Origin of the sequence: Rothia sp. HMSC072B03 (assembly GCF_001809565.1) — a bacterium.
Lineage (GTDB): Bacteria > Actinomycetota > Actinomycetes > Actinomycetales > Micrococcaceae > Rothia > Rothia mucilaginosa_A.
On record NZ_KV797969.1, the window covers coordinates 783,638 to 828,685 of the forward strand.

The 45,048-nt window shown below is 62.3% G+C and carries 28 protein-coding genes and 1 tRNA gene; 26 read left to right on the top strand and 3 right to left on the bottom strand.

The window, feature by feature from the left end; translation table 11 throughout:
- From HMPREF2630_RS06565 to HMPREF2630_RS06600, 8 genes are all read left to right on the top strand, one after another.
- On the top strand, positions 1 to 1,610 hold a 1,610-nt coding region (locus HMPREF2630_RS06565), incomplete at its 5' end, for an LPXTG cell wall anchor domain-containing protein (RefSeq protein WP_070483998.1).
- 335 nt (positions 1,611 to 1,945) lie between these two features.
- Positions 1,946 to 2,953, top strand: a complete 1,008-nt coding sequence (locus HMPREF2630_RS06570) for an NADP-dependent oxidoreductase (RefSeq protein WP_070484000.1) — start codon at positions 1,946 to 1,948, stop codon at positions 2,951 to 2,953.
- A gap of 508 nt (positions 2,954 to 3,461) precedes the next feature.
- Positions 3,462 to 5,411, top strand: coding sequence for a prolipoprotein diacylglyceryl transferase (locus HMPREF2630_RS06575; protein ID WP_070484001.1), 1,950 nt, complete (start codon positions 3,462 to 3,464; stop codon positions 5,409 to 5,411).
- A gap of 301 nt (positions 5,412 to 5,712) precedes the next feature.
- Positions 5,713 to 7,524: a hypothetical protein gene (locus HMPREF2630_RS06580; RefSeq protein ID WP_049344194.1), complete on the top strand. Its 1,812-nt coding sequence runs from the start codon at positions 5,713 to 5,715 to the stop codon at positions 7,522 to 7,524.
- Between the two features lie 775 nt (positions 7,525 to 8,299).
- Positions 8,300 to 9,826, top strand: a complete 1,527-nt coding sequence (locus tag HMPREF2630_RS06585) for a hypothetical protein (RefSeq protein ID WP_049344192.1) — start codon at positions 8,300 to 8,302, stop codon at positions 9,824 to 9,826.
- Between the two features lie 363 nt (positions 9,827 to 10,189).
- Positions 10,190 to 11,800 carry an enoyl-CoA hydratase gene (locus tag HMPREF2630_RS06590; RefSeq protein WP_141761814.1) on the top strand — a complete coding sequence of 537 codons (1,611 nt, stop codon included), beginning with the start codon at positions 10,190 to 10,192 and terminating at the stop codon, positions 11,798 to 11,800.
- A 178-nt stretch (positions 11,801 to 11,978) separates the two neighbouring features.
- Positions 11,979 to 14,792 (top strand): HtaA domain-containing protein, encoded by a 2,814-nt coding sequence (locus HMPREF2630_RS06595; protein WP_070484005.1) that lies wholly within the window; start codon positions 11,979 to 11,981, stop codon positions 14,790 to 14,792.
- Between the two features lie 83 nt (positions 14,793 to 14,875).
- A complete protein-coding gene (locus HMPREF2630_RS06600; RefSeq protein WP_065423965.1) occupies positions 14,876 to 15,607 on the top strand; it encodes a sirohydrochlorin chelatase in 732 nt (243 codons plus the stop codon).
- A gap of 94 nt (positions 15,608 to 15,701) precedes the next feature.
- Here HMPREF2630_RS06600 and nirD read toward each other — a convergent pair whose 3' ends face one another.
- Positions 15,702 to 16,028 carry a nitrite reductase small subunit NirD gene (nirD, locus tag HMPREF2630_RS06605; RefSeq protein WP_049331302.1) on the bottom strand — a complete coding sequence of 109 codons (327 nt, stop codon included), beginning with the start codon at positions 16,026 to 16,028 and terminating at the stop codon, positions 15,702 to 15,704.
- Positions 16,029 to 16,619: 591 nt separating this feature from the next.
- Here nirD and nirB point away from each other — a divergent pair.
- Positions 16,620 to 19,289 carry a nitrite reductase large subunit NirB gene (gene nirB / locus HMPREF2630_RS06610; protein WP_049331300.1) on the top strand — a complete coding sequence of 890 codons (2,670 nt, stop codon included), beginning with the start codon at positions 16,620 to 16,622 and terminating at the stop codon, positions 19,287 to 19,289.
- A gap of 1 nt (position 19,290) precedes the next feature.
- On the top strand, positions 19,291 to 20,202 hold the full coding sequence (cobA, locus tag HMPREF2630_RS06615; protein WP_049347424.1) for a uroporphyrinogen-III C-methyltransferase: 912 nt from the start codon (positions 19,291 to 19,293) through the stop codon (positions 20,200 to 20,202).
- Positions 20,203 to 20,553: 351 nt separating this feature from the next.
- Here cobA and HMPREF2630_RS06620 read toward each other — a convergent pair whose 3' ends face one another.
- Together HMPREF2630_RS06620 and HMPREF2630_RS06625 are read right to left on the bottom strand one after the other, a co-directional pair.
- Positions 20,554 to 21,423, bottom strand: coding sequence for a DUF6318 family protein (locus HMPREF2630_RS06620; RefSeq protein ID WP_049344179.1), 870 nt, complete (start codon positions 21,421 to 21,423; stop codon positions 20,554 to 20,556).
- A gap of 280 nt (positions 21,424 to 21,703) precedes the next feature.
- Positions 21,704 to 22,315: a DUF6318 family protein gene (locus tag HMPREF2630_RS06625; RefSeq protein ID WP_239663160.1), complete on the bottom strand. Its 612-nt coding sequence runs from the start codon at positions 22,313 to 22,315 to the stop codon at positions 21,704 to 21,706.
- Between the two features lie 1,471 nt (positions 22,316 to 23,786).
- Here HMPREF2630_RS06625 and ileS point away from each other — a divergent pair.
- From ileS to HMPREF2630_RS06705, 16 genes are all read left to right on the top strand, one after another.
- Positions 23,787 to 27,128, top strand: coding sequence for an isoleucine--tRNA ligase (gene ileS / locus HMPREF2630_RS06630; protein WP_070484007.1), 3,342 nt, complete (start codon positions 23,787 to 23,789; stop codon positions 27,126 to 27,128).
- A gap of 117 nt (positions 27,129 to 27,245) precedes the next feature.
- A complete protein-coding gene (locus HMPREF2630_RS06635) occupies positions 27,246 to 28,910 on the top strand; it encodes a bifunctional folylpolyglutamate synthase/dihydrofolate synthase (RefSeq protein WP_070484009.1) in 1,665 nt (554 codons plus the stop codon).
- A gap of 366 nt (positions 28,911 to 29,276) precedes the next feature.
- On the top strand, positions 29,277 to 29,945 hold the full coding sequence (locus HMPREF2630_RS06640; protein ID WP_070484011.1) for a vitamin K epoxide reductase family protein: 669 nt from the start codon (positions 29,277 to 29,279) through the stop codon (positions 29,943 to 29,945).
- Positions 29,946 to 30,160: 215 nt separating this feature from the next.
- Complete coding sequence (locus tag HMPREF2630_RS06645) at positions 30,161 to 30,400, top strand: nucleoside-diphosphate sugar epimerase (protein ID WP_070484013.1); 240 nt, start codon at positions 30,161 to 30,163, stop codon at positions 30,398 to 30,400.
- A gap of 604 nt (positions 30,401 to 31,004) precedes the next feature.
- Positions 31,005 to 34,721, top strand: coding sequence for an Rne/Rng family ribonuclease (locus HMPREF2630_RS06650; RefSeq protein WP_070484015.1), 3,717 nt, complete (start codon positions 31,005 to 31,007; stop codon positions 34,719 to 34,721).
- Between the two features lie 565 nt (positions 34,722 to 35,286).
- Complete coding sequence (rplU, locus tag HMPREF2630_RS06655) at positions 35,287 to 35,598, top strand: 50S ribosomal protein L21 (protein WP_005505764.1); 312 nt, start codon at positions 35,287 to 35,289, stop codon at positions 35,596 to 35,598.
- 41 nt (positions 35,599 to 35,639) lie between these two features.
- Positions 35,640 to 35,897: a 50S ribosomal protein L27 gene (rpmA, locus tag HMPREF2630_RS06660; RefSeq protein ID WP_049332527.1), complete on the top strand. Its 258-nt coding sequence runs from the start codon at positions 35,640 to 35,642 to the stop codon at positions 35,895 to 35,897.
- Between the two features lie 193 nt (positions 35,898 to 36,090).
- Positions 36,091 to 37,698, top strand: coding sequence for a GTPase ObgE (obgE, locus tag HMPREF2630_RS06665; protein WP_070484017.1), 1,608 nt, complete (start codon positions 36,091 to 36,093; stop codon positions 37,696 to 37,698).
- Between the two features lie 247 nt (positions 37,699 to 37,945).
- The gene (gene nadD / locus HMPREF2630_RS06670) at positions 37,946 to 38,695 is read left to right on the top strand and encodes a nicotinate-nucleotide adenylyltransferase (RefSeq protein ID WP_049347435.1); all 750 of its coding nucleotides are present in this window, start codon (positions 37,946 to 37,948) and stop codon (positions 38,693 to 38,695) included.
- Entirely contained in the window at positions 38,688 to 39,779 is a 1,092-nt protein-coding gene (locus tag HMPREF2630_RS06675) for a sulfite reductase subunit alpha (protein WP_070484019.1), read from the top strand. Before nadD ends, HMPREF2630_RS06675 begins: the two co-directional genes overlap by 8 nt.
- Positions 39,780 to 39,839: 60 nt before the next feature.
- On the top strand, positions 39,840 to 40,277 hold the full coding sequence (rsfS, locus tag HMPREF2630_RS06680) for a ribosome silencing factor (protein WP_070484021.1): 438 nt from the start codon (positions 39,840 to 39,842) through the stop codon (positions 40,275 to 40,277).
- 280 nt (positions 40,278 to 40,557) lie between these two features.
- Positions 40,558 to 40,630 (top strand) — tRNA-Ala (locus tag HMPREF2630_RS06685).
- Between the two features lie 188 nt (positions 40,631 to 40,818).
- A complete protein-coding gene (locus HMPREF2630_RS06690; RefSeq protein WP_070484023.1) occupies positions 40,819 to 41,784 on the top strand; it encodes a cation diffusion facilitator family transporter in 966 nt (321 codons plus the stop codon).
- Positions 41,785 to 41,987: 203 nt separating this feature from the next.
- Positions 41,988 to 43,379 (top strand): glutaminase, encoded by a 1,392-nt coding sequence (locus tag HMPREF2630_RS06695; protein ID WP_246822762.1) that lies wholly within the window; start codon positions 41,988 to 41,990, stop codon positions 43,377 to 43,379.
- Positions 43,380 to 43,426: 47 nt separating this feature from the next.
- Complete coding sequence (locus HMPREF2630_RS06700) at positions 43,427 to 43,699, top strand: hypothetical protein (RefSeq protein ID WP_049347438.1); 273 nt, start codon at positions 43,427 to 43,429, stop codon at positions 43,697 to 43,699.
- A gap of 267 nt (positions 43,700 to 43,966) precedes the next feature.
- Positions 43,967 to 44,860: a polysaccharide deacetylase family protein gene (locus tag HMPREF2630_RS06705; protein ID WP_070484025.1), complete on the top strand. Its 894-nt coding sequence runs from the start codon at positions 43,967 to 43,969 to the stop codon at positions 44,858 to 44,860.
- Positions 44,861 to 45,048: the final 188 nt, after the last annotated feature.

Sequence of the window (45,048 nt, forward strand, 5' to 3'; positions counted from 1 at the left end):
CTACCGAAGCACCCAAGGCTGAGACCCCGGCCCCGGCTTCTACTGAAGCACCCAAGGCTGAAGCACCCAAGGCTGAAGCACCCAAGGCTGAGACCCCTGCCCCGGCCGCTACCGAAGCACCCAAGGCTGAGACCCCGGCCCCTGCTGCTACCGAGGCACCGAAGACCGAGGCTCCGGCGCCGGCTGCTACCGAGGCACCGAAGACCGAGGAAACCCCGAAGGCTGAGGCCCCGGCCCCGGCCGCTACCGAAGCACCGAAGACTGAAGCACCCAAGACCGAGACCCCGGCCCCCGCTGCTACCGAAGCACCCAAGGCTGAGACCCCGGCCCCTGCTGCTACCGAGGCACCGAAGACCGAGGAAACCCCGAAGGCAGATCCCAAGACCGAGCAGGCCAATCCCGCCATCGAGATTGAGGAAACCGACTTCCCCGCAGACGCCACCATCAATACCATTACGGTTCGTGCATCCGGTTTCCAGGGGGCCAAGGTGGGTGCCTCTGTTAACGTGAGCATCTACGCTCTGGACGCTAACCAGCAGATTACCGGTGAACCGATTGCAACCATCACCGTTGACGCTGGACAGATCAAGGACGGCGCATTCAACGCTTCCCTCAGCGTTCCCGCAGCCCAGCTTCCCGCCGGCGCATCCTACGCTCTGGTTGCTGTCAGCAACCCCCAGGCTCAGCCCGCCGAGAAGCTGGTGGCTCTTTCCTCCTTCAAGGTAACCGAGACTACCACTCCGCGTGATCACACCCCCAAGGCTGATGAGACCCCGGCCCCCGAGACTCCGGCTCCCGAAACCCCTAAGGCTGATGAGACTCCCGCCCCGGAAACCCCCAAGGCAGAGACTCCCAAGGCTGACGAGACTCCGGCTCCCGAGACCCCGGCAGTACCTGAACCCCAGAACGCGACCCTCACCACCGAGAGCGCAAGCCTGGACCCGAATGACGAGTACAACGTGGTGACTGTCAACGGCGCGGGATTCACCCACGAATCTGCTTCCCGCGGCGTGCAGGTGGCCATCTACCGCCTGGATGCCGACGGCAACATCACCGGTGAGGCTCTGGCCGTTCAGGATGTGCCCGCATCCGAGATTATGGAGGGCACCTTCACCGCTAAGCTTTCCGTGCGTGCCGATCGTCTGCTGCCCGGCTACGTGTACGCGCTCGTGGCTACCAGCGACCCGAACGGCCTGGTACATCAGGTGGCTGTCACCACCGCCTCCGTGAGCGATGCGGACCACCCGGCCCCCACGGTGCCCGCGGCAAGCAACGACGATAACACCACCGTTCGCGATAACGGCGACGGCACCACCAGCGTCTTCACCGCGGAAATGAGCGAGGACGGTTCCGTGACCGTGACCGAGACTCGCGTTCCCTCCTCGCAGGCTCCCAAGGCCAAGGTTGGTAACACCCCGGTGACCGCTTCTTCCCAGAGTGGCCACACCGTGAGCGCTCGCGATACCGCCGGCCGCACCACTTCGGATAGCTCTTCGAAGCCGCAGCTGGCTCACACCGGCGCTGAAGGTGTCGCAGGTATTGCCGGTGTCGGCGCCGCAGCGCTGATCGCCGGTGCTGCGCTGATGCTTCTGCGTCGCCGCAGCCTCTAGGGCTGATCCTTTCGCGTAACGCCGTATGAAACGTCCTCGCGGTTTCCTCGGGATTAAAATAATCTCGGGAGACCGCGAGGACGTTTCTGTGTGTTCAGAATAGTGAGGGCGCACGATGCGGCGCTCCACGGAACGTTGCAGCCGCAATGGACGGACAGACCGGTGTCGATTTGTTCATGACAGGGTTCCCGCGCTCGCGGGGGTGGGGGTTTATCGGTTCCGAGCGTCCCGGAAGTGAAAGCCTCGAATTTCGAGGGGCCCGGATAACCCTGTCGAAGAATTTGCCGTTAGGTTGCAGAATACCTCCCGAATCGGGAAGAGGGGAATGAGAAACGATGAGCGTGCAGGCAGTGCAGTACGACCGCTTTGGGCCCGTGGAGAATCTGAAGCTCGTGAGCGTACCGGGGGAGAGCCCCGAAGCGGGGCAGGTAAAGATTGCGGTGCGTGCGGTCGGCCTGAACCCCGTGGACTATAAGATTTTTGAGGGCTCTCCGCAGCTCAAGATGCTCTCGCGCGCCATGAAAATCAGGAACCCCCGCCGCTGGTTTGAATCAAAGAAATCGCAGTTCCCTCGCGGAGTGGGGCGTGATTTCTCCGGCACGGTGCTCGAGGTGGGGCCCGGCGTATCGGGCTATCGCGTGGGCGACGATGTCTTCGGAACCATCGTCAGTGCCCCCGGCCTGGGCACCAAACGGGGATCTCTGGCCACGGAAATTTGTGTGAACATCGGCGACATTGCGCCTAAGCCCGCCTCCATTGATTTTGAGCACGCGGCCGCAATGGGTGTCGCGGCCCTGACCGTGGGAGGCGCCTTCCGCCATATTGGCGCGGGTGAGGGCGATACGGTGGTCATCTCCGCGGCTTCGGGCGGAATTGGGTCCGTCGCCGTGCAGTATGCCGTGGCTCGCGGTGCACGCGTCATTGGCATTGCAGGGGCCGCGAATGCCGAGTTTATCAGGTCGTTGGGGGCCGTGCCGGTTGCTTATGGCGAGGGCGTGGGGGAACGAGTGCTCAAGGCGGCCGAGGGTCGCGTGACAAAGTTCCTGGACTGCTACGGTGGCGACTACGTGACCCTAGCCTTTTCGCTGGGGTTGAAGGGCAAGGACATTGGAACCCTCGTTCCCTCGCCCAAGGTCATGATTAGGGGAGCACAGTTTACGGGCCCCCGCCATTCGGAACACGGGGACTTCGAGACCCTAGCCGAGCTGGTCGCCGATGGGAAGGTGTCAATTCGCTTGGATCGCGTGTACGGGTTCACGATTGAGGATGTCCGTGCGGCCTACCGCGATTTGCAGGCCGGTCACACGCGTGGCAAGAGAGTCATTCGCATCGCCGGTGAATAGGGGATTGGCGCTACTGATTGATGCGAGACCTCAAAAACCTTACACCCGAAAGAAAATAACTATATGTGCATAAATGTGCACATATAGCACTGCAGAGTCTACCTATTTACGTTCGCTTCAAACCCTCACCTTGAAGGGAGAGTTGAGGTATTTTACCTAGTCGATATGTTTTGCGGATGATTAGTGGGGGAGATTTGGGTAAAAAACCCGTTTTGTGGTTCATTGCATAAAAAAATAGTTGGCTCGTAAAGCGTATTGGGCCTCAAGAGGCTTTTTCTATTGATAGTGTGGAACTACCGATAAATAGAGCGATTCCCCTCGCGCAGACTTCCACCTCAGATGGAGATTGAGAGTTTTACCTCTCGGAACCCATCGCCCATGCCGAGGAGACCCCTATCGCAAGGTTACCAACCTCGCGAAGGAACCAACCGTACATCTTCCCGCCGGGAATTGAGGCGTCGTTGTCGCGTAAAGGGTATCGTTCACACTCACAGAAAAGGTGTGTTTCATGCCCGATCCCGCTCACTCAAAGACCCGAGCAACGGCCGCCATTGCGGCCTCCGTTCTGACCGCCGGCACCGGTGCGGCCCAGGCCGCGATTCCAGTGCACAATGCGGGCGGCCTTTCCTCCTCTAACGTTCAGCAGAACCGTGCCCAGCATTCTGACCGCGATGTGCGCCCCTCGGTGCAGGTCGAACAGGGTGCTGCCATCAACCCCGCGCGTTCCCAGAGTATCACCGTTAGCGGTAGTGGTTTTCTGGGCGAGGACGTTGAGAAGCATGGCATCGCCGTGTACGTCAGTGAGTACCGCAAGTACCCCCTGGCTGCCCTGAGCCGTGCCCGTGCGGTGACCATGACCCTCGTCCCCGTCTCCGATGTGCACGAGGGTAGCTTTAGCACCCAGCTCACCCTGCCTGCGGGAATCCTCGACCCCAACCAGCAGTACGTGGTGGCAACCGCCGTCGTCAACCCCGATCTCGGCTATTCCGTCGAAGACACCTCCTACAATTCATGGACGCCCCTGGAGGTGCAGCCTGCGGATACTCAGGATGAGCCGCTCAATGCCCAGATCCTGTCGGGTCAGTTGGAAATTCCGCAGGAGCAGAACCTGATCGTCTACAAGGCCACCGGTCTGGGCGATGCGCAGGCCTTCGAGATCATGACCTCGATTTACGCCGTTGATGAGCAGGGCAATCGCCACGTACTGGCTGCCTCCCCGGCACGAGCCGATGTTGTCAACGGCACGCTTCTGGACGGCATCGAGGTACCCGGTGCGCGCCTAGCCGTTCTGCAAGATGTGCATCCCGATCTGCGCTACATGCTGAACGTTGAAATTGCCCCTTCGGCTTCCCGAGGCCTAGCAGCTCAGAGTGTCGAGATTCCCTTCACCAATGGCTGGAGCGTTACTGAGACCGCAGCCGCTGAGCCTGTCGACGAAGAGGCTGAAAAGGTTGGAGCGCAGTCGGAGGAGACCCCGGCGGCCCCTCGCCCCGCGACCTCCGAGCCTGAAGCTTCTGAGGCTTCCATTGTTCCCGCTGAGGAACAGGACCCCGTGCTCCCGGAAACCGACCCTCGGCGCCACTACGACCTGCCGCGTAACACTCAGTTCGACCGGGTGCGCGACGCCTCGGCAGATCGCGCGGAGGAGCAGGAATCAGCCGAATCGACGAATCATTCATCCGTGGCCGTGGGTGCTCGCCTGCGCGTGGAAGAGACCGCAGTCCCCGAGAATGACTCGGAAAAGACGCTCACTTTCACCGGTGAAGGTCTCGAAGGTTCCGGTCCCGTGGCCCTGCAGGTGCACGCGCTGGATTCTAACGGCCGAACCGCCGGTGAGGCCATTGCCTCCGGGGACGCTCGTGTGGAGGATGGTTCCTTCTCCGCGCAGCTTCAGGTGCCGGGCAACGCCCTGAAGCCGGGTACGACCTACCGTGTAAGCGCAGTCTACGAGGATTCCCGAGGAACCGTGCAGATCGTGACCGGCGGCTTCACAGTGGAGCGTGACGGCGTGGATGCTTCGCGTCCTTCCGACTCGCTGCCTGCCGAGCAGACCGAAGCGCCGGCAACTGAGGAGCCGAGCTACGGTGACTCTGTTGCTGAAAAGCCGACGGAGGAGAAGCCCTCGGTTACTCCCTCCGATAGCGCCCCGGCACCGGCCGAAGAGTCGAAGGAGTCCGCTCCTGTGGCTGTCGCATCCGAGGCTCCTGTATCCTATGAGTCGGCTTCGCCCAAATCTGCTCCGGTTACCGAGGGTGCTACCGGCGGCGCTACCGACCGTGCCGGCCAGAAGCCTCAGAAGGCTACGGCTTCGGCCTCCAAGGGTGAGCGTGAGCAGCTGGCTGTAACGGGCGCCTCCGGGATACTGACGATTAGCGCGGTGGGGTCGCTCTCTCTGGTTGCGGGTGCCTTCCTGACCCGCCGTGGCCGCCGTGATGTGCAACTCACTTCCCGCTCCTAAAATGCTGATAAATACCCTCTCACAAGCCATAACGTGAGATAAGACGAGGGGATGCTTCTTTGTAACAAAAGAGGCGTCCCCTCGTCTTTAACTTTTTCTAAGGTTATACCTATAATTTAGAGTGCATTGACCGGCGGTACTGCCACTCTCTCTATGCTCCGCCCTCGCGGAGCAAAACGCGTTCTGAAACGCACATGGTCACCGATAAGAGAGGCCGCCTCCCCGCTCTCACTTCCGAACTTCTGAGCGTGGGGGATTGCACAACCTATCGCTCACTTACTCACTCACGAAAAAGGTGACCATGTTTACCACGCAGCGAACTGCTCGCGGCGCGGCCCTCGTAGCATCTGCAGCCCTCGGGCTGGGAGGTGCGCTGGCCCCTGCAACCTTGGCCCCCGCTTCCTTCGTATCGTCCGCCCATGCACAGCCGCGTGGTGCGACTCCCTCTGCGAACACCCCTGAACCCCACGCTACGAACGTTGATGTTTTCATCATGGATTTGCTAGGCCAGAGTGAGGATTACATCCTGATTGGTCTGGGCGGGGTGAAGTCTCTTGACCACGTGCAGGTGCGCCTGGTGGCAGTTACTATGGAGGGTCTGGAAGTTGCCTCGATGGTGGTCCCCGCCTCGCAGCTGACCGTGTCAAAGAATGATGACGGCTATCTCGATGTGAGTATTCATCAGCGCCTAAATATTGAACAGGCCTACATGGTGGAGGTTACCGACCTTCAGACCGGCACCTCCTCTTTCGTTGAGCTGAGCCCCGAATACGGCGAGAGTGTTGATGGTCTTCTCGCCTCACGTCAGAATCTTTTCTTCCCCGATACCCCGGGTGTGCAGCGTGCGCCCATCGATGCGGTGAGCCCCGTGCCCCATCCTGTGCCGAATCCCGAGCCTTCGAAGGATGAGCGAGAGGAGCGTCCGCAGCCCACGGCCGCTCCGGCCCCGGCTCCGGTTGCCTCGGAGAGCGCCTCGCCGACCCCCTCCGCTACTGCATCTGAGAAACCCGGTGATGTGGGGGAGCCCCGTAGTTCCGAATCTACCACCGACGTTTCTGATACGCCCAAGCCCGAGGGGGACCGTATCCTGGTGCATAACCGCTCCTCGAATCAGGTCCCCGCGGAAACCCGCGAGGCCATTCTTGAGATTTCCACCGCGGAGCTGCGAGGCTCAAGCGATCTTCAGACGATTCGCACGCGCGTCAAGAACGTGGGGGAGAGCTCCCTGGGCTATGACGTCATGGTCTTCGAGATGCCTGCCGACGGGGGAGCCGTCGGCGCACCCCTGGCCACGACCCACGTGAGCCCCGAGCAGGTCAGGGACGGCGCGTTCTCGGCTGATTTGAAGGTCCCCGGAACCTCACTCGTTGGCGGTAAGCGGTACCGGGTGGTGGCGGTGGGGGGCGAGTCTCCCGATGAGCTGAGGCTCGTGGCAACCTCTGCCTTCAGCGTGAGCATTATTCAGCGCGCCAGCTCGGCGGATTCAACTGCAGACGCCAACAATCAGCCTAGGCGCACTGTGGTTCATTCTTCGAGTGAGCAGCTGCCGGCAGATATCTCCTCACCGAGTGATGCTTCACCCTCTGCGGTTGAATCTTCGTCGGCTCGAGGAATCGCTGGGGAAACCGTTCCCCATATTCCTTCGACAGATGTCGCTCTGAATCATGTCGCTCAGGCCCATGCCTCGGCTGTGCGGGCAACCCCGCAGGCTCATGCGGTCACGAGTAACCCCGTTACCGCATCGAACGTCACCCCGGTCATGTCGGGATACGCAGCCTTTATTGGCGGACGCACCATCGTGAATCTGATGGGGTATCAGACCTCAGCGGGAAGCACTGAGAGCGTTGCCTCTGCCACACGGGAAGGTTCTCGCCTGAGCTCCGAGGGGTTCTATACGCGAAGCACGAAAGCTCGCGGTGGTTCCGATTCTCAGAAACTGGAGGCAAGCGCTTCGGAAGATGTACCCCTGCCGGAGGGTACCGTGCCGCTGGGAATTGCGCTGGCCGGTTCGGTTGTCTTCGTGGGTAGCGCCGTGGTGGTGAACCGGTATCGTCGTCGGGCGGAGGCCTCTGCTGAAGCGGTGGCAACTGAGACGATGGACGCGAACGCATAGGCGCGGGAGAGCAGAGAATTTACCTCGAAAGGCGCCCCGTGGTGGTGATGCGTAGCATTACCGACCGCGGGGCGTCTTTGCATTATGTGAGATGTGTGTCGCATTATGCAATGGATTTTTGTCAAATCTTGTACGGCATGTAAATGATTTTGATTGTTTATAGGAGGTGGATTTGCGGGCCCCCGGCACGAACGTTTATGCGTTATAACACCGTGAGCGGCCTGTGTTCAGGGCTTGGAGTGGACACTATATGTCGTGCACCTGGGCTTTTATGGCGATTGAAATAATTGTTTGCGGGGTGTTCGGCCCTCCCTCTAAACATTCGCATTTTTCGATAACGATGTTTTATGGGGTGGCCATACAGTGTTTTACTCTGAGGTGCATATACTGCCTAACAATAAGCACACAAATGCAATGAATTTAAAATCTTAATACTCGTGTTAGGCTGGGATGTAACCGATGTACCGGCACGCATAATTATTGCATTAGAGGGGCTTGTGGTGAGCTACTCCTTATCAGCGCGTTGTGCGTCCGCTTCGATTGAAATGGCACTATTATGATCACTCAACGACCTCGAACTTTCCGCGCCCTGACGCTTTCCGTTTTAGCGACTACGGGTATGTTTGTGTTACCCAATGCTTCCGCGGTGGAGGGAACCGGTTTTTCTGTCGATCAGCAGTGTATTATTACTATTCTCAATTCGGAGAATCCTCAGAATTGTCCCTCGCAAGATTTCAGCATTGAACTCGATACGCTTGAGGTTCTAATTCATTCTGTGGAACAGAACCGGGTAACCCTCAATCTGCAACCTCTCTACGAAGAGAAGTACATCAGTGATTCGAGCCACTATCTCGTGGCCGTTCAGTACTACACCGTCTCCGGTAAAGCATCCGGAGAGGTAGTCACCTATACTCCCCAGCAGCTGAGCGCAGTGAAAGCCCAGGACGGCTCTACCCTTCTGACGCTCACGCTACCGAGTACGCCGAAGGAAGGCTACTACACCATCTCCGTCCTCGACATGGACAGCTTCGATGAGGGATACGGGGAGTTCAAAATTACTGCCGGTTCGCTTATTCCCCATATCGTTCCTGCCGGTGATGGGGGCGTCGACAGTGACTCGTCGGGAATCCGTCTTGACGACGAAACGCAGAATATCCTGGCTAAAGCGCGTGAAGAGGCCCGTCATCCGCAGCCCTCGATTTCGCTCACCCCGAAAGCAGCAGGCGGTCTGGAGCGCGGCACTCAGATCGTGAGCGAGGTACCCGGAGGCCTGACCACCTCCCGAGACAACGCGAACCTGAACGCTCCAACGCTGAACGTTCGTTACGCCGAGCTGCGTTCTGACGCAGAGACGAAGCCCGTGACCGTTGTTGGAAAGAACCTGCCCGCCCGAGAGAACGGGTACGACCTGATGGTCCTTGAGACCGATATGCAGGGTAATCCCCGAGGCGATGCCGTCTCGTACACCCACGTGGACGCTGCACACATCGCCGGAGGAGAACTCGAGGTGGCTGTTGGCGTTCCGGGGTCGCTTCTCAAGACCGATTCGGTCTATACCGCGTACCTGGTGTACGTCGATGAGCAGAACAACGACACCGCTGTGGCCTCAGTTCGGTTTAAGGTGAGTGCCGGGAAATCGCAGGATACCGCGGAATCCTCCGCCACTCGCCGCGATGAAACGGGCGCTACTTCAACGTCCACTACCGCGAAGAGCGACAACTCTACGAACGCCTCCTCTCATGCTTCTTCTAACGCAACCGACGGTAGCTCGAACGCTTCCCGTTCTAGCGGGGCCGATTCCACCGCAACCCGTGAGAGTCAGGCGCGTGCCGAGCGCCGTCAGCAGGGGCTTCAGGCTCTGGCGCAAGCGCGCACTATGGCGCCCCAGACCAATGCATCCGCCGGGCAGTCACCCCTGACCTCGGCATACGCCGCGGGGTCCGATACCGCAACGCCTAATGGGGAGGGTGGCGCCTCCGTAAAGAGCGGATCGGCATCTGCCGTGCAGCCCGTGACCCCTACCGACGGCGCCAAGGGACTAACCCCCACCCGTCAGACGGAGGGTAATTCCCGTTCCGCTGAGGTTAACGCCCCTATCTCTCAGGTGCACTCCGGGTCGACCGCGGGGCAGCAGGAAGGCGTGAAAGCGGCGTCCTCTTCGGAACACGTTATGGAGGAAGCCTCCGACTATAGGGTGACCTTCTGGACCGTAGGATTGGTGGGATTGGGCCTGGTGGCGGGCGCCGTATGGATGGCCATTCGGAGGAATGCCTTCTCCCTGTCTCGGGTGTTCCACCGGTAAACACCTACGGGACTTGTTGACTCCCCGAGCGTAAAGACAGCGTTTAGGGGAGTCAAAATACCCTTGAGTGAATAAACCTCGGAGTTCATGGTAGGGTTGAGGAAGCCGATATATAGACGTGGACTCCTCCTTACCCTGACCCCACATCTCAGTGGTCATATGGCGTGGATGCCACCGGACAGATACTCTGTCCAGGGCTCGGTCGATTACCCCGTGTGGGATTGGAAGAATAATCGGGGATGGGAGCACCTCGTTAAACACCACGAAAAGACACATTGCATGAGCACATTATCTATAAAACGCCGTGTAGTTGCCGTTGCGACCCTTGCTGCGGGACTGCAGAGTGGGGTGCTTGCCCCATCCATGGCCGCCGATACTGTTGCCGACCCTACGCCCTCTTTACACGATGTCGCTGGAGTAGGCGACTCGGACGACCCCATAACGCAACGTCGCGAGGGGGAATCGAACGTCGACTTCGATGGCCCTAACGAGGGTGATATTAACCTGACCATTCACCGTGAGAACGGTGCTGCCCTGCTCGTTTGGTCGGGTTTTCCTCAGGGAATCTCTGCCGAGAGCGTGCTGGTAGAAGTTACTTCGTGCACCTCGACGGAGGAATGCACCCACCGTTCTGTCTCCCCGACCGAAGGGGGTTCCCCCGGGGAAGTAGCGCTTCTGCTTGATTTGCCCGCTGGGGGAACGTTCTACGTCATCACCCTGACGGATGCGGCCTACGGCATCACGCGCGTAGATTTTCTGACGCGAGATCGCGACACCCTGGTGGAGGTTCCCTCCGATCCTCGGTATTCTACTCAGCCGGGAGTTACCCCGCCCCACGGTGAGGATGCGTCCTCGAAGGGCCCCTCGGCGACCGACTCCACACCGGTAGAGAATAAAGACACCCCGGAGTCTCCCTCACCGCAGCCCAGCCCCACGCATATTCCTTCTACCGTAGCCCCCACTCCTCAGCCGGTGGTGACCCAGTCCCCGAACGTCACAAAGGAACCGGAGCATATTCAGCTGATTAGCTCCGAAAAGATCGAGGCTCAGGCAAGTAGGCAGAATCACCGAGACAGCCCTCGCCTGACAATCCAGAACTCCCAGGTTAACTCGAGCGATTCGGTAAAGCCCGTTACGGTGCGCGGCAAGAACTTTGCAACGAATGACAACGGGTATGACCTGATGCTCATGGAGCTCGACGGTGATGGGCATACGGTGGGTGACGCCCTAGCTATTGTGAGGGTGAACCCTTCGGACCTCTCCTCCGGAAGTTTTGAGGCGGTGCTGGGTGTACCCGGCGCCTCCCTGCAGACCGGCCGCACCTACTTGGTAGTGGCAATAGACGCCACCAGCGGTGGAGATGTCCAGGTCAGCACGGTGCGCTTCACCGTTTCTCGGGGGAGTAGCGCCACCGGAAATTCCCAGGGTGAAAGCGGCGACACCTCCACTGATGATTCCTCGGATTCTTCATCCTCAGCAGTGGCTGGCACCTCTTCTGCGGCCCCCTCAACGGCCTCGAGCGGTGAGGAACAGAATGCCGTGAAAGTGACTGACGGGAATAAGACGAAGACCCGAGGCGTACGTTCTGCAACCGCCTTGGCCGGGGACCGGAAGGACCCCACCATCTCTGTCGAAGAGGGGACGGAGGCCGTTGCTCGCCCCGCTGCCTCTTCTTCATCTGCGCTAGGCTACCGCACACGCGATGCACAGGACGAGCAGGCTACCGCTCGTACGAGCGCGCCCGCAGAAACCGAGCCCGCTACCCAATCGCGACGGTCTTCGACGCTGGATGGTTCCTCCTCGCAGGTGCGTTCCGAGCAGAAGGGCCGTGACGGGGTGAAGGCCTCAGAAGCCGATTTGGCCCATGGCATGATGGCCTCCTCATCTGCACTGGCCGTACTATTGGCCATTGGTGGTGGAATGGTTCTGGGTGCTTTGGGTATGTCACGTATGCACGCTTCGAAGAAGGATTAGTCGCGTAGGGGTTGGGGTGGTGATGGCCCCTGGTGCCTGTTGAGGGGGTATTGCCCTGTCGGTGTGCTGTGAGATGTTTTGTCATAAAACGGCTCATTTGGTGTATATCTTGAGAAATATACACACTGTCGATATAGTAAGCCTGTCCTAACAGTGTCGATAGTATGGATACACACCAATGAAGATTTTCACATCTGGCACCCGCCTCTCCAAGGGAGCCTGCGCCCTCGCCGTTGCTGGCGCTGTCGCCCTGCCCCTGGCACCCGTTCTTGCCGAGAACATTAATATCGCCGCACAGAACGTTGCCGCACAGAACGTCGCTGCAGGCGACCAGGCAACTGCAGGCGCGTCCTTCGGTTGGGGCGTGCGCGCCTCCTTCCTGTCCTACAACGGTATGCCCCGCGAAATGACCGACGGCGCAGCCTGGGACGCAACCGCAAAGCAGTTCACCTTCACCCCGACCTCCACCACCGTCTCTGAAGACGGCAAGCAGGTCACCCTGCAGGCTGCCGGTCGCCTCTGGTTCACCGGCCACTGCGCCGAAGGTCAGGACCCCGAAACCGGTTGCGCCCTGAACCTCACATTCTCCAACCCCCGCGTGGAACTGAACCTCGCTGACGGCACCGGCTCCCTCTACATGACCGTGCGCACCAAGAACTACGCCTCCGGCAAGTTCGAGGGCCCCATGGAAGTCAAGATGGCGACCCTGAGCACCGGCACCGCCAAGCAGAGCGAGAAGGACGGCGTGGTCAGCATCAGCGGCATCTCCGCGAACCTGACCGCCGACGGTAACCACGCCTTCTCCGACTTCTACAACGAAGGCGCTAGCCTCGACCCGCTGAGCATCTCCTACAACGGTAGCGCAGCTAACACCCCCAAGAGCGCCTACAGCGTCGCCGAGTCTTACAACACCGGCGCGGGCGTGAACCTGCCCCAGAACACCGCACGTCTGGGCCAGAACCACATCGTGCACGTGGCACCCCCGAGCTTCGGCGGCGACACCACCTACACCGTGCTGACCAGCTCCAACCTGAAGATGACCGACACCGGCGTCCTGAAGGCCAACAAGGGCGTTTTCGCGGTGGATGCTGACGGCAACCGCATGCTCGTCATCAACAGTGAGACCAACAAGCCCGAGCTGTACACCGTAACCGCCGAAGGTAAGCTCGTCTCCTCCGGCACCTACTCCGACGCAGACCTCGGCACCACCACCGTCAAGGCAATCGGCTACAACCCCGCCAACAACACCTGGGGCATCGTCAGCATTGACGGCCAGGGCGGCGGCAAGCTGACCATCATTGATGCATCCGGCAAGGCAACCTCGCAAGCTCTGCCGAAGCCCGACTCTATCGACCCGCAGGTTGTGAACGCATACTCGCTCGACGAGTACTACGGCGACTCGTTCTCCAACAACACCGTGACCCTCGCACCGCTGCCCGACGGCAGCTTCGTGTACGCGCCGTCGACTTCCATCTACGATGCGGCCGGCGAAAAGGCGGTTCAGAAGGGTCACCTGCTGCACATGAGCAGCAACGGCGTGTCCCTGGTGCCGAACTCTTCACCCGCAGGCTACGACACCGCCCTGCCCTCGACCCTGGTCAGCCCCAAGGGCTACATTTACCGTTGGAACAACTGGTACGGCGGTAAGGTGCAGATCCTCAAGTACGAGAACGGCACTTTCAGCGTGGTCCGCGAGTCCGCAACTCTTGAGGGCTTCGAGAAGACCGAGGTTGCCACCATGTTCCTGACCCGTGCGGGCAACGTGGTTGTGGTGGACGCATCCGGCTCCCGCCTGGTGTTCATGGACGAGACCCTGAACAAGGTGAACGAGGTGGTTCTCTCCTCGATGCGCAAGACCGACAAGAGCGGCGGCTACAACGCTCTCGAACTGCCCAACGGCGATATTATCTACCCGACCAGCTTCGAGAACCCGAACACCTACGAGGATCAGCTGTGGCTGAACCGCCTGGCAGCGAACTCGGCACCGGAACAGACCCCGGCACCCGAGCCCACTAAGTCTGCTGAGCCGACCGTTGCTCCCACCGTAGCTCCGACCGTGGCACCGACTGCTGAGCCGACTAAGGCACCCGAGCCGACCGTTGCTCCTACTGCAGAGCCGAGCGCTGAGCCCACTAAGCCTGCTGAGCCGACCGTTGCTCCCACCGTGGCACCGACTGCAGAGCCGACCAAGCCTGCAGAGCCGACTGTTGTACCGACCGAGGTTCCCTCTGCAACTGCTGAGCCGACCGTCGAGCCCTCGGCAACCGCAGAGCCTAGCGTGACCGCAGAACCTTCTGCAGAGCCGACTATGGAGCCCTCCGCAACCGCTGAGCCTTCCGCAACCGCCGAGCCTTCCGCAACCGCCGAGCCCACCGCAGTGCCTTCGGAGGAGCCCACCTCGCCGTCTCTGCCGACCGCATCCGTGGCACCTTCTGTAGCACCTTCTGCAACCCCGAGCGCATCGGTGAGCGCTTCCCCGACCGCGGTTCCGAGCGTTCCCGCCGTGACCCCCTCGGTGAGCGCGTCTGCATCGGCGTCCGCTAGTGCGTCTGCTTCTTCGAGCGCGTCTGCGAGCGCGTCGAGCTCCGCAAGCAGCTCCAGCAGCGCTTCGGCGACCGCATCGGCTAGTGCGTCTGCAAGCGCTTCCGCAAGCGAGTCTGCATCCGCGAGCGCTTCCGCTTCTGAGAGCAGCACTGCCGACCAGAACGCAGCCGGCCACAAGGGTGGCTCCAACGGCGGTTCTGATGCTGGTTCCGGTGCCTCCGACAACTTGGGTGTGAGCGGCTCCAACGGCGGTTCCTCTAACGGCGGTTCCTCTAACGGTGGTTCCTCTAACGGTGGTTCTTCCGCGGGTGGTTCCTCGACCTCCGGTAGCTCCTCCTCGAAGCTGGCACAGACCGGCGCATCCGGCGCTATGTTCGCCGCCGCAGCTGGCGCTATCACCCTGGCTGCAGGTACCGCACTGGTCGTGGCTCGTCGTCGCAAGAGCTAAAATTTAGCCTTCGTGCAACACCCCGCTTCGTCACTCGTGTTCATGAGTGGGGGAGCGGGGTGTTCCTTTCATACAATGGGAGCATGACTGTTTTGAATGTTCTCGCGACCTCTCACGGTACCGACTCCGCTGCCGGCCGTGAAGCCATCGCCCTGATTCGCGAACAGGTGCGTTCCCTGCTGGACCAGCGTACTGACGGCGTGGAATACCGCGTGCACGAGGCTTATGTTGATGTCGAATCGCCCAGCGTGGATGATGCTGCGGCGGCTCTGCCCAAGGACGAGCCCTGCGTTATTGTCCCGATTCTGCTCTCTACCGGGTTCCATACCCAGGTGGATTTGCGCCGGGCAGCCCGCGCGAGCGGCATCGAACGTATCGTGATTGCCGAGTCTCTCGGTCCCGATTCCCGTCTGGCTCGCCTGGCTCGGACCCGCCTTGAAGAGGCCGGCTGGACCCCCGAGAACGGTTCTGTCGTGGTGCAGGGCGCCGCCGGTTCCTCCCGCGCCGATGGCCGCGCCGATATGGAGCGTGCCGCCGAGTTGCTCTCCGAGGCCTTGGGAACCCAGGTTCAGCACGGCTTCATTGCCTCCATTGACCCGAAGTTCCACGAGGTGGTGGCCGAGTATAAGCCGGAGTTCGCCGCAACATACCTGCTGGCGGAGGGTTTCTTTGCCGGTAAGATGCGCCGCGATGCTGAGGCAACCGGTCTGCCGGTGAAGGTCGCCACGCCGCTGGTGAACGCACAGGACCCTGCGTCCGCCAGGGTGGTGGCCGAGTGCTTTGTCGATCGCATGGATGAGGCGCTTGCCGCCTAAGAACTATTTGGGCTTGTTCCGCGCGAAAGGCCTCCGCTTCCTCAGAGGAAGCGGGGGCCTTTCGTTAATTTGAGTTGTCTATGAGCCGTCCGAATTAGTTGGCCAGCAGGTAGACATCGCCGTCGCGGACCTCAACGGGGTACACGTTGAGGGAGTAGGAGGAGTCCGAGAGGCACTCACCGTTGGTCAGATCGTAGACCTCCTTGTAGAGGGGGGAGGTAATGGTCGAGTGGCCGTTCTTCTCGCCGATAATGCCGCGGGCCAGAACGAGTGCCTGGCTGTGCGGGTCGAGGTGATCGCTGGCGTAGATGCCGTGCTTGGTCTTGTAGATGGCGTACTGATGGTTGTCGACCAGAGCGACTTCGCCCCAGTTCTCTTCAAGATCGGATTCGGCGCAGATGCGGACCCAGTTATCGGCCATGGGGTTTTCCTTTCGAAACGGTGTGTGTCGCGCGGGGGCGAGCTCAATTACGGTTTGGGCGTAATTGCGATTCACGTGTTCTTTGTTTGGAGTTTACCCTATGAAACCCACATTGGGAAATGGGGCACGCGAGAAAGCTAAAGGTTATTTTCACCCTAAAATACAACCCTAAATTTTATAGATTAGCCTTACCTAAATCCACTGCCACCGGGGGTATGTATACCCTCGTCTGGGCTGTTATTCCGCGGAAGTTTTTCAGAATTTTTTCTCACAAAATGCTGATTTTGGCTATCCGTACCCTGCGCTACCATGTACGATGAAAGTCGTAGCTCGGAATCGCTTTTGAGCACCTGAAGAAAACAACATAATCCCACATAAAAATGTTTCGTAATTTTCAGGAGTTGCAGAAGATAAGAGGTTTCGCGGGGCCTTGCGCTCCGTTGGTACGACCCCCTTATCTTGGCAAATCCGGGATTTCCGTGTTGCGGCATGTGCGCCGCAAATAAGTTACGGGACGAATCCCAGGGACATAATCGCCGCCCACGGCGAGGATGCAGAGCTATCGCATCGCAAACTAGGAAAGGAAAATCTATGTCGAACACCCCCCGCAACATTCTCGTTGTCGGTGCAGGACCCGCCGCATGGCGTTTTGTTCGCGCATACCACGAGGGCGCAGAGGCAGCCGGTCGTGCCGCAGACACCATCACCGTGCTGAACGATGAGCCCTACACCCCTTACGACCGCGTTGCCATTGAGCAGCTCTTCAAGGACCCCGAGAAGGATCTGACCCTCGGCGATCCGGAGCTGTGGAACGCTGAGAACATCAACCTGGTTAACAACTGCCATGCCGAGAAGCTGGACCGTAACCGCCGCGTCGTCACCGACACCGAGGGCAACGAGTACCCCTACGACGTTCTGATTTTCGCAACCGGTTCCCGCGCGGTTCGCATCCCCATTCTCAACTCGGACGCCGCACACGTCTTCCGCACCGTCGATGATGTGAAGAACATGGTTTCCGAGGTCAACCGCCTGCAGTCCACCCTGGGCCGCGCACCCCGCGGCATCGTTGTCGGTGGTGGTCTGCTCGGTCTCGAGGCTGCTGAGGGCCTGAAGGAACTCGGCGCGGAGCCCACCATTCTGGACGTGGCTCCCTGGCTGCTCTCCGTCGAGGTGGACCAGGGCGGCGGTTACGCCGTGAACGCCCAGATCAAGGCAACCGGCATTGATATTGAGACCGGCGTGTTCATTTCCGGTATCAACAAGGATGCCGACGGTAACGTCGTCTCCGTCTCCATCGCAGACTCTCCCTCCGAGGACGCAAACATCCGCACCCTGCCCGCCGACATGGTGGTCTTCGGTGCCGGTATTCGCCCCAATGACGAGCTGGCTCTCGCCGCCGACATGCACATTGGCGAGCGCGGCGGTATCGTCGTCAACGACGCCTGCCACACCTCCGACGAGCACATCTGGGCTATCGGTGAGGTTGCTTGCGTGCTGGGCCGCACCTGGGGTCTGGTTGCACCGGCTAACGCTATGGCCGACGCAGTGGCAGCCAACCTGCTCAACGACAACGAAGAGGCAAAGGTCGAGGAATTCGACATCGCCACCAAGCTGAAGTTCTCCGGCGTTCAGGTGGCCGGCTTCGGTGACCGCCGCGGTACCACCGAGGGTTGCCTCGAGGTTCTGTTCGCTGACCCCGCTCGCGGCATGTACCAGAAGATCGTGACCAGCGGCGACGCCAAGACCCTGCTGGGTGGCGTGTTCGTCGGTGACACCGCTCCCTTCGACTCCCTGAAGCCCCTGCTGGGTCGCGAGCTGCCCGCCGAGCCGAACGTCTACCTGACCGCAGCTGGCGGCGGCGACGGCATCCCCGACACCGAACTGCCCGACGACGCAATCCTGTGTTCCTGCAACAACATTAGCTTCGGCACCGTGCGTGAGGCCATCGTTGACGGTAACCACGACGTGGCATCCCTGAAGGCCTGCACCACCGCCGGTACCCAGTGTGGTTCCTGCGTGCCCATGCTGCAGAAGACCCTCGAGCAGCAGATGAAGAAGATGGGCCTGACCGTCTCCAAGGCCCTGTGTGAGCACTTCGACTTCTCCCGTGCGGAGCTGGCCGAGGCCGTGCGTCTGACCAACCTGGACGACTTCGACTCCGTGATTGCTCGCTTCGGTCACGGCGGCGACGGCTGTGCCATCTGTAAGCCGACCGTTGCATCGATCCTCTCCTCCTTCCGCAACTCCTACGTGCTGGACTCCGGCCGCGGTGGTCTGCAGGAGACCAACGACCGCGCACTGGCAAACATGCAGAAGGACGGCACTTACTCCGTCGTCCCGCGTATTCCCGCCGGCGAGATTCCCGCCAAGAAGCTGGCCGTCATCGCCGAGGTTGCCGAGGAGTTCGGCCTGTACACCAAGATCACCGGTGCACAGCGTATCGGTATGTACGGTGCCCGCCTCGAGCAGCTGCCCTACATCTGGGAACGCCTGGTCGACGCTGGCTTCGAATCCGGTCAGGCCTACGGTAAGTCCCTGCGTAACGTGAAGTCCTGCCTGGGCTCGAGCTGGTGCCGCTTCGGCGTTCAGGACTCCGTCGGTATGGCAGTCCACCTGGAGAACCGCTACCGCGGCCTGCGCTCCCCGCACAAGTTTAAGTTCGGTGTCTCCGGTTGTAACCGCGAGTGTGCCGAGGCTCAGGGCAAGGACGTCGGTCTGATTGCAACCAGCAACGGCTGGAACCTGTACCTGGGTGGTAACGGTGGCGCAACCCCCGCCCACGGCCGCCTCTTCGTCAAGGACGCTTCCAGCGAGGACGTCGTGCGCTATATCGACCGCTACCTGATGTACTACATCCGTACCGCGGACAAGCTGCAGCGTACCGCTCGCTGGCTTGAGGACCTGGACGAGGAGCACGGCGATGGTCTGGCACACCTGCAGTCCGTCCTCATCGAGGACTCCCTGGGCGTGTGCGAGGACCTCGAGCGCGACATGCAGCGTCACGTGGATTCCTACGAGGACGAGTGGGCTGCAACCCTGAAGGACGAGCGTCGTCTGCGCCGCTTCCGCGCCTTCATCAACGAGCCCAACGGCAGCGACGAGGCATCGCACCTGTTCGTGCTGGAGCGCGAGCAGATTCGCCCCGCAACCCCCGAGGAGATTGCGGCCGTCAAGGCTGGCGAGTCCAACACCGTTCTGGTGACCGGTACCAAGATTCCCGTGGGTAAGCCCGGTGACCTCAACCCGGTTCCGGCAGCCTAGTATGGGCCCGAAGATTCCGCCGTTCCCGCCCCGCGAGTTCGCCACGATTGACGAGGTGCTCGCGGGCGGGGCGCCCGGTCACAGCCTGGATGACAGCGTGACCGAGCGCGGTATCGCCCTGCCCGGTGAGCGCGCCGAGCACCCCGGCAAGGTCTACATTGTCGGTGGCGGCCCCGGCGCCGTCGACCTGCTGACCCTGCGCGCTGTGCGTGCTCTGGGTGAGGCGGACGTGGTCCTGCTGGATCACCTCGCCCCGCAGGAGTACAGCGAGTACGCCCCCAACGCCCTCATCGTCGATGTGGGCAAGGTGCCCGGTAAGCACGCTGTTCCGCAGTCCCGCATCCAGCAGCTCATGATTGACTACGCGCTTTCGGGTAAGACCGTGGTGCGTCTGAAGGGCGGCGACCCGTACGTGTACGGTCGCGGCGCCGAAGAGCTGGATGCGTGCATCGCGGCGGGCCTGGAGGCCGAGGTGATCCCCGGTATCACCAGCGCTATCGCCGTTCCCGGACGTGCCGGTATCCCGGTGACCCTGCGCCGCGTGTCCTCGATCTTCACCGTGGTATCCGGCCATTCGGGTCTTTCCGAGGATGACCTGGCTGCGGTCGAGGCAACTCTGCGCGCCTCCGGCACCGTGGTGTTGCTGATGGGCGTGCGCACCCTGCCCGATACGGTGGCGTCTCTGCTCTCTCGTGGGATTGAGGGCGAGATGCCGTTGGCGACCATCGAAAACGGATTCTCCGAGAACGAGCGGGTTACCGTGACGACCCTGGAGAATGCGAAGGCCGATTGCGCCCGAGTGAAGCCGCCCGCCATCACCGTGATTGGCGAGGTCGTGTACTACGCCCGCGATGATCAGAACCGTTTCGTGAGCGAGGTTCACGAGCGTCTGCGCGAGCGTGCCACCTCGTAACGTTCCGCTATGTTCATGCTCCGTTTGTACTCCCGGTGCGATGCCCGCCGCGGGGGAGGAGCGTGAGGCATCAAGACATAGCCCCGCGTCCCTGGTTTTCCTAGTTGCCAGGGATGCGGGGCTATCGTCATGTTCGGAACGCGCGCGTGGGCCGGCTGCCGGACTGGGGGGGGGCTTAACACGGGCTTCCGTTCGCTCGGCATAATTGGCCGTGCAATTGGTTGCGTCACAATCGTCACCAGCGCAGACGGAAGGCACAGGCTAAAGGTCCAGACGAAGGGCGGGGCGGGTATCAGTTGAATTGATACCCGCCCCGCCCTCATAGCGTGGAAGCAAATCGGCCAGCTCAGTCTAGACTCCGGTACCGGAATATGAGCCACCGGAGGAACTCGAAGAGGAACCACCGGAACCAGCGAAAATCTTCTTGAAGCGTTCGCTGTATTCAGACCTGAAGAATTCCGCGCTGGTCACGTTCCACTTACCCTGGTCAAAGACCAGAATCACGGGAACCTGAATCGTACTTGCCTCCTGAACCTGGCTCGAGCCGTTCTGATAGGTCGTAAACTCGCTCGCCCAGTCTTCGCAGGGGAAGGACACCGCGCTCAGCTCAGTCGAGGCGTAAGCGCGCGTCCTGTACTCCGAGAGAATACTCATCTTATTCTCGTAGCCCTTGACCCAACCGCCCCTGGAATACAGGGTGTGGACGTTGAGAAGCTCGGCGCTGAGCTTGGTATCGTCCTTGTTCATGAGGTTGATAGCGTACTCAATCGTGCCGGTACGCATGAGGTAGACGTAAGAACTCTGATAGGCGCACAGGGTCTTGTAGGCACCCTCGAGGGTGTTGGTGCGCCGCGCCGTCTGATCGATGACCGGGGTGGGGACGTTCTTCGCGGGGGAGGTATCGGTGGCCTCGACGTACTTGTTCGACAGCTCCTTGTACTCGTACTTCAGGGGACCGAGGTACTTGTCACTATCCTTGAGGTATTCATCCTCGGGGATGATTCGGGTGCTGCCCGAGGCGCTGGAAGAAGCCGAAGCGGACGCGCTGTCGGAAGAGCTGGGAGAGGTGCTGGGAGAACCGCTGGGCGAGTCAGTGGGGGAAGCCGACCCGTCGGCAAGCGGACGGACATCCTTGGCGCATCCGGCCAGGGCAAGAGCGGCAAGGCCAATACCGCCCAGAAGGATATTGCGTCGGCTGGGTGCTTGATTGAGGAAAGACATCGTGGCCTCCTGATGTAGGCCCGCGTGGTGCGGCGTTTGTGTGTACGCCGGTATTGCGGGGGTCCTGTCGTATGGTGCGCGGTACGGATATACCCGGATGCTCGGCCCCAAAACCTCGGTGCGAGGAACGCGGGGGAGCATCCGGGTTCGACTATAAGTGACCCGTTTGAAAGGTTCGTCAAAAAACCCTGAACGTTATCTTTAAGTGCACGCTAACCCGAACTCGGGGAGGAACAGATGCTGAACCTACCCAACGCGAATCACCCGGAATCAAGCGGCCCTAGACACCGGCGGGTCCGTGAGAATCGCCGGAGCTGCCGGAAGAATCCGAACCGGTTCCTAGACGCTCGTTCATGTAGGGGACGCTAATCCTCCACCACTTACCCTCGGCGAAGAGCATGACGTGTGGCGTGGAATTCGGGGTGATGGCCGGGACCTTCCGCTCGGTGCCGTCGGGCTGGTGAACGGCGGTGGCTGAGTACTCGGCATCAACATAAATCACCACGTACCCGTCGCCGTCCTTCACCGCGCCCACCGGCTCCGTCTTCTGCATCGAAATGCTACAGGTGAACTCCATGTACCAGCCCTTCTGCTCGTAGAGTTCCTTGACCGCGTTAATCTCAGCGATAGCACTTCGATCTTCTGGATGGATCAGCTCCACCGCCTGAGACGCGTAGTGTCCATCCTTAAGCGTGGTGATGAGGGCGCTATAGTACGCACGCAACGTCTCGTAGGCACCCTCGAAAGTCGGTTCGTCACGGTGGGGAACAGTCTTGAGGGGCTTGGGCACGTTCTGCGCCGGGGCGGATGAAGTGGCCGGCTGATACTCGCCGGTGTACTGGCCGGTCAACTTCAAGGTGTTGGAACGGGCGCTCGAAGAGGGTGAGAACATCGGTGAACTCCTTGAATCTAGCCCGAGATGAGCTCGGGACACCCGGGATGGGTGCGTGGTCGTATTCGTGATAGTCGTGGTTCGCGCGGGACAAACCCGGCTGCGTAACCGGAAGGCCGGAAGGTGCCTTGGGCGTGCTCTGCCGTTGGGACGGAGCGCACGCATGAATCAACGATGAAACCGCGGGATGTGCGCCGTTACGGTTTGCACTAATCCAGCTCGTGCAGGTCTGGAACCGTCAGCTTTGACGGGTTCCTCATGACAGAAGCCCTAGAATCATCATTGATGCATATATGGGTTATTTTATATTAATTGAGTTCAAAATGCATGAAATTAAGCCTTAGTAATCCCTGGGGGAATTTTGAATCCGGGTGGCGGCAGCCGATTCCAAGGTGCCGAGATTGCATCACGATGACGGGAGTAGGGGGGGTGATAGGCGGGTGCGAAGCACATTGGAGAACATGATTTATATCACATTTAAGACCTGGAACCTCTGGGGGAGTGACTAAATTTCTGGCAATGAGACAGGGTGGGTGGGACGCGCAACTCTCCCTCGGGAGGGTCTGGAATCTATCGAATGGGCGAAGAAAACGGGCTAATTAGCCAAGGAAAATCGCTCCGCAATCCCCGAATATGCACTCTATTCACTCGCTATACATCACCCCGTGGGTCGCAAGAATTAGTTCCCACACCGGGGGTGGAGGGGCGAAAAAATTCGCGGGATGAATATCTAGTGGACGGGTCTTCTTCTCAACCCAATATCTTGTGGTTGCCCGAAAGGTGTTTTCAAAAATTCGATGCCAAAATTCAAAACCAACTTAAAGCCACAATGCGTCGATGCAAAAACATACATTGGGTGACACATCCGAGTACACGGCTCGCGGGGGTCCATTAAGGACCCTCGGGGCTCGGAAACTCGCGGAAAAGTAACTCGTCTATTCCCCGGACCCTGTGGGGACAGTAGGGGAGTGAGGGCGTTCAAACCCACACCGATCGGGGTTGCATTCGGAACCAAAAGCCACATAAACTATTAGTGTTTGCAACGACCCGGCCATCACCGGCGAGCAATTCGGAAGAACGGACCGCACCTGCGGGCGCCCGTCAATCGCTGCGGCGAGGGCGTCTTAGCGGAAGAGATGTAGTCCCAGTAGAACCGGACGGTTAAGCCCGATATAGCTGTAATAAGCGACTGATACCCGCCCAACGCGCCGCTCTTCCGGTGGCTAGGCATCGCGGACACGCGACGCCACGCAGCCCCGGAAGGGTTCGGTGCGTTGAGCTGGTTAACTCAGTAAGCAAGGTGGTACCGCGCCGCATCCTAAGCCCCGGCACAGTCCGGCAGTCCAGCGATGCCCAGGCGTCCTTGCACCCGTCATGTCAACCCTCACCGGCTGAGAGGCGACGAGTGCACGCACCCGCGTACCGCGTCCGTTGCCTCAACGATGAGAACAACAAGATAAGGGCGCACCCAATGTCTAACGTATATCCCAAGGCGAGTGCCTTCGAAGCCGCAGGAAGCGGCGTCACCGCATCGCCCAAGTTCCCCGCACTCGAAGAGGCAGTCCTCGACTACTGGAAGAAGGACGGCACCTTCGCCGCATCCGTCGAGAACCGCCCCGCAGGCGAAAACGGCGAAAACGAGTTCGTCTTCTACGACGGCCCTCCCTTCGCTAACGGCCTGCCCCACTACGGCCACCTGCTCACCGGCTACGCCAAGGACCTCGTCGCCCGCTACCAGACCCAGCGCGGCCACAAGGTCGAGCGTCGCTTCGGTTGGGACACCCACGGCCTGCCCGCAGAGCTCGAGGCAATGAAGCAGCTCGGCATGACCGACAAGCGCGAAATCCTCGAAATGGGCATCGACAACTTCAACGACGCTGCCCGCGCCTCCGTGCTCAAGTACACCAACGAGTGGGAAAAGTACGTCACCCGCCAGGCGCGCTGGGTCGACTTCGAAAACGACTACAAGACCCTGAACGTCGAGTACATGGAGTCCGTCATCTGGGCGTTCAAGCGCCTCTACGACAAGGGCCTGACCTACCAGGGCTTCCGCGTGCTGCCCTACTGCTGGAAGGACGAGACTCCTCTCTCCAACCACGAGCTGCGCATGGACGACGACGTGTACAAGGACCGCCAGGACCAGACCGTCACCGTCGCATTCCGCCTCACCGCAGACACCGCCCTCGGTGCCGACGAGAAGATCGCCGCGGAACTCGACGGCGTTGAAGCACTCGCATGGACCACCACCCCCTGGACCCTGCCCACCAACCAGGCACTCGCTGTCGGACCCGAGATTGAATACTCCGTCGTACCCGGCGCAGGCAAGTTCGAGGGCCGCTCCTTCCTGATCGCCTCCGACCTGCTCGGCTCGTACGCCAAGGACCTCGGCTACGAAGGTGACCAGCCCGAACAGGACGCAGCCGCAGCCGTCACCGCACGCTACACCGGCTCCCAGCTCGAGCACGTGCGCTACACCCCGCTGTGGGACTACTTCGCAGACACCGAAAAGTGGGGTACCGAAACCTCCTGGCAGATCCTGGTCGCAGACTACGTCTCCACCGGTGACGGTACCGGTATCGTCCACCAGGCACCCGCCTACGGTGAAGACGACCAGAAGGTCTGTGAAGGCTACGGCATCCCCGTGATCCTCTCCCTCGACGAAGGCGCAAAGTTCCTGAACCTCTTCGCCGAGCCCACCGCATCCGGCTCGACCGCCCTGGCAGAAATCGCGGGCGTGCAGGCGTTCGACGCGAACCGCACCATCATCAACGCCCTCAAGGCAGACGATACGCTGATTCGCGAGAAGTCCTACGTGCACTCCTACCCGCACTGCTGGCGCTGCCGCACCCCGCTCATCTACCGTGCAATCACCTCCTGGTACGTGAAGGTCACCGACTTCAAGGACCGCATGTACGAGCTGAACAAGCAGATCAACTGGATCCCGGAGAACGTGAAGTACGGCCAGTTCGGCAAGTGGGTTGAGAATGCACGCGACTGGTCCATCTCGCGTAACCGCTTCTGGGGTTCCCCGATTCCCGTGTGGGTTTCGGACGACCCGAACTACCCGCGCATCGATGTGTACGGCTCCCTCGAAGAGCTCAAGGCAGACTTCGGCCGCCTGCCCCTGAACAAGGACGGCGAGCCCGACCTGCACCGCCCGTACATCGACGAGCTGACCCGCCCGAACCCGGACGACCCGACCGGCAAGTCCACCATGCGCCGCGTGGAAGACGTGCTCGACGTCTGGTTCGACTCCGGATCCATGCCCTACGCACAGGTGCACTACCCCTTCGAGAACCAGGAATGGTTCGAAAACCACTACCCGGCAGACTTCATCGTCGAGTACATCGGCCAGACCCGCGGCTGGTTCTACGTGCTGCACGTGCTGGCCACCGCGCTCTTCGACCGCCCCGCGTTCAAGAACGTCATCAGCCACGGTATCGTGCTCGGCTCGGACGGTCAGAAGATGTCCAAGTCGCTGCGCAACTACCCGGACGTCTCCGAGGTCCTCGACCGCGACGGCTCCGACGCGATGCGCTGGTTCCTGATGTCCTCCCCGATCCTGCGCGGCGGCAACCTGATCGTGACCGAGCAGGGCATCCGCGAGGGTGTTCGCCAGGTCATGCTGCCGCTGTGGAACGTCTACCACTTCTTCGCCCTGTACGCTAACGCCGCCAACAACGGTGAGGGCTACAGCGCCAAGCTCAAGTACGACTCGCAGCACGTGATGGACCGCTTCATCCTCGGCAAGACCCGCGAGATGATTGAACAGGTCACCGCGGCGATGGACTCCTACGACATCTGGAACGCCTGCGAGTACCTGCGCCAGTACGCCGACGCGCTGACCAACTGGTACGTGCGTCGCTCCCGCGAGCGCTTCTTCAACGAGGACACCGACGCATTCGACACCCTCTACACCGCGCTGGTGACCGTGTCGAAGGTTGCCGCATCCCTGCTGCCGCTCAGCAGCGAGGAAATCTACCGCGGCCTGACCGGTGAACGCTCCGTGCACCTGGCTAACTGGCCCGAGGCATCCGCCTTCGCCGACGAGTCTGACCTGCTGGCTCTCATGCAGACCGTGCGTGAGGTCTGCTCCGCCGGTTCGGCACTGCGCAAGGAAAAGAAGATCCGCGTGCGCCAGCCGCTGCAGCAGCTGACCGTGGCGATCGCACCCGAGCAGTTCGCAGCCCTGGGTACCGCATTCGGCGAGAAGGGCGCGGAGTACTTCGCGACCATCGTCGAGGACGAGCTGAACCTGCGCGAGGTGACCCTGGTCAGCGCCGACACCGTCGACCCGGCTGACTACGGCATCTCCCAGCAGCTGAAGGTGAACGCTCGCGCCGCTGGCCCGCGTCTGGGCAAGCAGGTGCAGGTGGCCATCAAGGCCTCCAAGTCCGGTGACTGGACCGTGACCGAGGACGGTACCGTCCTGGTCGGCGTGAAGGCTCTGGACGGCGGTCTGGCCCTGGAAGAGGGCGAGTACGAGCTGGTGACCGTGGTCGACGCCGACGCCGAGGGCGCCGAGCACACCGCGGCTGCGGTTCTGCCCGGCGGCTTCCTGGTCCTCAACATCGAGCTGACCGATGAGCTGGTTGCCGAGGGTATCGCTCGCGACACCATCCGCGCTATTCAGCAGGCACGTAAGGACGCCGACCTGAACGTGGCGGACCGCATCAACCTCTCCATCGAGGCACCCGAGGAGACCCTGGCAGCCCTGCGCGCCAACGAGGCACTGGTGACCGGCGAAACCCTCGCCGTGTCCCTGCAGCTGACCGAAGGCCCCGAGCTGTCCATCAGCGTGGCTAAGGCCTAATACGCCTGAACCGTACGGCCGTCCCGCCCCTTCACGGGCGGGGCGGCCCGTCGTCTATCCCGCCGCACGGCGGGGACTCGGCCGGTGCCGCAACCGGCTATCCCAGTGAGGAGAACAATGAGCGAGAAGAATTACCCCGCAATTCCCGATCCCGAGGGCGTGGAGCGGGTCTACGGCGAGCTGCTGGCGCGCGCGCCCGAAAACAAGATGGCACCGCGCCTGGACGCGGTAGCCCGCGCCGTCGAAATCCTGGGCGATGTGCACCGCGCCGCCCCGGTGATCCACATTACCGGCACGAACGGCAAGACCAGCACCGCCCGCATGATTGAGGCGCTGCTGCTCGGCCACGACCTGCGCGTGGGCCGCTTTACCAGCCCGCACCTCGAGAGTGTCACCGAACGTATCTGTATCAACGGCGCGCCCGTGCCGGACGCCACCTTCGTGCGCATTTGGGAGGAAATCGCCCCCTACCTGCGGATTGTGGACGCAGAGATGACCTCCCGCGGCGAGCCCGCCCTGACCTTCTTCGAGTCCATTACCGTGCTTGCCTTCGCGATTTTCGCGGATGAGCCGGTGGATGTGGTGGTGCTCGAGGTCGGCATCGGCGGCACCTGGGACTCCACGAACGTTGCTGACGGCATGGTCTCCGTGGTCACCCCGATCGGTCTGGACCACACCGATATGCTCGGTGAAACCCTTGCCGAGATCGCAACCGAGAAGTCTGGCATTATCAAGCCCGGTGGCTTCCTCGTCTCGGCCGTCCAGGAGCCCGAGGCCGCCGACGTCCTGCTCGCCTCCGCCCGCGAGAAGGAAGCAACCTTCGCCTTTGAGGGAGTGGAGTTCGGCGTGGTCTCCCGTGAGCTTGCGGTCGGCGGTCAGCTGCTGACCCTGCGCGGCCTGGCGGGGGAGTACCCGGACGTGCCGCTGTCGCTGCACGGCGCGCATCAGGCGCAGAACGCCGTGGTGGCTCTCGCCGCCGTGGAGGCGTTCTTCGGCGGCCAGCGTCAGCTGCCCGAGGACGTGGTGCGCGCTGCCTTCGAATCGGTGCGCTCGCCGGGCCGCCTGGAGGTGGTGCGTACCGAGCCGCTGACCATCCTGGACGCTGGCCACAACCCGCACGGCGTGCGCGCCTCCGCGGCCGCGCTGACCGAGGCGTTCAAGCTTTCGCACCTGCACGCCGTGGTCGGCATCCTGGGGGAGAAGGACGCCCTGGGCATGTTCGAGACCATGCGCGAGGAGTACGTGGACGCCTCGGACGGCACGTTCCGCCTGTACCTGTCGGCCTCGGATTCGCCGCGCGCGATTGCCCCGGAGCGCCTGCACGAGCTCGCCCTGGACGCTGGCATTGACGAGGACTCGATTGAGGTGTTTGAGCACCTGGACGAGGCGATTGCCACCGCCATGGAGAACGCCCTCTTCGAGCAGGAGTCGGCGGGTGTGCTGATTACCGGCTCGATTACCGTGATTGGCGAGGCACGTACCCTGCTGGCCAAGCACGTGGAGGCGAAGACCCCCGGTGCCGAGGCAGAGGAACTGCCGGACGAGCTGCCCGCCGAGGCGGGCCTGTACGCCGGTTCTGCGGGTGCCGCCTCCGCGGCGACCCTGGCTGCTGCTGCTGCGGCGGCTGCCTCTGCTGAGCCGGACGAGCTGCTGAACGACATCATGGCCGAGCTGGGCGGCGAGCCCGGGCAGGGTCCTTCGCTGGAGGACTCGCTGGGCCTGCCGCTGGGCGACTCGTACACCGAGGATTTCTTCGGCGACGAGGACTCCGAGGAGGACTAGCCCGGCTAACCGCCGGACGGCCCAAATCCCCGAAGACCCCGGGAAAGAAGCGAGAGAGAACAAACGGTTACGTCTGACCCCGAACGGGCCAAAAAAGCGCGGTATCGCGAAATAATTGGTCGGATGACGTACTGATTACCGCCGGAAGAGGCTAGGATAGTTGAGATGCCGAATCCGGGGTGCCTCCGTGCACCACCGGATATCGCCCGTTCCCGAAGCCTCGGCTCGGGCCCGCCCAGCGGGACGAAACCACCCGACCCGAGCACGCCTCCGGTCCTTCCGGGACCGCGAGCAGAACGGGGCACGGCATATTCCGGACAAACCACGGTGACACACCACGGTCAACCAACTACCACAAGGAGTCGCATGAGTACCGCCGCATCGAGTACCACCGAACCGCCCCAGGCCGAGAACGAACACACCGGTCGGCTGGAGGGAGCGGAGGGAACGACGACCCCCATGGATCGCCGACTGGGGTGCTGGCTGATTTGTGCCGGTCTCGTCGCCCTGGCCTCCGCTGCCATTCTGGTGTACGAGCGCCTGCAGATTTACGTTGACGCCGGCCACACCACGGTCTGCGACATCAACGGCCTGCTGAGCTGTGGCACGGTCATGCGCACCCCGCAGGCCGAGGCCTTCGGCTTCCCGAACCCCTTTATCGGCCTGGTCGGTTTCTCCATCGTGGTGACGATTGGCGCGGCGATTCTGGCCGGGGCACAGTTCAAGCGGTGGTTCTGGATCTGCCTGAACATCGGCCTGGGTGCCGCGGCGGCCTTCATCATGTGGCTGTGGTTTGAGACGACCTTCCATATCAACGCTCTCTGCCTGTTCTGCATGATCGTGTGGGTCATGACCATCACCCTCTTCGTGAAGACCACGGTGCGCAACATCTCGGCTGGCGTCATTCCCGCCTCGCCGTCGGTTCGCGAAAGCGCCCGCGCCTGGTCGTGGTTCGCGATTGGCCTGTGGCTGATTCTGATTTTTGGTATCATCGTGATTCGTTTCTTTGACGTCATCATGGGCATGATGCAGTAACCCCTCGGTTTTGGAGCCGAAGGGAACGCCCCGGTAGCCCGGCTGCCGGGGCTTTTCTACACCCCGTTTCTGCACCCTGTTACTGCGCCCGCTGCACCGAATAGGGCGGAGCGGATGCGCGCCCGCCTCAGCCTCTGCGAGGGGAGGGGCCCCGCACGTGCGGTTCCTCGTGCGTATAATGGACGGGTACATTCCTTTGCCCACTGAGGAGAACCGTGAAGACTGCCGGAATGGCCACGATGGGTGGCTCCGCCGTAATTTTCCTGATTGCCCTTCTGCTGCTGACCGCCGGTCACTTTTCGCTGCTGTGGGTTATCCTGCTGGTCCTCTCGCCCTTCGTCTTTATCCTGGGGGTTCCCTTTGCGACCGGTTCGGGCCCGGAGTATCTTCCGACCGACCCGAAGCTGGCGCAGCAGGCACGCGAGGCTCGCGACGCCGAGCTGGGCCTGGACTAACCTCTCTCTTTGGCGATTCCCGCAGGGTCACCGGGGGAGTTCCGCCCTATGCGCACCCCGCTTCGCGCGGGTGTCTCCAAAATTTTTGAACGAAGCCGGATGGTGCACGCGCGCCGTCCGGCTTTCTTGCGCCTCGCCGGGTTTTTCGCCCGCCTCTTAAGCCCGCATCCCGGGTAGCCTCGAGGGGGCCGCGTACGGGTATAATGAAAGACGGTGTCTTGTGCGCCCCGCACGCGCAGAAGATCCCCACCACCGCATCGAGGGAGAGTACCCGTAAGCACCGGCCGTAAGCCGCGGAGCATGACTGTCGCACCGCGCGGACCGGACCGCATCGGCGAAGAATCCCGAAGACCGGCAGGACGCCCAGGGAGGGCGTGGCCGTGCTCGATCGCGGGGTGGCTGTGACCGTTGCGGTGCGCGTTGCGTTCCGCCCGCTCGCCCCCACGAATGACGGCGCTGAAAGAGATAGCGCCCGGGCCGCGCCCCACGTATGCGCGCTCGCAGGGAGAGGCTTGAGCCGCGGTGACGGCAACTAGGCTTTGCGCTGTATGCGCGCTGTCAAAAATCCTCGCGATGCGGAGCGGGGTATGACGAAAGAAGATTAATGTCTGACGAGAAGAACGTCGAACTTGGGGTTTTTGAGGCGCTGAACGCCCTCGCGGAGGAGAAGAACGCCTCCGCAGAAACCCGTGAAACTCTGCGTAAGAATGTTCGCCAGAGCTCCGAATCTCAGGCCGCTCCCGCCGAGCGTCGCCGCCCGGGACGTCCGAAGAAGGAGAAGGCTCCCGAGCTTCCCCTGGACGAAGCCATCGCCACGGGCCTGACCAATCTGCGTAACGCTAAGGCTAAGCACGCCCCCGCGCCGAAGGCCGCCGCTCCCGCGGTGTCCGAGGCCGAGGTTGCTTCGACCCTGAACAGCCTGTTCGCGGCAGCTGAAGAGCAGCCCGCCGAGGCTGAGGCGGCGGAGGCTCCCGCCGCCCAGGAGCGCGTGGCGAAGGTTGAAGAGGTCGCCAAGGTTGAGAAGGTGGCCAAGGTCGAGACCGTCGAGAAGACCGCCAAGGTCGAAGAGGTCGCCAAGGTCGAGAAGGTGACCACGGCGGAGAAGGCCGAAGAAGCCGCAGAAGAGACCGCCGAAGCCGAATTTGTTGAGGGCGAAGCCGCCGCGGAAGCCGAGGTTGAGGCCGAGGAGGCCGCTGAGAAGCAGGCTGAGAACGCCGAGGCCGGCTCCGCAGACGCGGAGCCCGCCGCAACCGAGGGCGTGGCCGAGGTGCTCGAGGCCGAGGTCTCCGCCGTCGAAGAAGCCGCCGAGGAGAAGGCACCCGAGGAGCCCGCCGAACCCGTTAAGACCCTGAGCGACCTGCAGCGCGAAAAGCTGCAGGAGCTGCGCTCGCGCACCCCCATGGGCGCGATGCCGCTGTTCGTGGCCCCCGAGCCCGAGGAACTGAGCGAGCTCGCCGTGGCCGCCAAGCTCGAGCGTGAGGCCCGCCGCGCCGCCGCCGAAGAGCAGAAGCGCAAGGACCGCATGGAGCGCCGCCGCGAGGAGGCCGCCGCGGAGGCAGAGGTCACCAGCCACCGTCGCCGTCGCCGCCGCCGCGGTACCGAGGACATCGAGATTGAGGGCGGTGCTGAGGATGACGTCGAGACCGTCACCAAGGTGCGTGCACCGCGCCTGGCCGACTCCCACGCATCCAACACCGTGACCGGTGTGCGCGGCTCCACCCGCCTGGAGGCCAAGCGCGTGCGTCGTCGCGAGTCCCGTTCCCTGGGCCGCCGCCGCCACATCGTGACCGAGGCCGAGTTCCTGGCTCGCCGCGAGTCCGTGGACCGTCAGATGCTGGTTCGCCAGAAGGATGGCCGCATCCAGATTGGTGTGCTCGAGGACGGCGTGCTGGCCGAGCACTTCGTGTCGAAGACCCAGCAGGACTCCCTGATTGGCAACGTGTACCTGGGCAAGGTGCAGAACGTGCTGCCCTCCATGGAGGCCGCCTTCGTCGATATTGGACGCGGCCGTAACGCCGTGCTCTACGCGGGCGAGGTCAACTGGGACGTCACCGGCCTGGACGGCGTGCCCCGCAAGATTGAGAACGCCCTGAAGCCGGGCGATTCGGTGCTGGTGCAGGTCACCAAGGACCCGATTGGTCACAAGGGTGCCCGCCTGACCAGCCAGGTTTCCCTGCCGGGTCGCTTCCTGGTGTACGTGCCGGGCGGTTCCATGACCGGTATTTCCCGCAAGCTGCCCGACACCGAGCGTGCGCGCCTGAAGAAGATTCTGAAGGACAAGCTGCCCGAGGGTGCCGGCGTGATTGTGCGCACCGCGGCCGAGGGCGCCTCCGAGGAGGAGCTGACCCACGACATTAACCGCCTGCGCGCGCAGTGGGAAGAGATTCAGGAGAAGGCCAACTCCCGCAAGGTGCTGGCCCCCGAGATGCTCTACCAGGAGCCCGACCTGATGATTAAGACCGTGCGTGACGTCTTCAACGAGGACTTCACCGCGATGATTGTTCAGGGTCAGGACGCCTGGGACTCCATCGAAGCCTACGTGACCTATGTGGCACCCGACCTGATTTCGCGCCTGCAGAAGTGGGACGGTGAGGACGACCTCTTCGACCACTACCGCATCAACGAGCAGCTGGCTAAGGCGCTGGATCGCAAGGTCTACCTGCCCTCGGGCGGCTCGCTCGTGATTGACCGCACCGAGGCCATGACCGTGGTGGACGTGAACACCGGTAAGTTCACCGGTAGCGGCGGCAACCTCGAAGAGACCGTCACCAAGAACAACCTGGAGGCGGCCGAGGAGATCGTGCGTCAGCTGCGTCTGCGCGATATCGGCGGCATCATCGTGATTGACTTCATCGACATGGTGCTCGAGTCGAACCGCGACCTGGTGTTGCGTCGACTGATTGAGTGCCTGGGCCGTGACCGCACCAAGCACCAGGTGACCGAGGTGACCTCGCTGGGTCTGGTTCAGATGACCCGCAAGCGCCTGGGTACCGGCCTGCTCGAGGTCTTCTCGGAGCCCTGCGAGCACTGCGCCGGCCGCGGTCTGATCGTTCACGATCAGCCGCTGAGCGGCCGCAGCGGTGGCGCCTCCGACTTCATTCACCGCCACGACCGTAACGAGCGCAAGCGTGCCCGTTCGGCCTCCCGCGAGGATTCACGCGACCAGCAGAAGCAGGACGCCCTGGAGTCGAAGAAGGCCGAGCGCCGCAACGCGATGGCCGCCGTGGCAGCCGCCTCCGTCCAGAACGAGAGCGGTTCGGAGGAGACCACCTCGACCCGCAAGAAGCGTAAGCGCCGCAAGCGTTCGCGCCGCGCCGAGACCGCTGAGCTCTCGCTGGAGCAGGAGATTCAGGGTATCGCCGAGGCGAGCGAGCAGGCCCACGCCGAGGTCGCCGAACGCGAGCAGAAGGTCGCCGAGGTAACCGACGGCCAGTGGGTTGGCGAGCAGGGCGGCTTCTCCCTGGAGCAGCTGGCCAGCGCCTTCGACCGCGTGGAGGAGGAAGCGGTCGCCAAGGAGAAGGACGAGGAACAGCCTCAGCGCGAGGAGAAGAAGTCCCGCTCGGGCCGCTCCCGTAAGAATCGCTCCGAGAAGCGTCGTGAGCTGGACGATACCGCAATCGCAGCGGTGGAGGGTTCGGATGCCGGCGTGCTGGATCACCACGTTGATCCCGAGCTGGATCCGCGATTCAGCCGCTCCTCGGATCGTTTTGAGGCGATTCGCGCGGGTGAGGCGAAGGCCCGTGCCTCGCAGAAGGCCGGCCGCATCGCTCGCCCCGAGGGTGAATCTTCCCGCCCGGATCGCGAGGAGCGTTCCTCCAAGCGTCGTTCCGAGCGCGCCGAGCGTTCCGAGTCGAAGAAGGCTGAGTCGAAGCGCGCTGAGCGTGAGGACCTGCGCATCGAGGACGTCCGCGAGACTCCCCGCGCATCGCGTCGCCGCGCACGTCGCGCCGCCGAATCGGCCGAGCAGAACGGTCAGCGCGAGCAGGGCACCCGCCCGGTCGTGACCGGCGTGATTGGCGCCCCCTCGGCTGAGCCCGCCGAGCCGCAGCAGGAGAAGGCAGAGCAGAAGCCGGCCCAGCCCGCAACGGTTGTGTCGTCCGCTCCGGCCCCGCGCAAGCGCCGCACCCGCCGTGCCGCTTCGAGCGCCGGCGCGGGTTCGAAGGTCGTGACCGTCGATACCGCCGAGAGCGCTCACGGTTCCGTGGTGGCTTCCGCATCCGTGGCGGATGTGGCCCCGGCCATCGAGGAGGCTTCGGCTCCGACGATGCTCGGCATCGGTGTTGCCGCCGCCGACATTAAGCGCCTGGGCAAGGACGACTAGCCCCGCGGCTCACGCGTAGCCCCAACTGACGAAGGCCCCGACGGGTGGAGGAATCCACGCTGCCGGGGCCTTCGCCGTTTCAGCTTTGTTATTTCGCGCCCGCCGTTCGCCCGCCGTTCGCCCGCCGGGGGAGCGCGTGAAGGGAGCCTACCGAGAATGTGCCGGGGGAGTGCGCCGGGAGGCGGGGTTGAGGAGCATCACGCCGCATCCACACATTTCGGTGAGGTGACTCTATTGCGCGGCCCGTCCCTCATGCCGTATTCTTAAGGACTGGTGTTTATCTCAGTGAAGCCCTATCGACGCAGGGCCAGCGGGAGACACCGCTCCCACCCGCATCGTCTTCGGCTCGGTCGAGTACTCGGCCGAGGTTGGAACGTGCGGGAGAGAGACACCACCGGTGAGCCTCGCGTGTTGGCTCCGGCGGGCAATCCCGTCGGAACGCACGGGCCGTTCCTCCTTTTCGCGGTTATTCGACCGGCGGGGGAGGGCGCACAGCAATGAAAGCGCAGGCTGCTCATTCGAGTGAGATTCAAGAAGCAAGTTGTCGAGAAAAGTGAGTCCCATAGTGGCATACGCGATTGTACGCGCTGGCGGCCGCCAGGAGAAGGTTTCCGTCGGCGACCTCGTTACCCTTGACCGTGTTGCAGGCGAGCCCGGCAGCACCATCGAGCTGCCCGTGCTGCTGCTCGTCGACGGTGACAAGGTCACCGCTGACGCAAAGTCCCTGGCTTCCGCCAAGGTTGTTGCTGAGAAGGTCGAGGACCTGCGCGGTCCGAAGATCGTTATTCAGAAGTACAAGAACAAGACCGGTTACAAGAAGCGTCAGGGCTTCCGCGCTGAGCTGACCACCGTCAAGATTACCGCTATCAACGCGTAATCGAAGCGAACCGGAATTCAACCCTAAGGTAGGAATACAGAATGGCACACAAGAAGGGCGCAAGCTCCACCCGTAACGGTCGTGACTCGAACCCCCAGTACCTCGGTGTTAAGCGCTACGGCGGCCAGTCCGTCAACGCAGGCGAGATCATTGTTCGTCAGCGCGGCACCCACTTCCACCCCGGCCTGAACGTTGGCCGCGGTGGCGACGACACCCTGTTCGCTCTGGCAGCAGGCACCGTCGAGTTCGGTACCCGCAAGGGCCGCAAGGTCGTTAACATCCTGGCTGCAGCTGAGTAATACTCACCGCTAGGGCAGAGGGGGTAGGCGCGAGTCTACCCCCTCTCGCTATAACTCCCATTCCGCGAGCAGCCCGCACGCTGTGCGGTCCTCGCGAGGAGGCGCGCCCCAACCCGGCTGCGCCTGCCGATGCATCCGCCCACCGGGCGTTGAGGCGTCGGCGAAGAGAAGACTTTCCAAGATAGGAGAACCCGTGGCGGAATTCGTGGACCGCGTGGTCTTGCATGTTTCCGGCGGTCGCGGAGGCAACGGTTGCGTCTCCGTGCGACGCGAAAAGTTTAAGCCGCTGGGCGGCCCGAACGGCGGTAACGGTGGTAATGGTGGCGCGGTGATTCTGCGCGTCGATAACCAGACTACGACCCTGCTGGAGTACCACCACAGCCCGCACCAGCACGCCCCGAACGGTGATATCGGCCGCGGCGATATGCACCACGGCTTTAATGGCGAGGACCTGATTCTGACCGTGCCGCAGGGCACCGTGGTGAAGGACCGCGAGGGCAATGTCCTGGCTGACCTGTTGCACGTTGGCGACGAGTACATCGCCGCGCGCGGCGGTATGGGCGGCCTGGGTAACGCCGCGTTGGCCTCGACGAAGCGTAAGGCCCCCGGCTTCGCGCTGCTGGGCACCCCCGGCGAAGAGGCTGACATTGTTCTGGAGCTCAAGTCCATTGCGGATGTGGCCCTGGTGGGTTACCCCTCGGCCGGTAAGTCCTCGCTGATTGCCGCTATCTCCGCGGCACGCCCGAAGATTGCGGATTACCCGTTCACGACCCTGATCCCGAACCTGGGCGTGGTTCAGGCCGGCGATGTGCGCTACACCGTGGCCGATGTGCCGGGCCTGATTGAAGGCGCGTCGGAGGGACGTGGCCTGGGCCACCGCTTCCTGCGTCACGTGGAGCGCTCCTCGGCGCTCGTGCACGTGATTGACTGCGCGACCCTGGAGCCCGGCCGCGACCCGATCAGCGACTTCGAGGTGATCCGCGGCGAGCTGCAGAACTACGAGGTCGACCCGACCGCGGGAGTGACCGTGCCACTGCACGAGCGTCCGCAGATTGTGGTGCTGAACAAGATTGACGTGCCCGAGGCCCGAGAGCTAGCCGAGTTCGTGCGCCCCGAGTTCGAGGAGATGGGCTTCAAGGTCTTCGAGATTTCGACCGCCTCGCACGAGGGTCTGAAGCCCCTCATCTTCGCGATGGCGAAGCTCGTTGAGGAGGACCGCGCCGCCCGTGCCGCCGCCGAGAAGGAGGCCGAGCGCGTGACCGTCGAAACCCCCGTGATTCGTCCGAAGGGCTTCCGCAACAAGAAGAAGCAGGAGTTCACTATTCGTCGCGAGGAACGCAACCTGGAGCCGCTGTTCCGCGTGATTGGCGAGAAGCCCGAGCGCTGGATTCAGCAGACCGACTTCAACAACGATGAAGCGGTCGGCTACCTGGCGGACCGCCTGGCCCGCCTGGGCGTTGAGGACGAGCTGTTCAAGGCTGGCGCCCGCGCCGGCGACGCCGTGGTGATTGGTGAGAGCGACAACTCGGTGATTTTCGACTGGGAGCCGACCATGATCGGTGGCGCCGAGCTACTCTCCTCCCCGCGCGGTACCGACGTCCGCCTGGAGGAGATTATCCGCCCGACCCGCGCCCAGAAGCGCGTGGAGTACAAGGAGCGCATGGATGCGAAGGCTGCGGCTCGTGCCGAGCTGGAATCCGAGCGCGTGGCAGGCGTCTGGACCGAGTCCGTGGAGTACCGCAAGAAGCTCAAGGAGGGCAAGGTCGACGAGAATATCGACATGCCCGGCACCGAGGACTAGGTAGAGTCCACATCGTGGCGACGGGGGTGAGCCGGGTCGCGGGTATTCCACCCGCGGCTTAGCTCACCCCCGTCATTTCGTTGTTTTTAGCGCCGAGACGGTAGCATAGATGGGTGTACGCACGTGCATCCGGCGTCCCGCGTGGGCCCGCCGAGTGGCGCGCGTGCATCCGTGTATTTGCCCGTATCCTCACCGGTGGGCGCGTTGTTTTCCGGTGCGGTCTCTGTCCCCAGCAAGGACGGCTTCTGTGAGTGATCAGCCTATTCAGCTTGATTTCGGTGCCCCGAGCTCCGAGTCGATTCCCCCTCGTATCCCTGGACGGGTGCGTTTGGGCGTGATGGGTGGAACGTTTGACCCGATTCATCACGGGCACCTGGTGGCGGCCAGCGAGGTCGCCGCGGTGTTCGACCTGGACGAGGTCGTGTTCGTTCCGACCGGTCAGCCCTGGCAGAAGGTGGGGGAGCGGCACGTGAGCGATGCCGAGCACCGCTACCTGATGACGGTGATCGCGACCGCGTCGAACCCGCGTTTTACGGTGAGCCGTATTGATATTGACCGTGGCGGCGCCACGTACACCTTTGATACGCTTAACGAGCTGCGCAGCCTGCGCCCCGATGCTGACCTGTTCTTCATTACCGGGGCGGATGCGATCAGCCAGATTATGACCTGGCGCAATGCCCATAAGCTGTGGGACCTCGCGACGTTCGTGGGCGTGACCCGCCCCGATCACACGCTGGATCCTCCCCTTGCGGAGGGGCGTCATATTACGACGCTGAAGATCCCCGCGATGGCGATTTCTTCGACCGATATTCGCCGCCGCGCGGCTGAGGGCGCCCCCATCTGGTACCTGGTACCCGATGGCGTGGTGCAGTACATTGCGAAGTATGGGCTGTATAAGAAGGACGCTTTGACGGCCTACCGTGACGGCCTGCCTCGAGTTAAGGATGAGGCGGAGCAGTCACCCGAATCGACGAATAATGAGGGAACACATGAGTGAAGCTGCGGGTTCGAAGCCCTATAGCGAGGACGAAGCGTACCTCTATGAGACGTACGTGACCGAAGACGGCATTGAGGTGCCGCCGCCGACTAAGGTGATGGGTCCGCGCCGTCTCGCCCGTTACCGTGAGGAAGTCGCCGAGTACCTGCGCGCACACCGCCGCGGGGAGAACCCGAAGCCCGTTGAGAATATGGGTTCCGTGGTGAACACCGGCGCGATTGATCCGCAGGTTCTGGCGGTTCAGCGTCGTTTCGCGGCGCTGGCGGCCCAGGGCAAGATTGAGACCGAGGCGAACGACGAGGAGAAGCTGCACGAGCCGGCCCCTTTGACCAGTAGCCTGCGCGTTCTGCGTCCCGACGAGATCGCGAAGAACCGTGTGGATGCCACCAGCCCCTCGGCGGTGGATAGCCCGCTGACCTCTTCCATTCCGGTGATTACCGTGGTCAAGGAGGAGGAGCCCGAGCCGAAGATGCACGAGTACCTCGTGCGCGATGAGCCGAAGGTTGACGAGAGCGTCGTCAGCTACGCCTCCGCGCCGGCTGAGGACGAGGAGCCCTCCGAGCCCAAGGACGCCCAGGAACCCAAGGATGCTCAGAAGCCCGAGGCTGCCGAGGTGCAGAAGGACGACGCATCCTCCAACCTGCCCACCCGCGTGAGCGCCGTGAACGCACAGGGCCTGGACCTGAGCGTTCTGGACGGCTCCGTTTCTGGCGACACCGTGGATTCGGTGGACGGCGACCCGACCGTGGCCCTGAGCCCGGACGAGGTGGAGGAACTGCTGCAGCGCATGGTGGACCGCCAGGATCCCGAGGATTCCGTGGCGATGGCCGAGCTCGCCGCAGAGGAGTCTGCCGAGTCGAAGAGCGCACCGGTGGCATCCGTGGAGCGCGCGGACAGTGGATCTCAGAATGGCGGCGCTCAGAAGAAGGACTCCGATAAGTCCTTCGCCGAGAAGGTCACCGAGAACCAGTCGGAGCACGAGGTGCTGAAGCCGGCCCAGAAGACCTCCCTGGCCTGGCTGTGGATGGTTCTGTTGCTGGCCCTGGTTGTTGTCGGCTTGATTATGATTTTTGGCCCGAAGTAGGCCGTGAGAACGCACCCCGCGGGGTGCTGCCGGTGGGAATGACCGGCAAGAAAGGAAGATATGACTGCTGCACAGTCCTCGGTTGAGGCTCTGCGCATTGCCGCCCGCGCGGCGGAGGAGAAACAGGGAACGAACCTGTTCGCTGTGGATGCCTCCGACGCCATGGGCCTGATTGACGGTTTCCTGGTGGTTTCCGCTCACAACGAGCGCCTGGTGAACGCCGTGGCTGACGAGGTGGAGGACGCCCTGCGCGAGCAGGCCGGCCTGAAGCCGGTGCGCCGCGAGGGTCGCTCCTCGGGTCGTTGGATTCTGCTGGACTTCGGCGATATCGTGGTTCACGTTCAGCACGAGGAGGACCGCGAGTTCTACGCCCTGGATCGCCTGTGGGCTCAGGCCCCGCGCATCGAGCTGGGTGTTGAGAACGAGGCTCCCTTCGACATCGAGGCTGAGTCCGAGGAAGAGGCCGCGCGCATCATCCCGGCGCAGGACGAGGCTTAGGCCTTCGGGCTGTCGCTCGGCGCGCGACGTTTTTACGGTGCGCGTTCTGTAGCGTTTGCGTGAGGGGCGGGTTCGGCGCCCTGCATGTGGTGCACATGCGGGGCACGCGTGCCCGCCCCTTCGCCGTATTCGCGGTGCTTCGTAGCCCTTGGACGGGGTAGCTTGGAGCCCCTAAAGTTTTTGGAAAATTTTTTGAATTTGAGCTGTTCTCGATTTGCGTAGCCCTCTGAGGTGTGTGTAATATATTCATGTTGCCTCGTTGAGGAACATAACAGAATATGGGGATATGGCGTAGCTGGTAGCGCACCTGCATGGCATGCAGGGGGTCAGGGGTTCGAGTCCCCTTATCTCCACGGAAACCTCGGTTGAGGTGCCAATCGCCCGTTTCGTATGAATCGGGCGATTTTGCTATCTCTAGACTTTTTGCATCGTGGTTTCGTTCTGGAGGCGACGGACTCTCAGTTGTTTGCGTCGCCTGCCGGCTTATGCCGGTCTTCCCGCGCTGGTCATCTCACACCAGCCACATCTCAAGGAGAGGTTCATGGGAGAGTACGCACACGCTCACCACGACGGTCATCATCACAACCATTCGCACGTTCCGAGTCCGGAGGATGCCGCTTCGATGCGTCCGCGTCTTCTGGTTGCCTTTAGCCTGGCGGTCATTATTGTGTTGGCGCAGGCGGTTGGCTCGCTGGTGACGGGTAGCTTGGCCCTGCTGACGGATACGGCGCACGCCATTACGGATGCCTCCGGCCTGCTGGTGGCGCTCACCGCGGCTTCGCTCATGACGCGTCCGGCAACCTCGCGCCACACGTGGGGCTTCCGACGCATTGAGGTGCTGGCGGCCCTGGGCCAGTCGGTGCTGCTACTGGCCGTGGGTATCTACACGGCGGTGGAGGGCGTGCATCGCCTGTTTGCCCCGCCGGAGGTGCCCGGCGCCGAGCTGCTGGTCTTCGGCGTGGTCGGCCTGGTGGCGAACGTTATCGGCATTGCGGTGCTGGCTTCGGGCCGAAACGCGAACTTCAATATGCGTGCCGCGTTCCTGGAGGTGCTCAACGACGCCCTGGGTTCGCTGGGCGTGATTGTGGCGGCTATCGTGATTTGGCTGACCGGCTTCTACCGGGCGGATGCGCTGGCAGGCTTGTTCATTGCGGTGCTGATTGTGCCGCGCGCGGTGCGCCTGATGAGGCAGACCACGGCGGTGCTCATGGAGTTCACCCCGGATGGCCTGGACCTGGATGCGATGCGCGAGCACATGCTGCGCGTCGACGGTGTGGTGGAGGTGCACGATGTGCACGCCTCGATGGTGGCGACGGGCCTGCCGGTCGTGACCGCGCACGTGGTGGTTGCGGATTCTTGCTTCCGCGACGGGTCTGCGGTGGTGATTCTGGACCGTATCCGCTCCTGCGTTGCGACCCATTTTGAGGTGTCGGTGGAGCACTCGACCTTCCAGCTGGAGACCGCCGAGCTGGGCGGCCAGGAGCCGCAGTCGGTCCGCCACCCCTAGCCGGCTTTATGTCCCGGCACCCAGAACCCGGTCGTGCGCGCGGGCGCCGCGCGTTAGCCCACGCTGTCTACTCCGTCGTCATTCTCGGCAGTAGTTGGTAGCTTTTGGCGGCAAAAGATACACTCGTAGATGGGGTATGCCCGGGTTCTCCGGCGCATCCGGGAACGTACCCCGAACACCGAATCAGCATCACGGAGGAGACCATGCATTCACCCATCGCCACGTACCTCACTGAGTCCCTGACGACGGTCGTCTCCGATACCTCCGGGGAGCTGGCGAACTACATTCCCGAGCTGGCCGCCGTGGACCCGGATAAGCTGGCCGCGTCCATCGTGATGGTGGACGGCGAGCAGTACGCCGCCGGTGACAGCGACGTGGAGTTCACGATCCAGTCGATTTCCAAGCCCTTCGTGTACGCGCTGGCCCTGGCCGACCGCGGCTTTGACGATGTGCTGGCGAAGGTCGGCGTTGAGCCCTCGGGCGAGCCCTTCAACGAGCTGTCCCTGGAGGACGGTTCGGGCAAGCCGCTGAACCCCATGATTAACGCCGGCGCTATCACCACCCATTCGCTGGTGGGCCCTCCGGGGGCCACGCAGGGTGAGCGCATGGAGCGCGTCATTTCGGGTCTGTCGGCCTTTGCGGGCCGCCGCCTGTCGGTGAATGAGCGCGTGTACGAATCCGAACTGGAGCACGCGCACCGCAACTACGCGATTGCGCACATGCTGCGCGGCCACGGCATCCTGACGGGTGACCCGGAGGTGTCGGTGCAGGGGTACACGCGCCAGTGCTCGCTCATGGTCACTGTCAAGGACCTGGCGCTGATGGCCGCGACCCTCGCGAACTACGGCGTGCATCCGGTGACGGGGGAGCAGGTTGTGCCGAAGGGCGTGGTGCGTCAGGTGCTGAGCGTCATGTTCACGTGCGGCATGTACAATTCCGCGGGTGACTGGGCAACTCAGGTGGGCGTTCCGGCGAAGAGCGGCGTGGGCGGCGGCATCATTGGCGCGGTTCCGGGTCAGCTGGGTGTGGCGACGTTCTCCCCGCGCCTGGATAAGCACGGTAATAGCGTGCGCGGTGTGGAGCTCTTCGAGAAGTTCTCCGAAGACATGGGCATGCACGTGATGAACGTGCCGACGGTGGCGCGCTCGGCCTTGCGTGCGGACTACCAGATTGGTTCCGGACCCGAGGCCATGCGCCTGATTCAGCTGCAGGGCCGTATTCGTTTCGCGGGTGTGGAGCGCGTGATTCGCGAGATTGTGGATGCCCCGATGGAGGGCTCGAAGATCGCCCTGGACGTGACGCGCGTGTACGCGGTGGATGAGGTGGCGCAGAATATGCTCTTGGAGCTGATGCGCCGCCTGACCGCAGACGGCTACCGGGTGTACCTGATTGATAACGACGACACGATTACCGATACGGATGCGCTGCGCCGCATGAACGTGACGATTCTGTCGGGCCCCGAGGGCTCCTCTCCCTCGCAGTTGGTGGGGGAGGACTCCGTGGTTGAGCTGTCGGGTAGCGCCGCGGCTTCTGTGCCCGTGGAGGGTGCGTCGGTTAAGCCTTCGGGTGAGCTGGAGGGCGAGTCCGGGGCCTAGTCGGTGCTTCGGCGTGGCCGTGCCGTGCGGCTGGATATACTGGTGGTATGAAGAAGCTTTCTCAGAATCCCGTTGTTCGGCAGGCTCACCGTTTTCGCGAGGCTCTCCTGTACCCGGCGTATTTCGTGTTTTCGTTGCTGTCGCTGAGGTGGGTGCGTCGCCGTCACCCGCGCGCGGCGGGTGTGCTGTCTGCGGCGCTGTGGATTGAGCTGGTGATGCGTGGAATTAAGCAGCTGGTGCGTCTTATGGTGCCGGTTCTTCGGGACGCCGAGGCGCGCCGCGCGCGTGCGGAGCGCGGCCGCACCTACCAGCCGCGCTAGCTGTCGCGTGGCCTGTGTGCTGTGCCGCGGTCACCTGAGTTGTGTTGTGAAGCCCCCTTGCGCTGAGGCGTATAGGGGGCTTTGTGGTGGAGTGAGGGCTTCAGGAAAAAGTTGATGTATGAGATATGGGTGGTTTCTTCACTGAAGTGTTTTGACGTAATCTTTTGACTTGTTAGATGCTCGGAAGGGTTGCTATTTTACACTGAGAGTATGAACACCGCTCAAAACCTGATGTCGTTCGAGGCGCATCGGGATCATAGAAACACCATGATTTATCATTCCGTGGCCTCCCGCCGCGGCGTACTCCTCAGCTTGGGCGCTCTGGGCTTGGGCTCTCTGGGTCTTGCTCTCACCTCCTGCTCCGCTAAGGCCGAGGCAAGCAACGCAACGGGACAACCCACCGCGAGCCCGTCGGAGAGTCCCTCCGCATCCGGTAGCCCTGCTGTCACCTCCTCCGCCGCGCCGAGTGGTTCCGCGAGTGCTACTCCTTCCGCCGCGCCGAGTTCTGGTAGCACGCAGGCTCCCGGTAACCCTGTGCCGACGCCTCGCCCCTGGGATGGGCCGCAGACGGGGCTTGTTGGTGAGGGCAAGTACGTCGCCTGGACGGTTGATGACGGCGCCAACCCTGATGTGGTGCGCGCGTACGCCGAGTTTGCTCGCCGCACCGGCACGCGCCTCACCTTCTTTATCAACGGTCAGTACCCCTCTTTTGAGCAGCACCGCGAGCTGTTGCTTCCGCTAGTGAAGAGCGGGCAACTGCAGATTGCGAACCACACGTATAGTCACGCCGCGCTGACCAAACTCAGCGATGAGCAGATCGTTCGGGAGTTGACGCGCAATGATGAGGAGATTCAGCGGCTTTTTGGGGTGTCGTCGAAGCCGTATTTCCGCCCCCCGTACGGGTATTATGATGCGCGCGTGCTGGCGGCTGCAGCCTCGTGCGGTTTCACGCGCCCGGTGCTGTGGTATGGCTCCTTGGCTGATTCTTCGAATATTCCCTCGCAGGAGGTGCTTCGTTTTGCGAAGGAGTACGTGAATGCGCAGCGCATCATTATTGGTCATCTGAATTACCCCGGGGTGATTTCGGTGATGGATGAGATTAGGGGCCTGATGGACCGTATGGGGCTCACGACTGTTACGATTCGCGACTACTACGGTTAGGTCGCTGTAGTGCCGACCGGCTAAGTTTACTTGCCCCAGCCCGGATTGAGTTCACGCCAACTGACGTGGGCCTTCCGGGCACGGCGGAGCCCCCTCGTACTAGAAATGAACTGCCTCCCGTTTCTTGGACATCGAAAATAAAGTCCAAGAAACAGGAGGCTTTTCATGTCCGTGCATCTGGGAATGAG

Coding starts and splice junctions, on each gene's coding strand:
- nirB (WP_049331300.1), top strand. CDS start 16,620: ATGTCGAACACCCCCCGCAACATTCTCGTTGTCGGTGCAGGACCCGCC.
- HMPREF2630_RS06590 (WP_141761814.1), top strand. CDS start 10,190: ATGGCCGCCGATACTGTTGCCGACCCTACGCCCTCTTTACACGATGTC.
- HMPREF2630_RS06595 (WP_070484005.1), top strand. CDS start 11,979: ATGAAGATTTTCACATCTGGCACCCGCCTCTCCAAGGGAGCCTGCGCC.
- HMPREF2630_RS06625 (WP_239663160.1), bottom strand. CDS start 22,315: ATGTTCTCACCCTCTTCGAGCGCCCGTTCCAACACCTTGAAGTTGACC.
- HMPREF2630_RS06600 (WP_065423965.1), top strand. CDS start 14,876: ATGACTGTTTTGAATGTTCTCGCGACCTCTCACGGTACCGACTCCGCT.
- HMPREF2630_RS06640 (WP_070484011.1), top strand. CDS start 29,277: ATGAGTACCGCCGCATCGAGTACCACCGAACCGCCCCAGGCCGAGAAC.
- HMPREF2630_RS06620 (WP_049344179.1), bottom strand. CDS start 21,423: ATGTCTTTCCTCAATCAAGCACCCAGCCGACGCAATATCCTTCTGGGC.
- HMPREF2630_RS06690 (WP_070484023.1), top strand. CDS start 40,819: ATGGGAGAGTACGCACACGCTCACCACGACGGTCATCATCACAACCAT.
- HMPREF2630_RS06650 (WP_070484015.1), top strand. CDS start 31,005: ATGTCTGACGAGAAGAACGTCGAACTTGGGGTTTTTGAGGCGCTGAAC.
- HMPREF2630_RS06675 (WP_070484019.1), top strand. CDS start 38,688: ATGAGTGAAGCTGCGGGTTCGAAGCCCTATAGCGAGGACGAAGCGTAC.
- HMPREF2630_RS06705 (WP_070484025.1), top strand. CDS start 43,967: ATGATTTATCATTCCGTGGCCTCCCGCCGCGGCGTACTCCTCAGCTTG.
- HMPREF2630_RS06580 (WP_049344194.1), top strand. CDS start 5,713: ATGTTTACCACGCAGCGAACTGCTCGCGGCGCGGCCCTCGTAGCATCT.
- cobA (WP_049347424.1), top strand. CDS start 19,291: ATGGGCCCGAAGATTCCGCCGTTCCCGCCCCGCGAGTTCGCCACGATT.
- HMPREF2630_RS06700 (WP_049347438.1), top strand. CDS start 43,427: ATGAAGAAGCTTTCTCAGAATCCCGTTGTTCGGCAGGCTCACCGTTTT.
- HMPREF2630_RS06575 (WP_070484001.1), top strand. CDS start 3,462: ATGCCCGATCCCGCTCACTCAAAGACCCGAGCAACGGCCGCCATTGCG.
- rpmA (WP_049332527.1), top strand. CDS start 35,640: ATGGCACACAAGAAGGGCGCAAGCTCCACCCGTAACGGTCGTGACTCG.
- nirD (WP_049331302.1), bottom strand. CDS start 16,028: ATGGCCGATAACTGGGTCCGCATCTGCGCCGAATCCGATCTTGAAGAG.
- HMPREF2630_RS06695 (WP_246822762.1), top strand. CDS start 41,988: ATGCATTCACCCATCGCCACGTACCTCACTGAGTCCCTGACGACGGTC.
- rsfS (WP_070484021.1), top strand. CDS start 39,840: ATGACTGCTGCACAGTCCTCGGTTGAGGCTCTGCGCATTGCCGCCCGC.
- HMPREF2630_RS06570 (WP_070484000.1), top strand. CDS start 1,946: ATGAGCGTGCAGGCAGTGCAGTACGACCGCTTTGGGCCCGTGGAGAAT.
- HMPREF2630_RS06635 (WP_070484009.1), top strand. CDS start 27,246: ATGAGCGAGAAGAATTACCCCGCAATTCCCGATCCCGAGGGCGTGGAG.
- ileS (WP_070484007.1), top strand. CDS start 23,787: ATGTCTAACGTATATCCCAAGGCGAGTGCCTTCGAAGCCGCAGGAAGC.